Annotated in this window: 49 protein-coding genes and 1 pseudogene (1 of these 50 running past the window's edge); 22 read left to right on the top strand and 28 right to left on the bottom strand. The window is 66.4% G+C overall.

All coding sequences use genetic code 11. The features are described 5' to 3' along the window. The 9 genes in view from ACIP1U_RS21055 to ACIP1U_RS21015 are tightly spaced (at most 28 nt apart) and all read right to left on the bottom strand, a layout consistent with a single transcriptional unit that may run on beyond the window. Positions 1-471, bottom strand: partial view of an acetate--CoA ligase family protein gene (locus ACIP1U_RS21055; protein WP_400318819.1) — the beginning only. The gene continues 1677 nt to the left of window position 1, outside the view; 471 of the gene's 2148 nt are visible here — the first part of the coding sequence; the start codon lies at positions 469-471; its stop codon lies beyond the left edge, outside the window. Positions 472-478: 7 nt separating this feature from the next. Beyond that, a complete protein-coding gene (locus ACIP1U_RS21050) occupies positions 479-1249 on the bottom strand; it encodes an SDR family NAD(P)-dependent oxidoreductase (protein WP_400318816.1) in 771 nt (256 codons plus the stop codon). Positions 1250-1270: 21 nt separating this feature from the next. After that, the gene (locus ACIP1U_RS21045) at positions 1271-2377 is read right to left on the bottom strand and encodes an acyl-CoA dehydrogenase family protein (protein ID WP_400318814.1); all 1107 of its coding nucleotides are present in this window, start codon (positions 2375-2377) and stop codon (positions 1271-1273) included. A gap of 7 nt (positions 2378-2384) precedes the next feature. After that, entirely contained in the window at positions 2385-3545 is a 1161-nt protein-coding gene (locus tag ACIP1U_RS21040; protein WP_400318811.1) for an acyl-CoA dehydrogenase family protein, read from the bottom strand. A gap of 28 nt (positions 3546-3573) precedes the next feature. Then, entirely contained in the window at positions 3574-4344 is a 771-nt protein-coding gene (locus ACIP1U_RS21035) for an enoyl-CoA hydratase/isomerase family protein (RefSeq protein WP_400318808.1), read from the bottom strand. Between the two features lie 11 nt (positions 4345-4355). Continuing rightward, complete coding sequence (locus ACIP1U_RS21030) at positions 4356-5546, bottom strand: thiolase family protein (protein ID WP_400318805.1); 1191 nt, start codon at positions 5544-5546, stop codon at positions 4356-4358. A gap of 8 nt (positions 5547-5554) precedes the next feature. Continuing rightward, the gene (locus ACIP1U_RS21025; RefSeq protein ID WP_400318804.1) at positions 5555-6562 is read right to left on the bottom strand and encodes an acyl-CoA dehydrogenase family protein; all 1008 of its coding nucleotides are present in this window, start codon (positions 6560-6562) and stop codon (positions 5555-5557) included. Between the two features lie 17 nt (positions 6563-6579). Beyond that, positions 6580-7743: an acyl-CoA dehydrogenase family protein gene (locus ACIP1U_RS21020; protein WP_400318801.1), complete on the bottom strand. Its 1164-nt coding sequence runs from the start codon at positions 7741-7743 to the stop codon at positions 6580-6582. Between the two features lie 26 nt (positions 7744-7769). Beyond that, positions 7770-8972, bottom strand: a complete 1203-nt coding sequence (locus ACIP1U_RS21015) for a CaiB/BaiF CoA transferase family protein (RefSeq protein ID WP_400318799.1) — start codon at positions 8970-8972, stop codon at positions 7770-7772. 372 nt (positions 8973-9344) lie between these two features. Between ACIP1U_RS21015 and ACIP1U_RS21010 the strand changes: the two genes are divergently transcribed. Beyond that, positions 9345-10469, top strand: a complete 1125-nt coding sequence (locus ACIP1U_RS21010; RefSeq protein WP_400318878.1) for a CaiB/BaiF CoA transferase family protein — start codon at positions 9345-9347, stop codon at positions 10467-10469. Positions 10470-10571: 102 nt separating this feature from the next. After that, positions 10572-12140 carry an AMP-binding protein gene (locus tag ACIP1U_RS21005; protein WP_400318796.1) on the top strand — a complete coding sequence of 523 codons (1569 nt, stop codon included), beginning with the start codon at positions 10572-10574 and terminating at the stop codon, positions 12138-12140. Positions 12141-12260: 120 nt separating this feature from the next. Here the strand turns inward: ACIP1U_RS21005 and ACIP1U_RS21000 are convergent, their stop codons facing one another. The 3 genes from ACIP1U_RS21000 to ACIP1U_RS20990 form a co-directional block, all read right to left on the bottom strand. Then, the gene (locus ACIP1U_RS21000) at positions 12261-13322 is read right to left on the bottom strand and encodes an MBL fold metallo-hydrolase (protein WP_400318793.1); all 1062 of its coding nucleotides are present in this window, start codon (positions 13320-13322) and stop codon (positions 12261-12263) included. Positions 13323-13389: 67 nt separating this feature from the next. Continuing rightward, the gene (locus tag ACIP1U_RS20995) at positions 13390-14532 is read right to left on the bottom strand and encodes an acyl-CoA dehydrogenase family protein (RefSeq protein ID WP_400318790.1); all 1143 of its coding nucleotides are present in this window, start codon (positions 14530-14532) and stop codon (positions 13390-13392) included. Positions 14533-14568: 36 nt separating this feature from the next. Beyond that, positions 14569-15345 (bottom strand): enoyl-CoA hydratase/isomerase family protein, encoded by a 777-nt coding sequence (locus tag ACIP1U_RS20990; protein ID WP_400318787.1) that lies wholly within the window; start codon positions 15343-15345, stop codon positions 14569-14571. 225 nt (positions 15346-15570) lie between these two features. Here ACIP1U_RS20990 and ACIP1U_RS20985 point away from each other — a divergent pair, with 225 nt between their 5' ends. The 3 genes from ACIP1U_RS20985 to ACIP1U_RS20975 all read left to right on the top strand — a co-directional run bounded on the left by ACIP1U_RS20985 (position 15571) and on the right by ACIP1U_RS20975 (position 21528). Next, positions 15571-19473 carry a LuxR C-terminal-related transcriptional regulator gene (locus tag ACIP1U_RS20985; protein ID WP_400318784.1) on the top strand — a complete coding sequence of 1301 codons (3903 nt, stop codon included), beginning with the start codon at positions 15571-15573 and terminating at the stop codon, positions 19471-19473. A gap of 173 nt (positions 19474-19646) precedes the next feature. Then, on the top strand, positions 19647-20825 hold the full coding sequence (locus ACIP1U_RS20980) for a thiolase family protein (protein WP_400318781.1): 1179 nt from the start codon (positions 19647-19649) through the stop codon (positions 20823-20825). A gap of 106 nt (positions 20826-20931) precedes the next feature. Beyond that, complete coding sequence (locus ACIP1U_RS20975; protein WP_400318778.1) at positions 20932-21528, top strand: DUF2889 domain-containing protein; 597 nt, start codon at positions 20932-20934, stop codon at positions 21526-21528. Positions 21529-21632: 104 nt separating this feature from the next. Here the strand turns inward: ACIP1U_RS20975 and ACIP1U_RS20970 are convergent, their stop codons facing one another. Beyond that, positions 21633-22553 (bottom strand): LysR family transcriptional regulator, encoded by a 921-nt coding sequence (locus ACIP1U_RS20970; RefSeq protein ID WP_400318775.1) that lies wholly within the window; start codon positions 22551-22553, stop codon positions 21633-21635. 94 nt (positions 22554-22647) lie between these two features. Here ACIP1U_RS20970 and ACIP1U_RS20965 point away from each other — a divergent pair, with 94 nt between their 5' ends. The 14 genes from ACIP1U_RS20965 (at position 22648) to ACIP1U_RS20900 (ending at position 37104) form a co-directional block, all read left to right on the top strand. Further along, entirely contained in the window at positions 22648-24198 is a 1551-nt protein-coding gene (locus ACIP1U_RS20965) for an AMP-binding protein (protein WP_400318875.1), read from the top strand. 9 nt (positions 24199-24207) lie between these two features. Further along, positions 24208-25386: an acyl-CoA dehydrogenase family protein gene (locus tag ACIP1U_RS20960; RefSeq protein WP_400318774.1), complete on the top strand. Its 1179-nt coding sequence runs from the start codon at positions 24208-24210 to the stop codon at positions 25384-25386. A 51-nt stretch (positions 25387-25437) separates the two neighbouring features. Beyond that, on the top strand, positions 25438-26421 hold the full coding sequence (locus ACIP1U_RS20955; protein ID WP_400318771.1) for a Bug family tripartite tricarboxylate transporter substrate binding protein: 984 nt from the start codon (positions 25438-25440) through the stop codon (positions 26419-26421). A gap of 4 nt (positions 26422-26425) precedes the next feature. Further along, positions 26426-27667, top strand: a complete 1242-nt coding sequence (locus ACIP1U_RS20950; protein ID WP_400318768.1) for a CaiB/BaiF CoA transferase family protein — start codon at positions 26426-26428, stop codon at positions 27665-27667. Further along, positions 27664-28821, top strand: coding sequence for a porin (locus ACIP1U_RS20945; protein ID WP_400318767.1), 1158 nt, complete (start codon positions 27664-27666; stop codon positions 28819-28821). The genes ACIP1U_RS20950 and ACIP1U_RS20945 overlap by 4 nt, the downstream gene beginning before the upstream one ends. Before the next feature lie 93 nt (positions 28822-28914). After that, the gene (locus tag ACIP1U_RS20940; RefSeq protein ID WP_400318764.1) at positions 28915-29112 is read left to right on the top strand and encodes a hypothetical protein; all 198 of its coding nucleotides are present in this window, start codon (positions 28915-28917) and stop codon (positions 29110-29112) included. Positions 29113-29253: 141 nt separating this feature from the next. Then, positions 29254-29994, top strand: coding sequence for an IclR family transcriptional regulator (locus ACIP1U_RS20935; protein WP_400318761.1), 741 nt, complete (start codon positions 29254-29256; stop codon positions 29992-29994). A gap of 69 nt (positions 29995-30063) precedes the next feature. Further along, positions 30064-30813: an SDR family NAD(P)-dependent oxidoreductase gene (locus tag ACIP1U_RS20930; protein ID WP_400318759.1), complete on the top strand. Its 750-nt coding sequence runs from the start codon at positions 30064-30066 to the stop codon at positions 30811-30813. Beyond that, positions 30806-31969 carry an acyl-CoA dehydrogenase family protein gene (locus ACIP1U_RS20925; RefSeq protein ID WP_400318756.1) on the top strand — a complete coding sequence of 388 codons (1164 nt, stop codon included), beginning with the start codon at positions 30806-30808 and terminating at the stop codon, positions 31967-31969. Before ACIP1U_RS20930 ends, ACIP1U_RS20925 begins: the two co-directional genes overlap by 8 nt. Positions 31970-32194: 225 nt before the next feature. Further along, the gene (locus ACIP1U_RS20920; RefSeq protein WP_400318753.1) at positions 32195-32695 is read left to right on the top strand and encodes a MaoC family dehydratase; all 501 of its coding nucleotides are present in this window, start codon (positions 32195-32197) and stop codon (positions 32693-32695) included. Beyond that, on the top strand, positions 32692-34827 hold the full coding sequence (locus tag ACIP1U_RS20915; protein ID WP_400318750.1) for an acetate--CoA ligase family protein: 2136 nt from the start codon (positions 32692-32694) through the stop codon (positions 34825-34827). Before ACIP1U_RS20920 ends, ACIP1U_RS20915 begins: the two co-directional genes overlap by 4 nt. Next, complete coding sequence (locus ACIP1U_RS20910) at positions 34821-35591, top strand: citryl-CoA lyase (protein ID WP_400318747.1); 771 nt, start codon at positions 34821-34823, stop codon at positions 35589-35591. Before ACIP1U_RS20915 ends, ACIP1U_RS20910 begins: the two co-directional genes overlap by 7 nt. 148 nt (positions 35592-35739) lie before the next feature. Continuing rightward, positions 35740-36480 carry an IclR family transcriptional regulator gene (locus tag ACIP1U_RS20905; RefSeq protein ID WP_400318744.1) on the top strand — a complete coding sequence of 247 codons (741 nt, stop codon included), beginning with the start codon at positions 35740-35742 and terminating at the stop codon, positions 36478-36480. Between the two features lie 180 nt (positions 36481-36660). Next, positions 36661-37104 (top strand): hypothetical protein, encoded by a 444-nt coding sequence (locus ACIP1U_RS20900; protein ID WP_400318741.1) that lies wholly within the window; start codon positions 36661-36663, stop codon positions 37102-37104. Between the two features lie 94 nt (positions 37105-37198). Here the strand turns inward: ACIP1U_RS20900 and ACIP1U_RS20895 are convergent, their stop codons facing one another. Continuing rightward, entirely contained in the window at positions 37199-38218 is a 1020-nt protein-coding gene (locus tag ACIP1U_RS20895; RefSeq protein ID WP_400318738.1) for a Bug family tripartite tricarboxylate transporter substrate binding protein, read from the bottom strand. Positions 38219-38560: 342 nt separating this feature from the next. On the opposite strand from ACIP1U_RS20895, the gene ACIP1U_RS20890 reads away from it, so the two are divergent. The 3 genes from ACIP1U_RS20890 (at position 38561) to ACIP1U_RS20880 (ending at position 41968) form a co-directional block, all read left to right on the top strand. Next, complete coding sequence (locus ACIP1U_RS20890) at positions 38561-39007, top strand: hypothetical protein (RefSeq protein WP_400318735.1); 447 nt, start codon at positions 38561-38563, stop codon at positions 39005-39007. A gap of 501 nt (positions 39008-39508) precedes the next feature. After that, a complete protein-coding gene (locus tag ACIP1U_RS20885; RefSeq protein WP_400318732.1) occupies positions 39509-40486 on the top strand; it encodes a Bug family tripartite tricarboxylate transporter substrate binding protein in 978 nt (325 codons plus the stop codon). A 60-nt stretch (positions 40487-40546) separates the two neighbouring features. Further along, a complete protein-coding gene (locus ACIP1U_RS20880) occupies positions 40547-41968 on the top strand; it encodes an aldehyde dehydrogenase family protein (protein WP_400318729.1) in 1422 nt (473 codons plus the stop codon). A 64-nt stretch (positions 41969-42032) separates the two neighbouring features. Here ACIP1U_RS20880 and ACIP1U_RS20875 read toward each other — a convergent pair whose 3' ends face one another. The 14 genes and pseudogenes from ACIP1U_RS20875 to ACIP1U_RS20810 all read right to left on the bottom strand — a co-directional run bounded on the left by ACIP1U_RS20875 (position 42033) and on the right by ACIP1U_RS20810 (position 56828). Continuing rightward, the gene (locus ACIP1U_RS20875) at positions 42033-43232 is read right to left on the bottom strand and encodes an acyl-CoA dehydrogenase family protein (RefSeq protein WP_400318726.1); all 1200 of its coding nucleotides are present in this window, start codon (positions 43230-43232) and stop codon (positions 42033-42035) included. Positions 43233-43620: 388 nt separating this feature from the next. Continuing rightward, entirely contained in the window at positions 43621-44967 is a 1347-nt protein-coding gene (locus tag ACIP1U_RS20870; RefSeq protein WP_400318724.1) for a type II toxin-antitoxin system HipA family toxin, read from the bottom strand. 50 nt (positions 44968-45017) lie between these two features. Beyond that, positions 45018-45320 carry a helix-turn-helix domain-containing protein gene (locus ACIP1U_RS20865; RefSeq protein WP_400318721.1) on the bottom strand — a complete coding sequence of 101 codons (303 nt, stop codon included), beginning with the start codon at positions 45318-45320 and terminating at the stop codon, positions 45018-45020. 302 nt (positions 45321-45622) lie between these two features. Further along, positions 45623-45844: pseudogene (locus ACIP1U_RS20860) on the bottom strand (Tn3 family transposase); the annotation flags it as partial. 180 nt (positions 45845-46024) lie between these two features. Then, a complete protein-coding gene (locus ACIP1U_RS20855; protein WP_400318719.1) occupies positions 46025-47185 on the bottom strand; it encodes an MBL fold metallo-hydrolase in 1161 nt (386 codons plus the stop codon). Positions 47186-47209: 24 nt separating this feature from the next. Next, on the bottom strand, positions 47210-48178 hold the full coding sequence (locus tag ACIP1U_RS20850) for a Bug family tripartite tricarboxylate transporter substrate binding protein (RefSeq protein WP_400318716.1): 969 nt from the start codon (positions 48176-48178) through the stop codon (positions 47210-47212). Between the two features lie 200 nt (positions 48179-48378). Further along, positions 48379-49194 carry a TetR/AcrR family transcriptional regulator gene (locus ACIP1U_RS20845; RefSeq protein WP_400318713.1) on the bottom strand — a complete coding sequence of 272 codons (816 nt, stop codon included), beginning with the start codon at positions 49192-49194 and terminating at the stop codon, positions 48379-48381. 82 nt (positions 49195-49276) lie between these two features. Next, entirely contained in the window at positions 49277-50539 is a 1263-nt protein-coding gene (locus ACIP1U_RS20840; RefSeq protein WP_400318711.1) for an MFS transporter, read from the bottom strand. Between the two features lie 65 nt (positions 50540-50604). Continuing rightward, positions 50605-51360: an Asp/Glu racemase gene (locus ACIP1U_RS20835; RefSeq protein ID WP_400318709.1), complete on the bottom strand. Its 756-nt coding sequence runs from the start codon at positions 51358-51360 to the stop codon at positions 50605-50607. A gap of 23 nt (positions 51361-51383) precedes the next feature. After that, positions 51384-51833 (bottom strand): acyl-CoA thioesterase, encoded by a 450-nt coding sequence (locus ACIP1U_RS20830; protein WP_400318707.1) that lies wholly within the window; start codon positions 51831-51833, stop codon positions 51384-51386. Continuing rightward, positions 51830-52987, bottom strand: coding sequence for an FAD-dependent monooxygenase (locus tag ACIP1U_RS20825; protein WP_400318704.1), 1158 nt, complete (start codon positions 52985-52987; stop codon positions 51830-51832). Before ACIP1U_RS20825 ends, ACIP1U_RS20830 begins: the two co-directional genes overlap by 4 nt. Continuing rightward, complete coding sequence (locus ACIP1U_RS20820; RefSeq protein WP_400318701.1) at positions 52984-53853, bottom strand: VOC family protein; 870 nt, start codon at positions 53851-53853, stop codon at positions 52984-52986. The genes ACIP1U_RS20825 and ACIP1U_RS20820 overlap by 4 nt, the downstream gene beginning before the upstream one ends. 1 nt (position 53854) lies before the next feature. Continuing rightward, positions 53855-55555 (bottom strand): AMP-binding protein, encoded by a 1701-nt coding sequence (locus ACIP1U_RS20815; RefSeq protein ID WP_400318698.1) that lies wholly within the window; start codon positions 55553-55555, stop codon positions 53855-53857. 85 nt (positions 55556-55640) lie between these two features. Continuing rightward, entirely contained in the window at positions 55641-56828 is a 1188-nt protein-coding gene (locus ACIP1U_RS20810; RefSeq protein WP_400318695.1) for an alpha/beta hydrolase, read from the bottom strand. Between the last annotated feature and the right edge of the window lie 229 nt (positions 56829-57057).

Raw genomic sequence — 57057 nt, 5'->3', positions numbered from 1 at the left:
CGGCAGCGGCGTGAACGACACCAGCGCATTGGTCACGTAGTTTGCGTAGCCGATGCTGTTCGGGCCGAGCAGGCGCACGCCTGCCTGGCGGGCGATGGCGGCCAGCCGGGCCTGGTCGGCCGCCTTCTGCGGATTGCCGGTCTCGGCGTAGCCCGACGCGAACAGCACCACGCCGCCCACGCCAAGCCGCGCGCATTCCTGCACGATAGGCTCGACCGTGTCGCGCGCCGTCGCGATCAGCACGCAATCCGGCACCTCGGGCAGCGCCGACAGCGACGGATAACAGGCCTGCCCGTTCACTTCCGCATAGCGCGGATTGACCAGGTGCACCGTGCCGGCGAATGCCTTCAGGTTCGCCATCGAGCGCCCGGCGAACGAGCGCTCGTTGGCCGTGGCGCCGACCACGGCAATACTGCGCGGATGCAGCGCGCGCCGGAGGTCGGCGTGGGTATAGAGTTCTCGGGACGACATGCCTGCCTCAGCTCGCAAGATGGAAGCCGCCGTTCACGCCGATGTGCTGGCCAAGCACGTACCCGGCGGCGTCCGACAGCAGGAACGCAATCGGGGCCGCCACTTCGTCGGGCTGTGCCCAGCGGCCCATGGGGATCATGGCGAGGTAGGTGTCGCGGAAGCGGTCGCTGCGAATGGTCTCGGTCATCGGGGTTTCGACCATGCCCAGGCAGACGGTATTCGTGCGCACGCCATACTTGCCCCACTCGCGCGCGGCGCTCATCGTCATGCCGAGCATGCCGGCCTTGGCCGAGGCGTAGTTGATCTGTCCGATGGAGCCGCGGCGGCCGGCTTCGGAGGAGATATTGACGATCGAGCCCTTCACCTGCTCGCCAGCCTTGGCGCGCTCGACCAGGTGCGAGCCGACCGCCTGCAGCCACAGGAAGGCGCCGGTCAGGTGGCAGTCGATGACCTGGTTCCACGTCTGCAGCGTCATGTTTTCGATCATTGCCGCGCGCACGATGCCGGCGCAGTTCACCAGCCCGTCCAGCTTGCCGAAACGCGAGATGGCGTGCTCGGTCGAGGCCGCGACGAATTCCGGATCGGCCACGCTGCCGACATAGGCCTGCACGTGGTCGGGATGGGCGGCGGCGAGCGCTTCCAGCGGCTCGCGCTGGAGATCGACGACGCAGACCCTGGCGCCCAGCTTCAGCGCCAGTTCGGCCGTGGCGCGGCCGACGCCTTGCGCGGCGCCGGTGACAATGATGACTTTGCCCTTCAGGGACATGAGGTCGGACATGAGGTCTCCTTGATTGACCGGTCAGTCTTGCCGTCCTTCGAGACGGCGGGTGTGGTATTGGATGTCACCATGCAGGCGGTCGAGCACGAGCACTCGGCGCAGGTAGTGGCCGACCGCGTATTCCTCGGTCATGCCAATGCCGCCGTGCATCTGGATGGCTTCCTGCGCGACCTGCCGCGCCGCCTGGCCAACGTAGGCCTTGGCGGCATGCACCTGCATCTCGCCGCCGGCCAGGTCGTTGCGGCCCGCCAGGGCCAGCGCGAGCGACAGCGACAGGCTGCGGCTCTGTTCCAATGCCGTCAGCATGTCCACGGCGCGGTGCTGCAGCGCCTGGTTGGCGCCGATCAGCTTGCCGAACTGCTTGCGGGTTTTCAGGTATTCGACCGTCAGCGCAGTCGCGGCCTGCATGGCGCCGACCATCTCGGCACAGGCGGCGCTGATGCCGGTCGCCAGCACGCGCGACAGCACGCCGGCGCCACCTTCGCCGCCGCTGCCGAGAGGCTCGGCGGGCGCGCCGTCAAAGCGCAGGTCGGCGGCCGGGGTCCCGTCGACCAGGCGATAACGTTCGCGCACTACGCCGTTCGCGCGGCCATCGACGAGGAACATGGCCACGTCGCTGCCATCCGCCCGCGCGGTCACGATCATGAAATCCGCCGAGCCGCCATGCAGCACGCCCGGCTTTGCGCCGTTGAGCCACCAACCGTCGCGGCCCGACGACGCCTGCACGGACACGCGCCCCATGACGGCCTCGTCATGCGCCCACGCTACCTGCACGGCGCCGCGCGCGATGCGCGGCAGCAGCTGGGCCTTTTGCCCGTCGCTGCCCGCCAGCGCAAGCGCGGTGGCCGCCATGACGACCGTGCCGTGGTACGGCTCCAGCGACAGGTGCCGGCCCAGCGCCTCGGACACCATCATGTGATCCACCGCATCGCCGCCGAAGCCCTCCCAGGTTTCCGGGATGGAGGCGCCGAGCACGCCGAGTTCGGCCAGTTTCGACCAGACTTCAGGCGCATGACCGGACTCGCTGGCCACATGGCACTGACGGTGCGCGAAGTCGTACGCATTCGCCAGCAGCCGGCTGAGGCTGTCCCGCACTTGCTGCTGGACGTCGTTGAATTGCAGGTTCATGGCAGGCTCATGGGAGGCTCAGGACAGTGGCGGAGAGGATGTTCTTCTGCACCTCGGTGCTGCCGCCAAAGATCGAGACGGCGCGCGAGTAGAGGAACGACTTGGTCAGCGTGGGGCCGCCGACGCCATCGGCGCGCAGCGCCTCCAGTCCGCTCAGGCGGCAGATGACGTCGGTGATGGCCTGGAAGATCTCGCTGCCGCGCGCCTTCAGCATCGGCGACAGCTTCATGTCGGCGTGGCCGCCGTGCATGCGCAGCTGCGTGACCTCCAGCGCGTGCAGGTCGGCCTCGATCAGCGCGACGCGGCCGCGCCAGCCTGCCACCTCGGACATCGGATGACCATCGGCCTCCAGCTTTGCCAGCAGGTCCTTCGCGCACGCCACGCGCTCCTTGTTGCGGCCGATGCCGGCGATGTAGGCCCGCTCATGGCCGAGCAGGAACTTGGCGTAGTCCCAGCCCTTGTTCTCCTCGCCAACGAGGTTCGCCGCCGGCACGCGCACGTTGTCGAAGAACACTTCGTTCAGGCTGTGGCGGCCGTCGATGCTGATGATCGGCCGTACCGTGACGCCGGGCGACTTCATGTCGATCAGCATGAAGGAGATGCCGGCCTGCTTCTTCACCGCGTTGGGGTCGGTGCGCACCAGGGCGAAGACCCAGTCCGCGTAGTGCGCCTGGCTGGTCCAGATCTTCTGGCCGTTGACGACGTATTCGTCGCCACCATTCTCCACATCAAGTACGGCGGCCGTCTTCAGCGATGCCAGGTCCGAACCGGAGCCCGGCTCGGAGAAGCCCTGGCACACCTGGATGTCGGCGTTCAGCAGCTTCGGCAGGAAGTACTCGCGCTGGGCGTCGGAGCCGAAGTGGATGATGACCGGCCCCAGCATCGTGATGTTGAAGATATGCGGCGGCGGCGCTGGCGCGGCGGCGCACTCGTCGGCAAAGATCTGCTGGTGCGCGGCGTCCCAGCCGGTGCCGCCGAAGGCCTTGGGCCATGCCGGCGCGCCCCAGCCGCGCTGGTTGAGGGCGCGCTGCCAGCGTTCGGTGTCGGCCTTGGCGGCGAAGCCGCCCGCGCGCAGGCGCTGGCGCATGTCGCCGGGCAGCGTCGCGGCGATGAAGTCGCGCACTTCCTGCCGGAACGCCTTGTGCTCCTCGGAGTAAAGCAAGTCCATGGAATACCTCGTATTGCCTCGTCTCGGGTCAGCAGCCCCTGAAGGCCGCCCGACGCTTCTCGGCGAAGGCCCGCAGGCCTTCGTTCATGTCATGGGAACGCTGGTGGTTGCGCAGTTCGAGCAGTTCGTGCCGCAGCGCGTCAGCGAGTGTCTTGTCGGCGGACTGGGCGGCCACGCGCTTCATGCGGGCCAGCACCAGCGGGCTCTTGCCGGCCAGCAACTCGCCAACCTCCTGTGCGCGGGCGAGCAGGCCGGCATCGGGCACCACCTCATTGACCAGGCCGTAGCGCTCCATCTGCGCGGCGGTAAAGCTCGCGCCGGTGAACAGCAGCCAGCGCGCCACGTTGACCGGGAGCTTGCGCGGCAGCACGGCGGCGCCGCCCGCGCCGGGGAAGACGCCGAAGTTGGAGTGGGCGTCGCCCAGCTTCGCGGATTCGGCGGCCAGCACGAGGTCGCATGCCATCACGGTTTCCAGCCCGCCCGCCAGCGCCAGCCCGTTGACGGCGGCGATGACGGGCTTGGGAAAGGCACGCAGCGTGTCGACGAAGCCGACCACCACGTCGAGGAAATCGGGCTCGCCGGTGACCGGCGGCTCGGCCACTTCCTTCAGGTCGGCGCCGGCGCAGAAGGCGCGTCCGTTGCCGGTGAGCACCACCACGCGCACGGCGGGGTCGTCGCGCCACGCGTTGAGCTGCGCCGTCATGGCGCCAGCCATCTCGCGATTCAGGCTGTTCATGGCCGACGCGCGGTCCATGGTCAGCCAGCCAACCGTGCCCTCGATGCGGGATTGCAGTGTCATCGCCTTCCCCTTCAGCACAGTTCGAGGCCGACCGCAACGGCTTCGCCGCCGCCGAGGCACAAGCTGGCCAGGCCGCGCTGCAGGCTGCGCTGCTGCAGCGCGTGGACCAGCGTGACCAGCAGGCGGGCGCCGGTCGCGCCGACGGGGTGGCCGAGGGCGCATGCGCCGCCGTTGACGTTGAGGCGGTCGTGGCCGATGCCGAGTTCGTCCAGCGCGATCATCGACACCACGGCGAACGCCTCGTTGACCTCGTACAGGTCGACGTCGCGCGCGGTCCAGCCGGCCTTGTCGAGCACGCGGCGCGCGGCGCGCGCCGGCGCGTCGGCGAACTGCTGCGGCGGGTTGGCGTGGGTTGCGTGGGCGACGATGCGCGCCAGCGGCTTGCGGCCCTGCGCGGCGGCATCGCTTGCGCGCATCAGCACCAGCGCGGCGGCGCCATCGGAGATCGAGGAAGCGTTGCCCGCCGTCACCGTGCCGCCGTCGCGGAACACGGCCCTCAGCTTCGGCAGCCTGGCGGCGTCGCACTGGCCCGGCGTCTCGTCCTCGGCGAGCTGGCCGCCGCGCCGCTTGAGCCCGACCGGCGCGACCGGCGCGATCTCGTCGCGGAAGCGCCCTGCCGTGACCGACGCCTGCGCGCGCAGCAGGCTCTCGCGGGCATAGGCGTCCTGCGCCTCGCGACCGATGCCGCGCGCCTCGGCGGCCAGGTCCGCGTAGTGGCCCATCAGGTGGCCTTCATAGGCGTCCTCCAGGCCATCGCAGTACATATGGTCGAGCAGTTGACCGTGGCCGAGGCGGTAGCCCTGGCGGCCGCGCGGCACGATGTGCGGCGCGTTGCTCATCGATTCCATGCCGCCCGCCACTGCGACATTGCAGGTGCCGGCGAGCAGCAAGTCATGCGCCAGCATCACCGACTTCATGCCCGAACCGCACATCTTGCTCAGCGTGGTGGCCGGCGTGGACGCGGGCAGTCCCGCGCCGAGCACAGCCTGCCGCGCCGGGGCCTGCCCCACGCCTGCAAACAGGCACAGGCCCATGATGGCCTCGTCGACTGAAGCCGGATCGACGCCGGCCTGCGCCACGGCGGCGCGGATGGCGACCGCGCCGAGTTCAGGTGCCCTGAAGGCGGCCAGCGAGCCGTTGAAGGCGCCGATGGGTGTGCGCTTCGCGCCGACGATGACGATGGATTCCTTGTTGTTCTGCATGATGGTCCTCAGGCGGCGAGCTGCGTGCGTGCGAAATCGAGAATCACCTGGCTCGATGCGCCGTCCTGCCGGAGCAGCGCATCACCAAGCAGCGTGGCGCAGTACGTCTCGCTGCAGCCCACGCTGCGCCACTCGTGCAGGCGCCGCGTGAACAGCCCCAGCGCCAGCTCCTCGGTGATGCCGATGGCCCCGTGCACCGCGTGCGCGATGGCAGCCACGCGCTCGCCGCCCTCGCAGGCGCGCAGCTTGGCGGTGGCGGCGCGCAGCACGTCCGGCAGGTGGCCCTGCGCCGCGCAGCCGATGCGCGCGGCAAAGACCGACGAGCTGGACTGCTCGGCCATCACGCTCAGTTCCTGCTGCATCGCCTGGAACTGGCTGATGGCACGGCCGAACTGCTGCCGGTCGTTCACGTAGCCGACGGTCATCGCCAGCACGCGCTGCATGGCGCCAGCCATGCCGGCGGCGTGGGCGGCGTTGCAGATCGCCATGATGTCGGCCTCGTCATCGCGGAAGCGGAACACGGCGGCATCCGCCGACCGCCATTGCAGCGAGGCCGACGCCTGCGGCCGGTAGACGCCCGGCGTACGCAGCGCAGCGCTCACCGGCAGCAGCAGCCATTCCCCGCGCCATTGGGTCAGCACGAGGTCGGCCAGCGCACCGCCCGCCACGTTGCGGCAGGCGATGTGATCGCCGCCGGCGACGGCCGGCGCGATGGCGATGCACTCGCCGCTGCTTTCGCGTCCTGCCTTGGCCAGCATGGCGCGAGCGATGGCGGTCTCGGCGAACGGATGGGAGAGGCCGGCACGGCCGGCGGCCAGGAAGAGCGGGAATGCGTCGGCCAGCGACAGGCCGGCGCCGCCGCATTCGTCGGGGACGAGCGCGTTGGTGTAGCCGAGGGCGTCGATCGCGGCCCATTGCGTTGCGGCGGCTTCGCCAGTTTCACTGCGGCGTACCGCGTCGTCGTCGCAGAGGTCGGCGAGCGCGCGCTCGAAGCCTTCCAGGAGGGAATCAGTCATGGTATGTATCTCCGGATTCAGCGAAGCCCGAGCTGGCGGGCAATGATGCCGCGCAGGATCTGGCGCGTGCCGCCGCGCAGCGAGAAGCTGGGGCAGAGCTGCGTGATGTATGCCAGGGCTCGCTGCAGCGTCTCCGACGGCGCGAAATCAGGCATCTGCCCGATGGCTTCGGCAATCCAGCCCGGCACGGTCTGCTCGAACTCGGTGCCGAGGTCCTTCACGTAGGCGGCGTCGGTCTCGGGGTTCTGGCCCTTGTCGAGCAGGTCGGCCACGGCGAGCGACATCGCGCGCAGCACGGCAAGCCGACCGGCAATGCGGCCGGCGATGGCCTTGACCGCATCCGGCACCGGCAGGCCCGAGGCGCGCACCTCGGCAAGCCAGGTCTCGGCAACGAGCTGGCTGGTCAGGATGCGCTCCGGACCGCTGCGCTCGAAGGCCAGTTCGGCCGTCACCTGCTTCCAGCCCGATCCTTCCTCGCCGACGATGGCATCGGCCGGCAGGTCCACGTCCTCGAACACGACTTCGCAGAAGTGCGCGTCGCCGGCCAGGTCCCTGATCGGGCGATAGTGGATGCCAGGCAGGCTCAGGTCGATCAACACCTGCGACAAGCCCTTGTGGCGGTCGCCGTGCTGGCCGGAGGTCCGCACCAGCGCGCACATGTACTGCGTGCGATGGGCGTTGGTCGTCCAGATCTTGCGGCCGTTCAGGCGCCAGCCGGTCTCGGTGCGCACAGCGCGCGTGCGCACGCTGGACAGGTCGGAGCCGGTGTCGGGCTCGCTCATGCCGATGCACATGAAGATTTCGCCGCGCACCATGCGCGGGACGAAGTACTCACGTTGGGCGGGCGTGCCGAACTTCAGGATCAGCGGCGCGGTCTGGCGGTCGGCGAACCAGTGGGCCGACACCGGCGCGCCGGCAGCGATCAGTTCCTCCACCAGCACGAAGCGGGCGAAGGCGCTGCGGCCGGCGCCGCCGTATTCCTTCGGCAGGGCGAGGCCGAGCCAGCCCTGCGCGGCGAGGGCACGGCTGAAGTCGGCGTCGTAGCCCATCCAGGTGCGGGCGCGGACGTGCGTGGGCACCTCCGCCAGGCGCTGTTCCAGGAAGGCGCGGATGGGTGCGCGCAGCGCCTCATCCCCAGGCGGGATGGCGACGAGCGGCAGCGATTCGAGGCTTGTGGTCAATGTGAACTCCGGAAATCTGGAAGGCCTTAACCGGCGAGCACGGTGGTGCCCGACTCGGCCAGCTTGCGGATGTCTTCGGCGCTGTAGCCGGCTTCCGCCAGCACCTCGGCACTGTGCTCCCCCAGGCGCGGCGCCTGCCGGCTCACCCGCGGCTGCGACTTCGACCAGACGGACGGGATCGCCATCGAGCGGATCGCGCCCTCGGTGGGATGCTCGACCACGTCGAAGAAGCCCACCGCGCCGAGGTGCGGGTCGGCCAGCAACGTGTCGATGGTGTGGAGCTGCATCACCGGCATGTCGGCGGCTTCAAGGATTTCGATCCATTCGGCGGTGGTGCGGGTGGGCATCACCTCGGCGACCATGCGGTAGAGCGCGTCGATATGCCTGGTGCGCTCGCCGATGGTGGCGAAGCGCGGGTCCTGGTCCATCAGGTCCGGCTGGCCCACCAGCTCGAAGAACTTGCGCCATTGCTTGTCGTTGTAGAACAGCACGCACAGGTAGCCGTCCGCGGTGCGGTGCGGGCGGCGGTTGTGGTCCAGGATGCGGGCATAGCCGCTCGGACCGATGGGCGGCTCGAAGGTCAGCCCGCCCATGTGGTCGCCCAGGACGAACTGCGCCATGGTCTCGAACATCGGCACGTCGACGCACTGCCCTTCGCCGGTGCGTTCGCGGTGCAGCAGGCCGGCGGTGACGGCATTCGCGGCAGCGAGGCCGACGATGCGGTCGGCGATGGCACTGGGGGCGTAGCGCGGCATGTCGGCACCGGCGGTCTGCGCCAGCGACGGGATCGCCACGGCACCCTGGATCAGGTCGTCGTAGGCGGACTTGGCGGCGTACGGGCCGCCCTGGCCGTAGCCGTACACGCCCACGTAGAGGATGCGCGGATTGACCCTGGCGATTTCCTCGTAGCCGAGGTTCAAGCGCGCCATGGCCTGCGGACGCACGTTGTAGATCAGCACATCGGCGTCGGCGGCCAGCCGCAGCAGCGCCTCGCGGCCCTGGGGATCCTTCAGGTCCAGCACGATGCTGCGCTTGCTGCGGTTGACGTGCAGAAAGATGCCGGCCATGCCGTCGTGGCGGCGCGGGCCGACGTCGCGCACGGTGTCGCCGGTGGGCGGTTCGACCTTGATCACGTCGGCGCCGAGGTCGCCGAGGATCTGGGTGGCGTACGGTCCCATCAGGACCGTGGTCATGTCGATGATCCGGATGCCTTGCAAGGGACCGCTCATGCTGCGTCCCCGGTGTGCTGCGATGCTGCCTGTTTCATGATGACTCCCCGATTCGGATGTGCTGATGCTACGGACCGGAAAGAGGTTGGAAAAATACTTTCGGTGTGTCGATCAATACATCGGCTGTATCGGCAGCCGGACCAGCCGTTGCGCCTGTTGCGCTTCAAGAGGCGTTTATCCGCGTCACGCGCGCCCGCCCTCTTTCCCGGCATTCCCGCGCCCCGACCCGTCACTCTCAGTCGGGTCGCGGCTTTTTATGGCACGGCATGCCTGCAACACCTGGCAAGCCTGCACGGTCCCCCTCGGCGGGGGGCGCCGCCCGGGCCGGACTTCCCTATGCTCCTGCCCAAGATCATCAGCGGGACTATCCGGATGGAAGCAACCAGGCAGGAGAGAAAGGGGCCGCTGGCAGGCGTGCGCGTACTGGAAATGGCCGGCATCGGCCCCGGCCCGTTCTGCGGCATGCTGCTGGCGGATCTCGGGGCGGACGTGGTCATCGTCGACCGCCTGCAGGCAGGCGAGGATGCCATCGACCTCGGCCCGAGCGCCATTGCGCGCCGCGGCAAGCGCTCGGTGGCGGTCGACCTGAAGACCGAGGAAGGCCGCGCGACGGTGCTGCGGCTGGTCGAACAATGCGATGCGCTGATCGAGGGCATGCGCCCCGGCGTGATGGAGCGCCTCGGCCTGGGTCCCGATGCCTGCCTGCAACGCAACCCGGGCCTGGTCTACGGCCGCATGACCGGCTGGGGCCAGGACGGTCCGCTCGCGCAGGCCGCCGGCCATGACATCAACTACATCGCCCTGTCCGGCGCGCTCTGGTACGCGGGCCAGCCGGGCGAGGCGCCAATGGCCCCGCCGAGCCTGGTGGGCGACATCGGCGGGGGCGCCATGTATCTCGTCGTCGGCTTGCTGGCGGGCCTGATGCAGGTCCGCGCGGGCGGTCCCGGACAGGTGGTGGATGCCGCCATCGTGGACGGCAGCGCGCACATGATGTCGCTGCTCCTCGCGCTGCAGGCCGGCGGCCGGTTCGAACGCACGCGCGGCCGCAGCATGATCGACGGGCCGCATTGGTATAACGCGTACCGTTGCGCGGACGGCGAGTTCATCACCGTCGGCGCGCTGGAGCCCAAGTTCTACCGCGAACTGCGCGAGCGGCTCGGGCTGGCCGACGATCCGGCGTACGCCACGCAGCACGATGCCGCACAGTGGCCAGCGCTGCGCGAACGCCTGGCCGCGCTCTTCGCCACCCGCGACCGGGCCGCATGGTGCACACTGCTGGAAGGCACTGATGCCTGCTTCGCGCCCGTGCTGAGTCCGGACGAGGCAGCCAGCCATCCGCACCTGGCGGCGCGCGGCGTCTACACGCAGGCCAATGGCGTGTTGCAGCCCAGCCCGGCGCCGCGCTTCTCGGCGACGCCCGCGGCGGCGCCCGGCCTCGTGCCCGCCCGCGGCGAACACACCGCCGCCGTGCTCGCGGACTGGGCCCGCCGCGGCTGATCGCGACACGACCCACTCGACTCACTCGGCCGACAGGACCGACAGGACACACCCGGACGCGCCGCACGCCAGACGGCAGCGCCGGAGCGCAAGGAGACCGACATGAAGATGAACTTCGCCAACCTGATGGCACAGATCGCGATGCAGCATCGTGACCGGGAGGCGCTGGTCAATACCGAACGCAACCGCCGCTTCACGCTCGGCGAACTGCATCGCTTCACCAACCAGGCGGCGAACATGATCCGCGACCGGCTTCAGCTGCGCCGCGGCGACACATGGCTGTGCATCCTCGAGAACGACAGCCTCTCGCTGCTGCACGCCTGGACCGCGCTGAAGGGCGAGGCAGCGGCCTGCTGGACCAACTTCCGCGATTCCATCGACGAGCACCGCTGGCAGATCGACTTCATCCAGCCCAAGGTCGTATTTATCGAGAACAGCCTGATCGAGACGTACTACCCCATGCTGCGCGAGCGCGGCATCACGGTGGTCTGCATGGACCCGCCCGCCGAATGCCGGGAGGGCCTGCTGTGCTTCGGCGAACTGCTGGTAGGCGTGCCCGACACCAACCCTGGTGTAGAGAGCGATATCTTCCGCGACACCCTGGTCTACCGCTTCACCGGCGGCACCACCGGCAAGAGCAAGTGCGCCCAGTACACCATGGACAACTGGCTCGCCAACCGCGACTCCTTCTATGCCTCCGGCGAGACCTGGCTCGACGCCGGCACCCGCTACCTGCACATGGCGCCGATCAGCCACGGATCGGGCCTGGGCCTGCTGCCCACGATGTTCCGTGGCGGCTGCACCGTCACGCAGAATGTGCCCGACATGCGCCAGTGGTGCCGCAACGTCGAGGCGCACGGCATCACCGTGGCCATGATGGTGCCCACCCTGCTCTACCGCCTGCTCGACATGCCGGAGGCAGGCAGCCACGACCTGTCGACCCTGGCCACCTGCTTCTACGGCGCCGCGCCGATGAGCCCGAACAAGCTGCGCCAGCTCCAGCAACGCTTCGGCAATATCTTCGTGCAGGCCTATGGAGCCACCGAGTGCATGCAGCGCGTGGCCGTGCTGACCAAGGCGGATCACGCCAGCGCGTCCGACGAACGCCTCGGGTCGGCGGGCCGCGTGACGGGCCAGGCCGAAGTGGTGGTGGTGGACGAGTCGGGCAAGGAAGTGGCGCCTGGCGTCGTCGGCGAACTCTGGCTGCGCTCGCGCGCGGTGATCTCGGGCTACTACAACAACCCCGAAGGCACCGCCGCCGAGTTCGAGAACGGCTACTGGAAGTCCGGCGACCTGGGCTACGTCGACGAGGAGGGCTTCCTCTTCATCGTCGACCGCAAAAAGGACATGATCATCACCGGCGGCTTCAACGTCTATGCCATCGAGGTGGAATCCGCGCTGAGCGCGCACCCGTCAGTCGCGCTGAGCGCGGTGGTCGGCGTGCCCGACGAGCAGTGGGGCGAGATCGTCCACGCCGAGGTCGTCCTGCGCGACGGGTGCGAGGTCACGGCCGAAGCGCTGATCGAGCACGTCAAGGCGACCATCGGGCGCTTCAAGGCGCCGAAGTCGATCGTGTTCGTGACGGAAATTCCGGTCAGCGTGGTGGGGAAGGTGCAGCGGCGGCAGGTACGCGAGAAGTACTGGAAGGACCGCTCGCGCCGCGTTGCATGACGGGCACGGACCGGGCATGAGCATGCGCGGCGGCTTTATCCCCTCCCCCGCCCGCCGGAGCGGGGCACACCCGTGCGTCATACTGCGACTTCCTGCCCCTTCCTGATTCCGCTCCCGCCTTCAGCGCTTTGTCCGATACCACGCCACCCCGCAAGCGTCGTCCCCCGCTTCGATATCACCGAGGTGCAACAGGTAGTTCAGGTACGCGAGCGCCTCGCCGGTCGCCAGGCAATAGCGCGACGGGTGTGCCGGCGACATCGGCCCCGAGAACAGCACGGGCAACACATCCACCACCCGATGCGGCGCCGCGAGTGCCCCGCGCAGCTTCGCCAGCTTGCGCTGGATGCCCGCCTCCAGCACAGCCAGTCGCACGTGCAGCCCCGTGAAAGGCTCGTTGTGTGCCGGCAGCACCAGCACGCGCGCCGGCACTTCCCGGCGCAGCTTGCCCAGTGACGCGATCCATTCCGCCAGCGGGTCCGCTTCGGGCTCGGCGGGATGCACCGAAATGTTCGAGGAAATGCGTGGCAACACCTGGTCTCCGGCGATCAGTACGCCCAGGGCCTCGCAATACAAGGTGGCATGCTCGGGAGTATGTCCGGCCCCAACCACCACGCGCCATGTGTGCGGGCCGATGCGCAGCGTCTCGCCATCCCGTATGCGCCGGTAGCTGTCCGGCAGCGGATGGAAAGCCGACTGGTAGCGCCCGAGCACCGCTTCATAGCGCGCCACCGTATCGGCATCCCAGCCTGCGCGGCGGTAGAACGCCAGTCCCCCCGGCGACAACGCATCGACATCGGCACCCGCGAGCGCGAGCGCCGACAGGTATTCCAGCCGCGTCATCCACAGCCGTGCGCCGGTGCGGCGCGTGAGCCAGCCGGCCATGCCGCCATGATCGACATGCTGGTGCGTCAGCACCACCCGCCGGATCGGTCTGCCCCCGAGCGGACCTTGCAGCAGCGCCTCCCAGTCGCGCACCACGGACGGCGCATGGATGCCGGTATCGACCAGTGTCCAGCCGCCGTCATCTTCCAGCGCCCACAGGTTGATGATGCCGAACGCATCCGGCAGTGTCATGCGAATCCACAGCACGCCGGGCGCGATCTCGCGCACGGCGCCGTCGCCGGGCGGTTCGCCGCAAGGGTAGTCAAGCGTCGCGGCCGGTTGGAATTCCAGGGTATGCATTGGCGAATCCTAAAAAAAAACCGGCCCCTGTGCGGGCGCCGGTAAGAGCATTCTGCTTTCGCTTGGGTTACTGGAAAGCCGACACGCCCGTCAGCCGTCGCGAGATGAACAGCCGCTGGATCTCGGTGGTGCCGTCCGGGATCGGGATGATGATGGCCTCGCGCAGGTACTTCTCGACCATGAACTCCTTGGTGATGCCATTGCCGCCGTGCAGCTGCACCGCCTCGCGGCAGGCCTTGACCGCCGATTCCGTGGCGAATGCCTTGGCCATCGAGGCTTCCAGGTCGCAACGCACGCCGGCGTCGATCATGCCGAACACGCGCTGGCACATCAGGCGTGAGGCGTCGAGCAGCATCGCGATGTTGGCGATCTTGGCGGCCACGAGCTGGTGGGCGGCAATCTGCTTGCCGAACTGCTTGCGCTCGGTGGCGTAGGCGATCGAGTCTTCCAGCGCGGCGCGCATCAGGCCCACCGACAGCATGCCCACGTGGCCGCGCGCCATCTCGAACATCTTCATGGTGTTCTTCAGGCCTTCGCCTTCGCCGCCGAGCAGGTTGCTCGCGGGCACGCGGGTGTCGCTGAAGAACACCTGCGCGGTCGATTGCGAATTCAGCGCGATCTTCTCGATGTTGCGCGTTTCATAGCCGTGCTCCTGGCGGTCGACCAGGATGTGCGAGAGCCCCTTCTCGCCCTTGAACGTGCAGATGATGAAGTCGGAGTAGTGACCGTTGGTAATCCAGGTCTTCTCGCCGTTGATGATGAAGTGGTCGCCGTCGCGCACGCCGCGGGTCTTGAGCTCGGCCACGTTGGAGCCGACATCCGGCTCGGAGATGCCCGCGCAGCCGAACAGCTCGCCGGCCAGGATGCCCGGCAGGTAGCGGTCGCGGATTTCCGGGCTCGCCGTCAGCAATTTGCGTGCGATGCCGTTGTTGATCATCACGCAGATGCCGATGTCGCATGACACGGCCATCAGTTCCTCGAACAGCATCCCCTGCGCGGTATAGGTCCAGCCCATGCCGCCGTGCTCGACCGGCACCGTGCAGCCCGGCAGGCCGAATTTCGAGATCTGCATGAGCAGCTCACGCATTTTCTCTTTCGGGATGAAGCGGTCGCGGTACTCCTTCACCACTGGCTTGATCTCGGCGTGCAGGAACTTGCGGAAGGCCTCGACGGCCATGCGGTGGTCTTCGTTGGGCAGTTGGTATGGCATCGTGTTACCTCGTGTGTCGTCTGTTCTGGCGATGGATCAGTAGCCCTTGAACTCGGGCTTGCGCTTTTCCGCGAAGGCGCGCAGGCCTTCCTGGATGTCGTACGAGCGCTTGTGGTCGCGCAGCTCCAGCAACTCGTGACGGATGGCCTCGGCGGTGGTCTTGTCGCAGGCGTTGGCGGCGACGCGCTTCATGCGGGCCAGTACCAGAGGGCTCTTGCCCGCAAGCTTCTCGGCCAGCGCCTGGGCGCGGGCGGTCAGTTCGGCATCGGGCAGCACTTCATTGACGAGGCCATAGGTCTTCATCTCGGCGGCGCTCAGGGCGTCACCCGTGAAGAGCAGGTAGCGGGCCACGTTGTCGGGCACCTTGCGCGGCAGCAGTGCCGCGCCGCCGCCACCGGGGAACACGCCGAAGTTCGAGTGGGCGTCGCCCAGCGTCGCGCTTTCGGCAGCCAGCACGATGTCGCACGACAGCACCACTTCCATGCCACCCGCCAGCGCCATGCCGTTGACGGCCACGATCACCGGCTTGGGGAAATTGCGCAGCGTGTCGAAGAACTCGACGATCACGTCGAGCGAGTCCTTCTCGCCCGGCTGCGGCGCGGCGGCACCATTGCCCGCCTTCAGGTCCGCGCCCGCGCAGAAGGCACGGCCGGTGCCTGTCAGCACCACCACGCGCACGGCCTTGTCGTCGCGCCACGCCTTCAACGTCGCGGTCATCGACTCGACCATGTCGCGCGTCATGCTGTTCAGCTTGTCCGGCCGGTTCAGCGTCAGCCAGCCGACTACACCTTGCAGGGCTTGGGTCACACTCATCTTGTCTCTCCAGGATTGCGGACGGGCAGACGTCCGGGTTCGTTCGGTGTTGCCAATGTACGGAGCGTCCCCCGTCGCCCGCACACCCCCTCGGGGGTGGCAACGGGTCCAGGATGGGTGCGCAAACTGCTGGATGGGGCACCGTTCCGTCACCCACCGTTGCATCGAGACTGGTGTTTATGCTCTACTTGGCGCCAGGATCGGCAGGGTGTGAAAGGAGGCGGGATGCGCGTCGCGGCAGAAGTGGTGCTGAGCGCCAGCGAACGTGAGGCGTTGATGACACTGGCGGATGCGGCCGATACCAGTGCGCGTCTTGCGCAGCGCGTCCGCATCGTCCTGCTCGCCGCGCAGGGCATGCAGAACAAGGACATCGCCGACCAGCTCGGCATGGGCCGCGCGCAGGTGGCGCGCTGGCGCGAACGGTATGTGCAGTGGCGCCTGCCCGGCATCCAGAACAACCTCCCGCGCGGCGCACCGCCGCTGAAGGTGGACGTGGCGCAACTGGCCGAACTCACCGCGCGCGGCCGTCCGGATTCGCCCGAGCCGTGGAGCACGCGCACGCTGGCAGAGACGCTCGGCGTCAGCGCCGCCACCATCTCGCGCCACTGGAAGGCAATGGGCCAGGAGCCGCCCGTGCGCCATCGCGTGCGCGCGCAGGGGGCGTCCGGGCCTGCCGGCCTTCCCGATCTCTCCGGCTGCATGGTGGATATCGTTGGCCTTTATGTGCACGGCGACGAACATGCCCTGGTGCTCGCCAGCCGCACGCCGGTCAACGCGCCTGGCGTCGCCGACGGCGACGGCGACGCCAGGCGGCGCGTGGGCATGGGGGCCCTGCTCGACGCGCTCCGCCAGCTCGACGGCGGCCGCGACGCGCATCCCGCGGACACCGCAGCGCCCGCCAATGTGCGCGCCTGGCTCGCCTTCCTGCGCAAGGTGGAGCGTGCCGTGCACGGCAATGCCGCCCTTTATGTGCTCTGCGACAACGACATCAGCCAGCGGCACCCGGCCGTGCGCCGCTGGCTGGCGCGGCATCCGCGCTTCCAGGCCTGTTTTCCGGGGCCCTCCGCCTCGTGGCCACGCACGGTGCAGCGCTGCCTGCGCGCCATGGACACCAGCACGCTGCGCCATGCCATGCGCACCGTGCCGGACTTGCTGGCCTGCGTCGCGGCGTATCGTGCGAACGCCGCCGCGACCCAGCCGTTCGTCTGGCTGGTGTCCGGGGCCGATGGTGCGGCCGACGGTCCTCCCGATGGTGCTCCCGATGCCGCTGCCGTGGCTGCGCCCGACGCCGCCACCGCGATCGTGGCTCCCGAGCCGCCACCGCCCGCGGCACCCGCCAGCGACGATCTGCTCGCCGGCATCGACGCCGCCCGCCTGGCCCCGCCACGCACGAAAGACACCCTGCTGCCCCGCGACGCCCTGATGGCGCGCCTGCAGGACGCCCGCCGCCATCGCTGTGTCGTGGTGCACGGCCAGGCCGGCAGTGGCAAGACGACCGCGTTGCTGGCATGGCGCCGGCAGCTGCTGTCGATGGACTATGACGTGACGTGGCTGTCGCTCGCGGCGGACGACAACGCCCCGGCACACTTCTGCGTCAGCCTGCTGGCGAGCGTGGCCCAGGCCGATCCGGCCGCGGCGCGCGCAGTCGCGCGTCCGCCGGGCCTGCCGGGCCTGCCAGGCATAAGGCCCGGGCAGGCGGAACCCGCCGACGCAGAGATCGAGCCCTGGATCATCAGTCTCGTCCAGGCACTCGCGCGATACCCGCGCGAACTGGTACTGATCCTCGACGACCTGCACCGCGTGGGCAATCCGCGCACCTTCCGGGCAGTGCAATGGCTGATCGACTACGCACCGCCCAACGTCCATGTCGTGCTCGGGTCCCGCACCGCCCTGCCACTGTCACTGGAGCGCATCCGCGCGCGCGGGCTGCTGACCGAGGTGGGCATGCGCGACCTGCGCTTCACTGCCGACGAAACCGAGCGCTTTCTTGCCGGGCAGCTCAGCGGCATTGACGCACGCGACGCCGCCGAGATCCACCGCTTCACCGACGGCTGGGCAACGGGCCTGCAACGCGCCGTGACCGAACTGCGCAGCCGCTCCCATCCCGACAGGCATACCGCGCAAGCGCGCGTCGTCACCGCCCTGACCGGGTATTTCGAGCGCGAAGTTCTGGCGGCCCTGCCCAGCGATGACCTGGAATGGCTGACATCGACGGCGCTCTGCCAGCGGCTTTGCGGCCCGCTTTGCGCGGCGGTGCTCGGGCGCCCCGACGATGCCGCCGCGCTGTCGGCCCGTCTCGCCCGCCTCGAAACGGACCAGCTGTTCGTGACCCGCGACACCGAGTCCGGCCTCGATACCTGGTACCGGCTGCATCCGCTGCTGCGCGACGTCCTTGCCGCGCGGCTTGGCGTCATGCCGGCCAGCACCCGCCAGGCCCTGCATGCCGCGGCGGGCGCATGGTTTCGCACCCACGGCATGATCGACGAGGCGGTACACCATGCGGTGCAGGCAGGCGACGTGGACGCTGCCGCCGGCATGGTGGAAGCCTGTGCCTACGACCTGCTCGCCCGGGGCGACCTGACTCGCCTCGTCGGCCTGCTGCGGCGGCTGCCGGAGGCGGTACAGCGCGGGCGCTTCGGCCTGCTGCTGGTGTCGGCCTACTACGCGATGTACACGGCCAGGTTCAATGCCGCCCAGGAAAGCCTCGCGCGGATCGCCGCCCAGCGCAAGACGCTCGACAGCCGCCAGCGCTACGCCGAGGCGCTGATCCGTGCCGGGCTCGCGCTCCAGCAGGACGATGTCGATACGGTGCTGGCGATGGTCCCCTCACTGCGCGACGGCATTCCTGCCGAAGCCGACGACTTCAGCTGGAACTGCCGCAGCAACATCCTCGGCTGGGCCTATATCTACCAGCGCCAGTACGACCAGGCGCGCGCCGTCGTGGACGAGGCCGGCGCGCGCGGCGCAGGCACGCGCAGCCGGCTCCTGGGCGACTGCATCGCGGCCATGAGCGTCGCCCTGGAAGGCCGTCCGGACGCGGCGGAGCAAACCGTGCGCGAGATACTGGAAAGCGCCGACGCGCGCGGCGTAGATGCCACCGGCCTCTCCTGCATGACCGCCGGCCTGCTTGCCGACATCCTGTACGAGGTCAACGACACCGAGGCCGCTGTCCGGCTGCTGGAACCGCGCATGAACGTGCTGGAACGCGCCTCGCTGCCCGACACCGTGTTGCATGCCTGCCTGGTGCTCGCGCGCGCGCACTGGCTGGTGGGGCGCCGCGCGCAGGCCATGGCCTGCATCGACCGGCTGGAAGCCTACGCCGACCGCTTCGGCATGGACCGCCTGCTGGCCGAGGCCCATGCCCTGCGCCTGCGCTGCCATCACGAGCTCGGCGAGATGCAGAGTGCCAACACCGCATTGCGCCAGCTCGAGGCCATCGGCAAGCGCCACGCCGATGGGCGCACCGAAACCGCGCGTCGCGTGCTGGCAGTCGTCCGGCAGGCGCGCGACGACATGCTGCTGCCGCTGCGCGACTACACCACCTGCGCCACCCGGCTGGCGCAGGTCCTGGAAGCCGGCTCGCTCCACCCGGTACGTCAGGCCGGCCTCGAAATGCAGCTGGCCCTTGCACAACACCGCGTCGGCCGCCCGCAAGCCGCGCATTCCCATCTGACGAAGGCACTGTCGCTGGGTCACCGGTTCGGGCTGGTACGCACGCTGCTCGACGTGTCGCCAGACCTGCCGGCGCAGATCGACGCCATCCTGGACACCCGCCGCGATACGCCACGGAACCCATCCGGCAACGCGGGCACGCTCGACCCTGTTCTCGCCTTTTACGTGACGCGGCTGCGCACGGAGGCCGCAAGTACCGGCGCCGTCGCGCCCGGCCACGATGTGGCCACGGCCGGCACCGGCGCAGCCGGCCTGCTCAGCGAGCGCGAACGCGAGGTGCTGGACCTCGCCGCACAGGCCATGCCGAACAAGAAGATCGCCATGGTGCTGGGCCTCGCGCAGGAAACCGTCAAATGGCACCTGAAGAACATCTACGCCAAGCTCGGCGTGGCCGGCCGCGGGGGGGCGGCGGCGCGGCTGCGGGATCTGGTCGGGACGCCGAAGCGCGAGGGCTAGTCCAGGTGCCGGGCCACGGGCACATTGCCTTTCAGAATCACCGCTTCATCCGAAACGCATAGCTGCACTTTCTCCGGAATGACGCTCCAGCCCACCCCCATCGGGGTGTGCGGCCCTGTGTCCGCGCAGCAATGATGCGGACACAGACAGCGAATTTCGCAAGGAGAAGCTACGTGAATCAACAATGCGCAATCATCGGCGTCGGCATGACGCCGTTTGGGAAGTTCCTCGACAAGTCCGTCCGCATGATGGCCATGGATGCCGCCCAGGCTGCGCTGGCTGACGCCGGTATCCAGCCGAAGGACGTCGAGCAGGTGTATTTCTCGAATGCCGTCGCGGGCCTGGTCACCGGCCAGGAAATGGTGCGCGGCCAGGCCGCCCTGCGCTTCCTGGGCCTGCCGGGCGTGCCGGTGGTCAACGTCGAGAACGCTTGCGCCTCGGGCAGCACGGCTTTCAACCTGGCCTACAACGCGGTGCGCGCCGGCCAGGTGCAGGTGGCGCTGGTGGTAGGCGCCGAGCGCATGTCGCATGAAGACAAGCGCGTGTCGTTCGGCGCGCTGGCCAAGGCCGTGGACCTGGAGGAAGAATTGCCGAAGCACGTCGGCTCGGGCAGCGGCTCGATCTTCATGGACATCTACGCCGAGAAGACGCGCAAGTACATGGAAGCCACCGGCTGCACGCGCGAAGACCTGGCGCAGATCGTGGTCAAGAGCCGCCACGCCGCCTCGCTGAACCCGCTCGCCCAGTTCCGCACCGAAACCACGGTGGAAGACGTGCTGGCCAGCCGCGTGATCAGCGATCCGCTGACGCTCCAGATGTGCTCGTCCATTGGCGACGGCGCCGCCGCCCTGGTGCTGTGCACCGCCGACTACCTGAAGAAGCTGACGGCGAAGAAGCCGGTGTGGGTCGGCGCCTCGGCGATCGTGGCGGGCACGCCCGACCTGAGCCTGGCACCATCGCCGATCCGCGCCACCTTCAAGGCCTACGAGATGGCCGGCGTCGATCCGCGCGACATCCACGTGGCCGAAGTGCACGATGCCTCCGCCCCGTCGGAAGTCATGTACTACGAAAGCCTCGGCTTCTGCGCGGCGGGCGAAGGCGTAGGCCTGCTGCGCAGTGGCGCCACGGGCCTGAACGGCAAGATTTCCGTCAACCCGAGTGGCGGCCTGCTGAGCAAGGGCCACCCCATCGGCGCTACCGGCGTCTCGCAACTGGTGGAACTGGCCCAGCAACTGCGCGGCGAAAGCGGCCCCCGCCAGCGCCACGGCGCAAAGATAGCGCTGGCCGAGAACGGCGGCGGACAGGTGGGACTGGACGGCGCCGCGGCCGTCTCGACGATCCTGCAGGTCTGAGCGCGTTCTTCGCGAACAGCTGCAAGGCCCCCTCACTCGCAAGAGCGAGGGGTTTCTACCATATGGCGCCCCGACAGGGCCCAACTTGAGTAGAGGCGAACAGCACATGCCCCCTCCCAACCGCAAGCCACTGCACACGCGCCAGATCACCTGCACCGGCTACCTGCGCGATGACGGCCTGATCGACGTCGAAGCAGAACTGAAGGACATCTCGCCCGACGGCACCCACCTGCTGTTCAAGGAGGTACCGCCCGGCGGCGCCATCCATCACATGCACGTGTCGGCAACCATCGACATGGACCTCGTGATCCGGGACATCACCGCCCGCATGGCCGCCGGCCCGTCCGACATCTGCCCCGAGATCGAGCCCGCCTATGGCGCGCTCAAGGGCGTGGCGCTGCGCACCGGCTTCCGGCAGGCGGTCAAGGCACGCGTGGGCGGCGTGAAGGGTTGCACCCACATGACCGACCTGCTCGGCCCGATGGCGACCACCGCCGTGCAGAGCCGCTTCTCGCTCGACCGCGCCGCGCGCAACGGCCGCCTGCCCGCCGACGAAGCGGGACCGATGCCAAGGCCTGCCCTGGTCGGCACCTGCCATACGTACCGCATTGACAGCCGCGCGGTGGCCATCCTCTGGCCGCCGCATCGCCGTCTAAATAACGAGGACGCTGACGGATCCGCCGGGGCTGAAGTGTCCGGCTGACGGCTCCTGCCCTTGCCGAGCAACCCCGCGCGCATGCCCTCGACGCCATCTGCCGGCAAGCTCCACGCTCGCCCGCGCGAATCGGACGCGACCACAAGCCCCCTTCATTCCAGGCGCGCGCGAGGCTCCGCGGCATCGCCGCATCGATCCTTGAGGATCTCTATTAGCCGGCAGATGACGGGAGCCAGATAGGCTCCGCTGCGATACATGATGCCGATGCGCCGGCCAAGGTCCAGCTTGCCGGGCGCCATGTCCAGCGCTCGAAGATAATCGAGTCGAGCCAGCGTGTCCTGACTGCAGAGACTTAGCCAGCGGGATCCGTGCACGAGTTCGAGCATTGCATGGCGATTCGAATCGGTTTCCACGCGCAACCTGGGTTTAGGCAGTCCTTGCCCGAGAAAAGCGTCCTCGATCTGCTGCCGTAGCAGAACCCCCCGGGGCGGCAGTACCCACTCCTCCTGTGTAAGGTCCTCCAGACCGAGGTTGCGCTTGCTTGCCAGCGGATGACCGGCATCAGCCACAACGAACAGCCGGTCCATATACAACGGTTGCATCGTCACCTGCTCGATTTCGGCGTCCGGAATCCGCGCCACAATGAGATCGACATCGCCGCTTAAGAGCGCATCGAGCAATGCATCGCCCAGCCTCTCGCGCAAACAGAATCGGGCCGCGGGTCGCTCGCGCGCAAGCTGCTTGCAGGCACCAAAGACCAGCGAAGCCGCGACCGTTGGACTGAATCCGAAGCGCACCGTGCCGACTGCCCCCGCCCGCATCCCGGCGAGTTCCCGCAATGCGTCGTCGTACTCCAGGCGTATCTTCCGGGCCCGCGCGACCAATGCTGCGCCCGCGATGGTTAGCGCCATACCGCGGCCCGTGCGCTCAAACAACGGCATCCCAACTTCCCGTTCCAGTCTTGCCACCGCCTTGGTGACAGCCGGCTGCGTCATACCCATCTGCTCCGCCGCGCGCAAGACGCTGCCGCGTTCCGCAACGGCAAGAAGGTAATCCAGATCACGAACGTCCATGGTATGCCCCGGAGTTATACAAAATTTCCACTCTGGATATTGTTGGAATATCAGCCAGCATACAGACTGCAGCAATGGCAAACAAGGAGACATGATGAGCTTTCCTGCATTCCTGCATCGGGCGGCGAAATTCTGGGCAGATCGCCCGGCCGTGCGATGCGGCGACCGCACGCTTTCGTATCAGGACCTGAATAATCGCTCGACGCGGCTGGCCAATGGGTTGCGTGCGCTGGGCTTGAGCCGGGGCGACCGCGTGGCAATACAGGCCCGCAACTGTGTGGAATTGGTCGAAATCGAATGTGCGCTTTACAAGGCTGGTTTGGTAAAGGCTGCGATGAACGCGCGCTTCACGGCCGGCGAAGTGAGCGAACTGGTGGAAAGCTGCACACCGCGCGTACTGATCGCAGGGAGCGGCTTCACTCACTACCATGCCGGCACGCCGGGATTCGGATCCATTGAGGCTTTTGTCGCGATCGGTGGTGCGGTGCAGGGATATGCCGACTACGAAACCATGGTCGCTTCCGCTTCGACCAGGCCGCTCGACATGCGCCCGGCACCCGATGACCTTGCCGTGCTTCATTTCTCGTCGGGCTCCACTGGCAAAGTGAAGGCGGCAATGCAAAGCTATGGCAACCGGTTGGCGGCATTCCGCAAGGTCCTGCTGACCGATGGCGACGTCCGCCCTGGCGATCGCATCGCGTTGCTCGGGCCGGTCACCCACGCCTCCGGCATGCTGGTCCAGCCGAACCTGTTTCGTGGCGCCGAGCTCGTGCTCTTCGAGCGCTTCGATCCCGGCGAATTCCTTGACGCCGTCGGACGCTACGGCATTACCCACGCCATGATGGTGCCCGCGATGATCAATATGCTGCTCGCCGAGCCGCGCCTTGAGCGCGCGGATCTGCGGACACTGCGTGCGCTGAGCTACGGCGCGGCGCCAATGGCTCCTGCGCGCATCCGGGAGGCGTGGGAACGCATCGGGCCAGTCCTGGCACAAGGCTACGGCGCCAGCGAGTCAACCTCCGGCGTGGCGCGACTCAGCATTGCCGACCACGCCCACGCCATCGCCCAGCGCCCCGAGCGGCTGGCCTCGTGCGGGCGGCCCTTCGCCGAATCGGAGGTGCGTGTGGTCGACGATGCCGGGAACGATGTGAGTGGCGATGCCATCGGCGAAATCGTCATACGCGGCGACGATGTTTTCCAGGGCTACTGGGGCGAACCGGCGCTTACCGCCGAAGCCATCGTTGATGGCTGGTTGCGAACCGGCGACCTCGCCAGAGTGGATGACGAAGGCTACCTGTACCTCGTCGATCGCAAGAAAGACATGATCATTTCCGGTGGCTTCAACGTGTACCCGACCGAGGTGGAGGCGGCCCTTTATCGGCATCCCGACATCTTCGAGGCCTGCGTAATCGGCGTGCCTGACCCAACCTGGGGAGAAAGTGTTAAGGCGGTGGTTTCACTGAAGGAAGGTGCCGTGACGCACCAGGATGAAATCATCGCGCATTGCCGTGCCCTCATCGCTGACTACAAGACGCCGCGATCCGTGGAGTTTGTCCGCGAGTTGCCCAAGAACCCGAATGGCAAGCTCGCACGCAAGCTCGTGCGCGAGCCCTACTGGAAAGGCGTGGACCGCCGCGTGAACTAGGAGACACGAATGGACCATCTTGTGAGCCCTGAACTCGGGCGCATTCGCGAACGCATCCGCACCTTCATCCAGGATGAGCTTGTTCCGCTACAGGCATCGGCGCAGCTTGGGCCCGAGGACCCGTGGCCACGCGACGTGCTGCGCAAGGTCTGGAAGCGCTCGGCAGAGCTGGGCCTGTATGGTATCTACCTGCCGAAGGAGCATGGCGGCCAGGGGCTGACCATTGTCGACCAATGCGCCCTGAAGCTGGAGATCGCCTCCTCGGAGTGCGCGCTGGCGCCCCACGTGCTGGGCGACCTGGGCGGCCCGCCGCGCGTCGGCAACATGCTTCGTCATGCGACCCCGGAGCAAATGGAGCGGTATTTCCTCCCTGTTATCCGCGCGGACAAGGCCACCTGCTTTGCCCTGACCGAGCCGCATTCCGGCTCGGATGCCAACAGCATATCCACCACCGCTGTCGCTGACGGCGACGACTTGGTGATCAATGGCCGCAAGCACTACATCAGCGGCGCTCCCTTTGCCGACTTTGCCATCGTCATGTGCGTGACCGATCCCACCACGACGCCGGCGACAGTCACCGCCGTGCTGGTGGACCTCGATCTGCCGGGCGTAACGGTCGAGGTGGCATACGTGCCGATGTCCGGGCAGCACATTGATGCCGACATCAGTTTCGAGAACGTGCGCGTGCCGAAGTCGAATATTCTGGGCGGGCTCGGCAACGGATTCAGGCTTGGCATGAACCGTATCAACGTCAATCGGCTGTTGCATTGTCCGAGCATGCTGGGTCAGGCCAGGAAGGTTTACCAGCGCTCCCTGCAGTATGCCCAGCAGCGACACCAGTTTGGCGCACCGATCGCGCGATTTCAGGCCATCCAGCATATGCTGGCAGATATGGCTGCAGCGTTGTGGGCCTGCGAAAGCATGATCGCCAACACGGCGGTACTTGCCGATCGTGGCGCGGATATCCGCATGCAGGCCTCCGCCTGCAAGCTCTTTGTTTCCGAACGCTGCTTTGAAGTCGCGGACAAGGCAGTGCAGATACATGGCAACGTCGGCGTCACGAGGGGACATCCCGTGGAGCACGTATTTCGCAAACTGCGCATGAGCAGAATCTACACCGGGACGAGCGAGATCCAGCGCAACACCATTGCACGCGTGATCCTGGAAGCCGCCAAGACGGAAGCGTGAGTCGGCTATCAACGCCAGGCCACTCACGCACAGCACAAAGGAGACCATCAGATGAACCGAAGATCCTGGCTGCTTATGACGGCGGCCGCGATGGCACTGCCGCAGGTTCGGACAGCCTTGGCCGCAGGCTATCCCGAAAAGCCCATTCGCATGATCGTTCCCTTCCTCGCCGGAAGTTCGCCCGACCTTCTCGCCCGCATGCTCGGCAGCGAGCTGGGCAAGCGCCTGCGCCAGGCGGTGGTCATCGAGAACATACCAGGCGCTGGCGGTCTGATTGGAACGACAGCCCTGAAGCGCGCCGCCCCGGACGGCTACACGCTCGGCTTGCTCGCCAACACGCAGTTGATCAGCTCGCACATGTATGCGAAGAGGCCTTATGACCTCGGTACGGATTTCACGCCGATCACAAGCTTCAGCGGCGGCGCCTCGGTCGTGGTCGTCAAGTCATCCTCGAACATACGCACCCTGCGCGAGCTCGTGGCAGAGATCCGGCGCGCGCCGGAGAAGTACAACTATGCGTCGAGCGGAAAGGGAAGCATTGCTCATCTCGCGGCGGAGGCGCTTCTTCGTCAGCATGACGCGAAAGCCGTCCACGTCCCATACAAAGGCGGGCCGGAAATTACCAATGCCGTCTTGAATGGCCAGGTACTGTTCGGCATTCCCGTCGCCTCGATGACGGTGCCCTACCTGCGCAGCGGGCAGCTGACTCCTCTGGCGGTGACCACCGCAGCCCGATCGCCGATCCTGCCTGAGGTGCCGACGCTTGCGGAAGCATTGCCTCCGGGCTACGTGCTCGACAACTGGGGTGGCATCTTCGCGCCTGCCAAATTGCCGCCTGACCTGTTGGCGCTCCTGTTCACACATCTGCACGCCATCATCACCGACGGCTTGCTGGACACCCACGCACGCGGTATCGGAGCCGAGATCCGGCTCAGCAAGTCACCAGCCGAATTCGCCGAATTCGTTCGGGCAGAAGACCGGCAGTACGGCAAATGGATCGCCAGCATCGGAATTGCAAACGGGTCGGGAGGCTGACGAGATGACTGTTGCCGCATGGTCCTGTTTGCGGGACGCAAGAATACTGGACGTCAGCCAGCTCCTTCCAGGGCCCCACGCGGCGCTCGCTCTGAGCCAGCTAGGGGCGGACGTCATCAAGGTGGAGCAACCGAATGGCGGAGATACGGTCAGGACAATGGGACGCAATGCGTTTGCCCAACTGAACCACGGCAAGCGCTGCATTGCCCTGGACCTGAAGTCGGACGAGGGGCGAACCGCATTCCTGGCGCTCGCCCGCGAGGCGGATGCCGTGATCGAAGGGTTCCGGCCCGGTGTCATGGATCGGCTCGGCCTCGGCTATGACAAACTCAGCGCGGCGAATCCGCGCATCGTGATGTGTTCGATTTCCGGATTCGGGCAATCCGGCCCGTACTCGGCCGATCCCGGTCATGACCTGAACTACCTGGCCCTCGCCGGCTACTGGGGAGTACCGGCGCAGATGGAAGACGTGGTGGCACGGCCCCGGGTGCGCATCTCGGACTATGCCGCCGCGGCCTACGCCAGCCTGTCTCTTGCCGTGGCGATCATGAGCGCGCGGCAGAGCGGGTGCGGGCAGCATCTCGACGTGTCTATCCACGACGCCATCCTGGCCTGGACTGCCGGAGCGGCCTGGACAGCCAGGCACGCGCTCGAAGCCGGCCAGGATACGCCGGGCGTGATGCCGGACAACGATATCTTTCAAACCGCGGACGGTCGTCACATGGTCCTCGGGATCATGGAGAACAAATTCTGGCTGTCCCTGCGAGATCGACTTGGGGCCGAGTTCCCGGAACTGCTGTCGGAAGGCTACGCGTCCCGTGCACTGCGGCAGCAGCGCAAGCAGGAGGTTCATGCGTTGCTGAATCGCATTTTCGCCTCGCGCCCCCTTGCGGCATGGCGAGTTGAATTCGAGGGTACAGACGTGCCGTTCTCGCCCGTGCTGGATGCCACCGAACTCTTCAATGATCCTCACGTCCAGTCGCGGCAGGTTATACGACCGCTCGATGGCAACGCAACGATGGCAACACGGTTTCCCGTGAAGTTTTCTGCGGGGCTCCCGGATATCCCCGGCCGGGTAGCGTCAGTCGGCCAGGACAATGACGCCGTGCTCTCCGCGCAGGGCTGGCCTGGCCGCGACCGCGAACGGCAGACGGACATCCAGCGGGAACCTGCTACGTGCCGCGCAGTGCAAATCGCCCAGCCAGCCGACGCAGGCGATTCTTCAACGAAAGAGATCGCACCATGAAAACAAGGGTGTTGGTGTTGTCCGCGCTGACGTCCATGGGCGGTACGGCGCTGGCACAGTCCAGCGTGACCATGTATGGCGTATTGGATACCCCCATCGAGTATGTCAACAACGTCGCGCGAGGCGTGCCCTCGGTCGTCAATGGTCAACTCGTGCCGCAGCCGGGCGGAAAGCGCTTCTCGATGGTTACCGCCGGCCTCTCGTCTCCGCGGTGGGGGCTGCGCGGCCAGGAAACATTAGGAGGTGGCCTCTCTGCCCTCTTTGTTCTCGAAGGCGGCTTTGGCGTAGATACAGGGGTAGCGACGTCGAACCGACTGTTCGGACGCCAGGCCTATGTCGGCCTTCGAGGTCCATACGGCAGGCTGACATTCGGGCGCCAGTACACCAGCATCTTCGAGGGCTTTTCGAACTTTACGCCCACCCGCTACGCGGTACTGTACGAACCGATTGCCTGGCAACTCGGGGTGAACTATCGCAGCGACAACATGGTCAAGTACCTCGGCACTTTCGGGCGGCTGACAGCATCCGCGCATTACACGTTCGGGGCCGGCACCGGCGTCCTTGGCACCACGGCGCTCGCCAACGGCGGCGGCGGCGAGACGCCCGGCAACTTCCGCGACAACACCGGCTATGGCGCTTCCTTGACCTACACCGACGGCAAGTTCGGTGCCACAGCGGTGTACGACGAGTGGCGACCAACCATCACGACTGGACAGCCAGGAAGGGTTCGCAAATTCGGCGGTGCCCTCAGCTACGATTTCGGCGCGATCAAGGCCATGGCCGGCTACCGCTGGAACCGCTCCAGCTTTGCCAACAGCAATACATTGATTCGTGACGACTACTGGTGGGCTGGTGTCAATTACCGCGCGATGCCGGCTCTGGGACTCAGCCTCGCCTACTTCTATGCCGACATCAAGGAAGCCAGGCTCAATGCCACGGCGCCTGGAACCGAGCCCGCCAATCCCTGGCAGGTGACCTTCATTGCCGACTACGACCTCTCCAAGCGTACGGATGTATATCTGACGACTGCGTATGCGCGCAACGCCGGCCTGAACTTCGACTCGTCGCCGATCAGCTTCGCCAATGGCTACTTTCCGACCGCCGGGCAGAAGGGCATGTTTGGCGTAGCAATCGGGGTTCGCCATAGGTTCTGACTGAAACGCAGCGCTGACGAGATCCATCAGGCCGAAGTCGAGCACTTCGATGTTCGGTAGCTCCGCAGTCTGGAACACGTCGCGCAGTGCGCCGTGGGTTTCGATCAGCACGTGGACAGGCACGGACTTTTGCAGTCCGGCCATCCTGCCGGCCTCGCCCATGTACCGGATCACCTCGGCAACCTGCCCGCCGCTGGTGGCCTCGGGCCGGCGGCGGCACCGTCCGTAGAAAAATCTATGTACGAACATTTTGATGATGTTTCGCACTTGACGAGACAAATCACCGAATAGAGTGATGAAATCGACTCAAGGCAAATTTTCTGTATATCGTAGGGCTCTACACCCCCTCGAAAAATACCTTGCGATCAGTGCCGGCAATCTCGTACATTAATTTCCATATTTCGTAGTAACTAACGATATATCGGAATATCAATGCCCATCCAGATTCCCGCAGCCAGCCGCGCCATGGCCGTATTCGAGGTCTTTGCCCGCGAAAAGCGCGACCTGTCCAACTCCGAGATGGCGAAGCTGCTGGCCGTCGCCGACAGCAGCTGCTCCGACCTGCTGCATACGCTGCACTCGCTTGGCTACCTGATGCGCACCACGCGCACGCGGCGCTTCTATCCGACCGGCCGCCTGTTCGAGACCGCGCGCCAGATCGCGGAAAGCGACCCGCTGACCCGGCTGGCCCAGGAAGCGGTGCGGCGCCTGACGGATGCCACCAACGAAAGCGCCTTCTTCGGCGTGCTGGAGCCCCAGGCCGTGCGCGTCGCCGCCGTGGCCCAGAGCCGACTGCCGCTGCGCTACATCCTCGACGTCGGCGAGCGTGTTGCCCTGCATGCCTCCGCACTCGGCAAAGCCCTGCTGGGCCTGCTCCCGGAAGACGAGGCGCGCGCCAGGCTGGAGGCCATTCGCCGGCCGGCGGTCACGCGCAGCACGGTGGTGGATATCGAGCCACTGATGGCACAGATGGCGCGCGGGCGCGAGCAAGGCTGGTACGAAGCCCATGACGAAGGGACCGCCGGCGTGACGGCGCTGGCCGTCCCGGCGCGCCTGGACGAGCGCCCGGTGGCCATCTCGCTGGCGGGGCCGACCGAACGTATCGAGAAACACCGCGAATCCTATCTGGCGGCCCTGCGCGACGTGCGCGATTCCCTGCTGGCCGACCACTGACTCTGCAAAACCCGACTCTGCAACCCCGACTCTGCAACCCCCGACTCTGCAACCTATTAAGGAGGAGAAATGGACCTTGGACTGAATGGCCGCGTGGCGATCGTCACCGGCTCGGCGCGCGGCATCGGCGCGGAAACCGCCCGTATGCTGGCGAAGGAAGGCGCAGCCGTGGTGATCACGGACCTGGATCTGGACGCCGCGCGTGAAACCGCGAGCGGCATCGAGCAGGCTGGCGGCAAGGCCATTGCCGTGCAGTGCGACGTGCGCCAGGAAGACCAGGTGCGCAATATGGTCGGCGCCGGCAAGGAGGCCTTCGGCAGCATCGACGTGCTGGTCAACAACGCCGGCCTGGTCAAGGACCGCACCGTCCTCAAGATGGACGAGTCCGACTGGGACCTGGTGCTCGACGTGACGCTCAAGGGCTCGTTCCACACCTGCCGCGCGGCGCTGCCGTTCATGCACGAGAAGGGCTGGGGCCGCATCATCAACATCAGCTCGCGGGCGCTCTTCGGCAACCCCGGCCAGGCCAATTACTCGACCGCCAAGGCCGGCATCATCGGCTTCACGCGCGCGCTGTCGCTGGAGCAGGCGCGCAAGGGCGTGACGGTGAACGCGATCGCCCCGGGCTATATCGAGACCGAGTACATCAAGAGCCTGCCCAACTACGACACCATCCTGGCCAACGTCATGGCCAGGAACGCCGTGACCTTCCCGGGCCAGACCAGCGACATCGCCGGCGCCGTGGCTTTCATGGCATCGGAACATGCCCGCTACATCACCGGCACCACTCTCTTCGTGACCGGAGGCCGCTATGGTTGATCCCAACGCCGACGTCGACGGCCTCGATGCCGACCAGCGACTGCTGCGCGACAACATCCGCCGCTACCTGAAGGAAAACATCGCGCCGCGCATCGACCAGGCCGAAAAGGACAAGCGCTTCCCGCACGAGGCGCTGACCGGCCTGGCGGATTTCGGCTACTTCGGCGGCCACCTGCCCGAAGCCGATGGCGGCCTTGGCCTGGACTACCTGACCTGGGCCGTGATGATGGAGGAGGCCGGCTACTGCTGGCTATCGCTGCGCATCCTGCTCAACGGGCTGAACATCGTCTCCGGCATCATCAACGCCTACGGCAACGAAGAGCAGAAAGAGCGCTTCATGCGCCCCCTGCTGCGCAACGAGCGCAAGACCTTCGTGTCGATCTCGGAGCCGGACGTCGGCTCCAACGTGGCCGAGATCAAGACCCGCGCCGACAAGCGCGGCGACCGCTACGTGCTCAACGGCAGCAAGCTGTGGATCACCAACGGCATGTTCGCCGACTTCGGCATCGTGGTGGCGCGCACGTTCAGCGACACCTGCAATGGCGAACTGTCGCTGTTCCTGGTCGAGCGCGACGTGACGCCGTACAGCGCCACGCCGGTGGAGACCATGTTCACGCGCAGCACCGGCACCGCGGCCTTCACGTTTGAAGACGCCGATGTGCCCGCGGCCAACTTGCTGGGCAAGGAAGGCCAGGGCCTGCGCCAGATCCTGATCGGCCTGAATTTCGGCCGCCTTAACGTGGCCATGGGCGCCGTAGGCGCGGCGCAGTGCGCGCTGGACCTGTCCGCCGACTATGCGCTGCAACGCAAGCAGTTCGGCCGCCAGATCGGCTCGTTCCAGCTGATCCAGAAGCATATCGTCGACATGACCATGAAGACGCAGGCAGCGCGCTCGCTGGGCTACCGCGCCGCGCGCTCGATGCAGAACGGCACCTCGCGTACCGAATGCTCGATCGCCAAGCTGTACGCAACCGAAGCCGCATTCGAGGTCGCCAACCTCGCGCTGCAGGTGCACGGCGGCATGGGCTATGCCACGGGCTACCCGATCGAGCGCATCTTCCGCGACACGCGCGGCGGGATGATTCCGGAAGGTACGACGGAGATCCAGACACTCATCATTGGGCGCGAGATTCTGGGGATCAGTGCGCTGACGTAAGCACCGCTAAGGACCGACACCACCTGAACAAGGCTCCCCTCTCCCGCCCGCGGGAGAGGGGTCGGGGGAGAGGGCAGGCGTTGCCACGAAGTTGACGGCCTTCGCTCTTGCCAGCGCCGGTGCCCTCTCCCCCAGCCCCTCTCCCACAAGTGGGAGAGGGGAGCAAACCAGCGGCATCACAACACCGCGAACACCGCACACACCGAATACCGAGAGACACAACCCATGACCCAACCTTCCATCCTCGAACAGGTCGCGAACACCACGCTCTACTGGGAAGACCTGACGCCCGGCCTGACCTACAGCACCTCGTCGCGCACCATCACCGAAGCCGACGTGGCTGCATTTGCAGCGCTGACCGGCGACTTCAACAAGGTGCATGTCGACGCCGAATACGCCAAGGGCACCATCTTCGGCCAGCGCATCGCGCACGGCATGCTGGTGGCAGCGTTCATGGCTGGCCTGACCTCGCGCTCGATTCCGAACCAGTTCTTCGAAGGCTCGCTGTTCAGCGTGCTGGAGAACCGCCTGAAGTTCCCCAAGCCCACCTTCATCGGCGACACCATCCGCGTGGACATCGAGGTGGTCGAGCAGAAGACCACGAGCCGCCCGGACCGCGGCATCATTGCCTTCATGCGCAAGGCCGTGAACCAGCGCGGCGAAGTCGTGGCGGAAATGGCCGCTACCTGCCTGTTCAAGCGCCGCACGCCGGGAGAAGCGCAATGACCAACCAGGGCATCTGGTTCAGCGACCTGTCGCGGCTCGTCAATCCGAACTCGATCGTGCTGGTCGGCGCGTCCGAAAAGCCGGACAGCATCGGCGGCCGCACGCTGGAAAACCTGACCACGTTTTCCGAATTCAAGGGTGAACTCCACCTCGTCAACCCGGGCCGCGCAGAGATCCACGGCCGGCCGTGCGTGGCGTCGGTCAAGGACCTGAAGGAAGCGCCCGACCTCGCCATCCTGGCCGTGCGCGCCGACATGGTCATCCAGACCTTGCGCGAATGCGGCGAGTCGGGCATCAAATTCGCGATCGTGTTCACGTCGGGCTTCGGCGAGACCGGTGAAGACGGCCGCGCCGTGGAAGCCGAGATGCGCGAGATCGTCGCCAGCACCGGCATGCGCATCTACGGGCCGAACTGCCCTGGCCTGAACAATATGAACGCGCGCCTGGGGCTGACGTTCTCGCCGGCCTGGCGCATCGACCGCCGCCCCGGCCCGATCGGCGTGGCTACGCAAGGCGGCGGCCTGGGCCGCTCGTTCATCCAGGCGATGGACCGCGGCGTCGGCGTGGGCCTGTGGTGCTCGGGCGGCAATGAAGTCGACCTCGAGGTCAGCGACTACATCCACTACATGGCCGACGCGCCTGACATCGACGTGATCGTCACCACGCTCGAAGGCGTGCGCAACGGCCCGCGCTTCATGGCGGCGGCCCTGCATGCGGCCCGGTGCGGCAAGCCCATCGTCGCGATCAAGGTCGGCAAGTCGGAGTACGGCGCCAAGGCGGCGCAGTCGCACACCGCCGCCATCGCCGGCTCGGCCGAGATCAACAGCGCGATGTTCCGCCAGCTCGGCATCATCGAAGTCGACGATATCGATGAACTGATCGACGTGGCCTCGCTGCTGGCGCGACGCAAGCCTACCGGCAAGGAACAGCTTGCCGTGTACAGCTTCTCGGGCGGCACCGCCGCGCTGGCTTCCGACATGGTCGGCCTGGCCGGCCTGAAGCTGTCCGAATTCGCGTCGCACACGATCGAGGCGCTCAGGCAGGCCCTGCCCGGCTTTGCCGCGTTCACCAATCCGGTCGATGTGACGGCCGAAGTGCTGGTCAATACCGAAGTCAGCTACGCCACGCTCAAGGCCACCGCCGCCGACCCCAATACCGACCTGGTGCTGGTGCCGATCCCGGTGGAGTACGGCAAGACCACGGCCATGCTGGCCGACAGCATGGTGCGCGTGCAGCTCGAGGAAACCAATACGCCGATCGTGCCGGTCTGGATGAGCGACCGCACCGGCGAGGGCCATCGAAAGATGATCGAGGGCGGGCTGATGCCGATGCGCGCGGTGGGCAATGCCGTGCTGGCCGTCCAGCGCTTTATCGAATACGGCCGCTGGAAAGCGAAATTCGAACGCGAATGGCAGCCGTTGGCCGACGTGAACGGCGCCGAGGCCACCGCCAACTTGTCCGAGGCGAAGACCAAGGCACTGCTCGAGCAGGCCGGCATCCCGACGCCACAAGGCGTAGTGGCATGTTCGCCGGCCGAAGCCGCGCTGGCGTTCCGCAATGTCGGCAACGGCCGCGCGGTCATGAAGATCGTCAGCGCGGCCATCACGCACAAGACCGATATCGGCGGCGTGCGCCTGGGCATTGCATCCGACGGCGCGGCCATGGTCGCGTATGAGGAAATCCACGCCAACGGCACGAAAGCCTGCGACGCCGCGCAGATCGAAGGCGTGCTGGTGGAGCCGATGCTGCCCTCCCCGTTCGTCGAAGCCGTGGTGGGCATCCACCGCGATCCAGTATTCGGCCACGTCTGCACGTTCGGCCTGGGCGGCGTCAGCATCGAGCTGTTCAGGGACGTCAGCCGCCGGCTGCTGCCGCTCACGCCCGCCTCGGCGCGCGAGATGATCGCCGAAACCCGCTGCCATGAACTGCTCAAGGGCTATCGCGGACAGCCGGCCTTTGACATCGACGCGCTGGTCGACGTGCTGGTGAAGCTGTCCGGCTTTGTCGCAAAGCACGCCCACAGCATCGAGGAACTGGAAATCAACCCCCTCGCGGTTCGTCCGCAGGGCGAGGGAGTGGCCGCGCTGGACGCCGTCCTCTCCTATCAAGGCACGGAGCCTTCCACATGGTAAAGACTGAAATCGGCTACACCACCACGGACACCATCATGGTGCGTGGCCTTAACCTCGCCACCGAGATCATCGGCAAGTTCGACTTTGTCGACATGATCTTCTTCACTACGCTGTCGCGACTGCCGACGCCGCGCGAAAAGGTCATGGTCAACGCCTTGCTGGTGACCACGGCCGACCACGGCATCACGCCGAGCTCGCTGTCGGCCCGGCTGACGTACATCGGCGCGCCGGAAGCGCTGCAGGGCGCAGTGGCCACCGGCCTGCTCGGCGCGGGCAGCGTATTCCTGGGCCCGATGCAGAACGCGACCGAAATGCTCAACGAAGGCACCCGCGAGCTGAGCGAAGATGCCACCGACGAGCAGCTGCTGGAGGCCGCCCGCGCGCTGATCCGGCGCTACAAGGAGAGCCGCCAGCAGATCTACGGCGTCGGCCACCCGATTCACGTCGACGGTGACCCCCGCGTGCCGGCGCTGCGCGAGCTCTCGCGGCAGAACGGCTACTATGGCCTGCACTGGCGCCTGATGGAGGCCATCGTCGAGGTACTTGTCAAGGAGCAGAAGCGCAAGCTGCCGATGAACGTGGTCGGTGCGATCGGGGCAATCGTCGCCGCGATGGGCCTGGACCCGCTGATCGCGCGCGGCCTGGCGCTGGTGGGCCGCTCGGCAGGCCTGCTCGCCCACGTGCTGGAGGAAAAGCAGGAGCCGATGGCGCGCGAAGCCTGGCAACTCGTGCTCAAGGCCGACCCGCGCAACGTGCTGCCCTGAGCGCCCGCAGCCGGAAATCCGGAAACACGCCGCAGCGGCGCGGCGTGTGCTCCGGCAGGTGGGGAGATTCGGCGGACAGGCTTCCCGAGCCATACGAAATTTCGTATTATTCCTCCATCCACCGAATCCACATCCCCCCTTCCAAAGCATGCCCACGATGATTCCCGCCGCCGGCCGAGCCATGGCGGTATTCGAGGTCTTTGCGCGCGAAAAGCGCGAACTGTCCAATTCCGACATGGCACGCCTGCTGTCACTGCCGGAAAGCAGCACCTCCGACCTGCTGCACACCCTGCACTCGCTGGGCTACCTGATGCGCACGACCCGCTCGCGGCGCTTCTACCCCACCGGCCGCCTCTCTGAAATCGCACGGCAGATTGCCGAGAACGACCCGCTGACCACCGTGGCCCAGGAAGCCATCGAGCAGGTGAGCGCCAGGACCAACGAAAGCGTGTTCTTCGGCGTGCTCGACGGCACCGCGGTCAAGGTGGTCGCCGTGCAGGCCAGCCGGCTGCCCTTGCGATACATCATCGAGGTCGGCTATCGCGCGGCGTTGCACGCCTCCGCCCTCGGCAAGGGGTTGCTCGGCCTGCTGTCGCCCGAAGAGGCCCGTGAGACGCTGGCCAGGAGCAATCTGCGCCCTGCCACCGCGCAGACGATTCTGGACATCGACACGCTGATGGCCCAGATCGCCAAAAGCCGCAAGCGGGGATGGTACGAAGCGCACGAAGAAGGCAGCGAGGGCGTCCACGGCCTGGCGGTGGCGGGATGGCTGGGCGGCCAGCCGGCGGGCATATCGGTGGCGGGGCCCGCCGATCGCATGAAGAAGAACCACGACGCCTATCTCGCTGCACTGATCGAAGTGCGGGATGCATTGATGAGCGAGGATTGACGCGGGATGGCGCGGGATGGCGTCTGCACACGGCAAGCCTGGCGTTTCTGATGAACCGGTACCTATCCATTCTGGCTGGCCCACCGATGGCGGGGGGCGATGCCGTTGCCGCGCGGGCATAAAGTGTATGCATCAGAAGGGCCGATTTCCAGCCGGCCGTGCGACACCGGAGATCTCTCCATGACAATCCAGCCCATCCCGGCGCCCGACAACTCCCGCGAAGAAGCCCGCCAGTTCCTGGCCCACACCCTGCCGACGCTGCGCCGCTTCGATGCCCAGCTGCATGCGCTTGCCGGCAGCGCCCGCGCCGCCGGCGTGACGCTGGCCGCGCGCCATGGATTCCTGTTGCGCCTGGCGCGCTATGAAGCCGATCTGAACGCCATGACCGGGGTGGCGCGGACGCTGGCCGCGACGCAGGAGCACGACAGTCCCGCGACCAAGGCAATGGGGGCCACGCTCACGGCCCGCGGTGCCGACCTGCAACAGCAAATGGGGACGTTCCTGGCGCAGGCGCTCGGTGACTGCGGCATGGCGCAAGACCGGACCTCGCGTGCGGTGCCCGCGGGCATCGGCGCGGCACTGCTGAATCGCAACGCCGCACGTTCTGTGGCGGCAGGCGCGTAGCGCTCTCTGTATGCGTCCGGCGCACTGCGGGCGCCGGAGTCCCACTCAAATGCGCCGGCCGCCCGATCTGGAATCGGGCGGCCGGCCTGACTGATCAGTCCAGCGTCGCGCCGGCGCGTTCGATCGTGCCCTTCCACTTGGTCCGCTCGTTCTGCACGAAGGCACGGAACGCTTCCCCGCTCAGCGGCAGCGGCGCGCCCCCCATCTTCTGCATGGCTGCCACCGTGGCCGGCTCCTTGAGCATGCGGCCGACGTCGGCCTCCCACTTCGCCACGACGGCAGCAGGCGTGCGCGCCGGAAAGAACAGGCCGAGCCACGATGTGGATTCAGCGCCGGGATAGCCTGCCTCGGCAATCGTGGGCACCTGCGGCAGTGCCGGCAAACGGCTCGTGCCGGTCACGGCCAGCGCGCGCAGCTTGCCGGCCTGGATCTGCGCCAGGGTCGAGACGGGATAGTCGAACGTCAGGTCCACCTGCCCGGCCAGCAGGTCATGGATCGACGGTGCGCTGCCCTTGTAAGGCACGTGCACGAGCTTCACGCCGGCCAGCGTCTGGAACAACTCGGCGGCCAGGTGGCTGCCCGTGCCATTGCCGGCCGAAGAGACTGCCAGCTTGCCCGGGTGCCCCTTGGCGTTCGCCACCAGATCCGTCACGGACTGGTAAGGAAGCTTGCCGTTGACGACCAGCAGATTGGGGATGGAAACCAGTCCCTGCGCGGCAACGAAATCCTTCGCAGGGTCAAAACGCAGCGATTTGTACAGGAACTGGTTGCTCGCCATCGTGCCTTGCGTGCCGAGCAGCACCGTATAGCCGTCAGGCTCCGCGCGCGCCGCGATTTCCGTGGCCAGGTTGCCGCCCGCACCGGGTCGGTTGTCGACGATTACCCGCACGCCGTAGTCGCTCGTCATTCTGGCCGCGACAAGGCGCCCGATCTGGTCGGTAATCCCGCCAGGCGGCCCCGGCACGACCAGCGTGACAGGTTTGGCCGGATAGGCGGGTACGGCGAGCGCAGCGGGTGCCAGCGCGGCCAGCGTGCCGCAAGCCAGCAGCAGGCCGCTGCCGGCCGCGGCCGTCCGGGCGAGAAAGGTTCGAAACTGGGTGATCAGCGTGGTCATGGAATGCGTCTCCTGTAGGCCGGGATGCCGGCGATGCCTCTTTCGAAGCCATCTGTGCTTCTGGTTCACCGCACAACTTCGACGGTCGCGGCGGCTCCAATTAATTCTACGCTATTTCGTACATATCTACCGTAGGTCGTAGACAAGAACATCGCCTCAGTTGGCCGCAACAGGGCCGGCTGTTTCACGAAAAACGGCCCGAATAGCCAACGGGGTGGGCCAGACGGCTGCATGCCCCCCTTGGTCGAGTGGGGTAATTCCGGCGCTGCCGCGTGACACTGGTTTCCGCTACGGCGCAGGCAGTCCTTGCCAAATGCGCAGTCATTTCCGGGACGCAACACGATGCAGGCTCAACAGACTCAACAGACAACGCTCCACACCTATACCGCCAGCCAGCAAGGGCCCAATACAAGCAGCGACACCGCGCTCGCCATCGCACCGATGGAACGGCTCATGGATCTGCTTCAGGAGGTGCGCCAGTTCAGCCGCCAGTTGCAGCGCTGTGCACGCGAATCCGCGCGCACGACAAATCCGCCTCCTTCCTATATGGATACGCTGCACGCACTGCTGGACAACCGCATGCAATGCGGCGATGCACGCACGCGCATCGTCTGCTATGCGTGCGCGGCCGAGCTCGGGATAGCGATGGAACTGGAAGCCGAGCACTGCCGGCAGGCCATGAGCGGCATTTTTGGTTTTCCGCTGCGCGTCCTGTTCTGGGCCGCGCACCGCCGCATGCAATCCGCTCGACGCGGCCATGGCAGCGCCTGGTCGTTGCCGCGGAACTGATCGAGCTTGTGGCGTCCGGGCCACGGCGTTGCGCTCCGGCGCCATGTCGCCCCATCTCCTGCGAGCCTGCCTCGATCGTCGCGGGCGTGTTGCGCATGAAACGGAATAGCACCTTTGTCGATGGGGGGCAGCCGTGCCACCCCGCCCCGGCGCTGTGTACGCCGGAAAGTCCGATGCAACGGGTGGCTACCGCGCGCCGCGCAGATGTCCCGTTCCACATGTTTCAGTCCTGTCGGGGCAAATAACCAACCCGAGACGGGTAGCGGAGTGCAAGGGTAACCATGCTTTCCTTACCAATCCGCACACCCCGTGCGTGAAGCACGCCCCCACTCGGCCCACCGATTCTGCGCATCTGAAGGACAGACGACGGCAGTAACTTACGCCGTCCCGCAAAGCCACGAAATCCCGCACCAAGGCGCGGGATTTTGCCAAGTGGCGCGAGACGCCGATACGGCCGGACCGCCCGGTCCGGTCATTCAAGACGACAAAAGGAGACTGATGATGCCGATGTTCAAACGCCGCGCGCTGCGGCTGCTGTGCCCTATCCTCGCCACGCTTGCCATCGCCGCACCCGTCCGGGCCGCCGATTATCCTGAGCGCCCCGTGAAGATCGTCTCCGTCACCAGCGCCGGGACCGGCATCGACGACTACACGCGCCTGCTGGCCAAGTACCTGTCTGACAAGCTCGGCCAGAGCTTCGTCGTCGAAAACCGACCCGGCGGCAACATGGTGGTGGCGACCGACTATGTGTCCAAGGCCGCGCCGGACGGCTACACGCTGCTGCTGTCCGGCTCCGGCGCCATGGCTGCCAACCCCTTCATGTTCCGAAAGCTGCCATATGACCCATTGAAGGACTTCGCGCCGGTGGCTCGCCTGTCGGTCCTGCCAATAGCCGTGATCGTGCCCGGCAACTCGCCCTACCGCTCCACCGCCGACCTGGTCGCGGCCGCGCGCGCGAAACCGGGCAAGCTGAACTTTGCCACCTCCAGCACCGGGTACCGCGTCATCGCCACCGCCTTCAACGAGGCAGCGAAGATCGACGCCGTCAGCGTGCCCTACAAGGCCGCCAACGCGATGATGACCGATGTCATGGGCGGCGTGGTCGACTACGCCTGCGTCGAAGTGTCGGCCGCCATCCCTCATGTGCAGAGCGGCAAGCTGCGCGCGCTGGCCATTACCGGCCCGACTCGCCTGCCGCAGCTCAAGGACGTGCCGACGACCAGCGAACTCGGCCTTGAGCGCCACTCGCTCAACACCTGGGTCGGACTGTTCGCACCGGCCGGCACGCCGCAGCCGATCGTCGACAAGCTGACACGGCTCGCCATGCAGTTCACGACCACACCCGAGGCCATGGCGCACTACCAGGCACGCGGCAGCGCGGCCTATCCCGCCGATGGCGCGGCGCTGCGCAAGAACATCGTGGCCGACCAGCAGGGCTGGAAGGCGATGATCACGCTTGCGGGCCTCCAGCCCGAATGAGCCGCCATGCCCACCAAATGGGCCCGACAGGGCAATAGTGAATCGCCGGGGAGCCGATATATGAAGATGCTGGACCGCTTCTACATCCATGGAGAATGGGTCACGCCTGCTGCCGGCAGCACGCTGACCGATGTGATCAACCCAGCCACCGAAGCGCCGGTCGCCCAGCTTGCGATGGGCACCGTGGCAGACGCCGACCGCGCCGTCGCGGCCGCACGCGATGCCTTTGCCACGTGGTCGCAGAGCACGCGCGAGGAACGCATCGCGCTGCTCGAACGCATCGCCGAGCAATACCGCGCACGCGTGCCAGAACTTGCCGAGGCCGTGCGGCTTGAAATGGGCGCCCCGGTCGCGCTGTGCAACGCCATGCAGGCGCCCATCGGGCTCGTGCATATCCAGAACACGCTCGAGGTCCTGCGCGGCTTTGCGTTCGAAACCACGCACGGCAAAACGTGGCTGCGCCGCGAGCCGGTCGGCGTAGCGGCGTTGATCACGCCGTGGAACGTACCGCTCAACCAGATCGCGGCCAAGGTCGCGCCCGCGCTGGCAGCCGGCTGCACGGTGGTGCTAAAGCCTTCGGAAATCGCGCCGCTCGACGCGGTCATCTTCGTCGAGATCATGCACGCGGCCGGCACGCCGCCGGGCGTGTTCAACATGATCTTCGGCGATGGGCCCTCGGTCGGCGCCGCGCTGTCGTCGCATCCCGATGTCGACATGGTTTCGATCACCGGCTCCACGCGCGCCGGCGTGGAAGTGGCGAAGAACGCCGCGTCCACGGTCAAGCGCGTCGCGCAGGAACTCGGCGGCAAGTCTCCGCTGGTGGTGCTCGACGATGCCGACCTGAAGACCGCCGTCGGCACGGCCGTGGCCCAGTGCATGGTCAATACGGGCCAGGTCTGCGTGGCGCCGACGCGTCTGCTCATACCGCGCACCCGCTACGACGAGGCCCTCGCTATCGCCGCGGCCACCGCGGACGCGCTCCAGGTCGGCGACCCGGCTGATCCGGCGACCCGAATCGGACCACTGTCGAACCGCGCACAGTTCGACAAGGTGCAGCAGATGATCGGCCTCGGCATCGAAGAAGGCGCGCGCGTCGTCGCCGGCGGCCCTGGTCGCCCGGACGGTCTTGAGCGCGGCTTCTATGTCAGGCCGACCGTGTTCGCCGACGTCCACAACGGCATGACCGTGGCCCGGGAGGAAATCTTCGGCCCCGTGCTCTGCATGATCCCTTACGACAGCGACGAAGAAGCGATAGCCATCGCCAACGACACCGTGTATGGCCTCTCGGCCTACGTCGCGTCGGGCGATGCGGAGCGTGCGCGCCGCGTGGCGGCCCGGCTGCGTGCGGGGACCGTGCGTATCAACTTTGCGCCGGCGGACCTGAGTGCGCCGTTCGGTGGAGTCAAGCGTTCGGGCAACGGGCGCGAGTTCGGGGCGGAGGGGCTGGCCGAGTTCCTGGAGTGGAAGGCGGTCAGCCTGTAAGGCTCAGTCAAGAGCCGGCGCGCCGCCGCCATGCAAGGAGGCGGCGCGCCTCGCCGGATATCGATCAGAACTGGAACTTCGTCTTGGCAATGATGCCGCGCTGGATTTCGCTGGTGCCGCCGTAGATCGTGGTGGCGCGGCGGAAGAATGCTTCCATGGCGATGTCCTGCATGACGTCCTGCATCGGCAGCGGCTCACCTGCGTGGCCGTCGTGGCTGGTCGGATACGACACCGGGCCATAGTCGCCCATGCTTTCGATCGCGAACTGCCCCATTTGCTGCTGCAGCTCGGTGCCGCGGATCTTCAGCATGGATCCCAGCGCGTGCGCGGCGGGGCTGTGGTCACCGGCCTGCTCCATCGCCGCGACACGCTGGACCATCACCGTCATGGCCTCCAGTTCGGCCTCGTAGCGCGCCAGGCGCAGCGCAAACTGGGGCTGTTCGCCGAGCGTGGCGTCTCGAGCCGGTGCCGCCGCGAACGCGCGGAGCTGCCGCTGCAGGCGCCGCAGGGTCGGCAGGTCCGCAGTCGTGGCGTGCTCATTGTTCAGCAGGAACTTGGTCACCTTCCAGCCGCCGCCTTCCTCGCCGATCAGGTTGCCGACCGGCACGCGCACATTGTCGAAGAACGTCTCGTTGAGGTGGTGGCAGCCGTCGATGCTGATGATGGGACGCACGGTGATGCCGGGCGTCTTCATGTCCACCAGGATGAAGGTGATGCCAGCCTGCTTCTTCTCGCTGTTGCCGGTGCGCACCAGCAGGAAAATCCAGTCGGCGTGGTGAGCGTAGCTGGTCCAGATCTTCTGGCCGTTGATGACGTAATGGTCGCCATCGCGCACAGCCTGCGTGCGCAACGACGCGAGGTCCGAACCCGAGCCTGGCTCGGAGAAGCCCTGGCACCACAGGCGCTCGCCGCGAAGAATCGCGCCGATGTGCTCTTCCTTCTGCCCCGGCGTGCCGAAATGGTTCAGCACCGGCCCGACGAGCTTCTGTGCGAAAGCATCCTGCGATGGCGTACCGGCCAGCGCGCACTCCTCGTCAAATGCGAGCCGCTGCGCCACCGTCCAGCCCGTGCCGCCGTGTTCGGCGGCCCAGTACGGTGCGCCCCAGCCATGCGCATTGAGCACGCGTTGCCACTGCATCAGCGTATCGCGCGGCGAACGCATGCCATGCGCGCGGCGCGGCATGTCGGCCGGCATATGCTCGCGCAGGAAAACACGCACCTGCTGGCGGAATTCGGCGAGGTTGGGGTCGGGTCGGAAGTCCATCTGATTCTCTCTCCATCTGGCATGGTGGCGGCACCGCGGGCGCGGCTTGCCGGATGGTGACACCTTAAGGCTGGGGATGGCTGCCGGCGCCCCCCACCACTGGTGGCGATAGGTGCCGTCAGGTGTGAAGCAATTCATTGATCGCAAGCCGACGGGCGAGCCCATATGGTCTGGCGAGATGAAATTCCCCCCACTTCGAGTGGTCCGTTTATGGGCCGGCGCGACGACCCTATAAGGGATGGCGAAATCGCTTCCGCCGTTGTGACGTGTGACATGACTGCAATCCGCAGCATGGCACTGCATCACGGTCTCCACCCCGCCGGTCTGCTCGACTTGTGGGTCTTGGCGCCCCGGAATGGGTTCCGGGGCGCATTTTTCTTTTTCTGCGTCAGTTCGCGGACAGCTCCCTGCCAAGTTCGTCTGCAGCGGCACTCAGCCCATTCAGAATTCGTTCGGGCACCCTGGTAGGAAAGCCGGGCGGAATATTGTTCCTGACTGTTTCGATGACCTGCGGCGTCAGCGCTACGACTTCCTCGATGAGCTTCGCAGCCGGCCGGCCGTCTTCGGTCGTGATGCCGTACTTTGCCGCGAGTTCTACCCAGTGCCGCAGATGGATATCCACCATTTTCCAATGCGCGTTCCTGGACCGAACGGCCATCGCCATCGATACCTTGTATGGCGACATCTGCGATGGGCCATCGCCAAGGTTCGGATATGCCGACAGAATGTCGTAGAACGGCGTCAGCTCGACTTTGCCGCCAGGGCGGATAAATACGCTGAAGTTCTTGGCGTGGCCATCCGGAGCCCGAAGCATCCAGAAGAGGAGCTGAGCGAGAAAGACTAACCTGCGGTCTCGTGCGGGCTGCAGCGAACTGCCGAGCACTTCCATGATGGCGTGGATGCCTGGACCGTGTTCATTTTCGTACTTCAGGTGCGGCGGCGTACCCGTGGCTTGGCACATGTCTTCCTGCGGCAGGCGCAGTAGCCACGGGTTGTCGTCTTGCGCATGACGACCCACCCAACGGCGGTCAAAGCGTTCCACGGACAGCACCTGCATGTCTTCGAACATCAACGGCTCGCAGGCCGCGATCGGGAGCCCGTAAGCGCCGAAGATTTGCGCACAGAGCCATTCATTCTCTATGGAGTCACGCCAGTCCATCTTCATGTGGCCGATGATGCCAATCGGCAACTTGAGGATGTGCGTGGTGGGCGTAGCCATGTGAGGCATGCACCACTGGTCGGTGGCGACATGTCGCAACAGGGCAGTCTTCTCCTGTGCGCCTGCGATGGAGATGCGGAAATCGTCCGGCACCTGGTCCTGGGGGGCGCCGCCAATTTTCGGAGGCGCCACGGTTCCCCTCAAGATGTCGGCAATCTCTGCCTCAGCAAGAGGTGTCGCGTGGATGGTCTCGATATCATCCGGCGCCATGCCGTCCGGGAGGATCTGGAGAGCGCCGACGCAATCTCTGCCGACTTCGGCGAGCATTGTGAAGGCGTCGGTCGTGGCAAGCTTGTACCGGCGGGCAACCCGCTCGCGAATATCCTTGCTATCGGGAAGCAGGTTTTCGAAGTAGGCTTGCACTGCTCCGCCGCGGTGGGGCGCGTTGCCTGGCAGAAATCCGAGAGACCTTGAAATAGGCCGCCCTTCATCCGAACTTACCCACTCATCGGCATAGTGCAACTGGTCGCCGCCATGGGGACTGACGCTCCAGGTTCCGATGAATGTTCCGTTCATCCATAGCCCGAGTCTTTGATGGCGAGGGCGCCCGTGTCCTTCCTTTGCCATCACCAGTTCTTATCGGTCGAAATCTTGCCCTTTGGCGGGGAAAGGGCTCTGCGCGGCGCATAGGGCTCTGTCTTTTTGCGACCATCTTCCTTGTGGAGGACCATGTCAACGCCAAGAACGCTCAGCAGTTGCAGGAGCCGGTCGGCGCTGACCTTGTCAGCGTTGCGCTCCAGGGCGGAGATGGTTTGCTGGGTGACGCCCAGCCGCACGGCGACTTCCGATTGCTTCAGGCCCGCCTCTTTGCGGAACGCCTGCAGCAGATCGGTAAGGTCTGCAGGTGACCGGACGGTGAAGTCGCTCATACAAAGCATAGTTTGTTTTATCGATGAACAAATCGTAGTTTGTTTTCTCGACAAACACAAGATAGTTTGTATTCCGTACAGCCCATAGTTTGTTTTTTCGAAAAACAAACCTGCATTTGTATCGGCGAAACAGCGGCCAGGTGATGTCTCCGGCTGTCACGCCAGCGCCCCCTTACGTCAATCCCGCGCGGCCGGTCTCAGCAAGTATCCGAGGGTTGGCCGGGAAAGCAAAACAATCCGCCACATCTCTGCTAAGCCGCTGATTTGAATGGGAAATCGATCGTTGGGTCGAGCGCGACATCCCATTGAACGTTGTAGAGGATGACCATGTTGGGGACCAACTGGTTGTACTTGATCACCTTGCGCTGCTCGTGGCACAGGTTCTCGGCGATGGTCCCGTCCCTGCCGAACATCAGCCATTGCGCGAAGTCGTTGAACTGCTCGCTTTTGTTCGTCGCGGCATGAATCGTGCGGCGTGACTCCGGGTCATTCAGGTACTTCAGCAAGAACAGCGTGCGGACGAGTACGATGACCAGACCGCTTCGACCTAGCTGGTCCGCTCGGACAAGCATTGCGACGGTTCGCTCACGGGTCGATTTTCGACGTTGTCAATGACGTCCACCTGCCGTTTCTCAATGAATGCGTCGACTGCGTCTACGTTGTCAGTCAAGTTGGCATTGAAGCCAATGACGAGGTCGGCAGCCTCACTTGCCCGAGTTGAGTCCGACGGGAATCCATTGAAGGTCTTTCCCAACAATAACTGTCCCGCCGAAGCCTTCCTTTGCCCTTGCCCAGCGCCGCTCCGAACTATCGGCCGGCGCCAGGTGCGACAGGACCAGTACCTTCACCTTGGCAGCCTGCGCGACTGCGCCAACGTCTTCCACTGCGGTATGGGAATGCACCAGATGGTGCGCCTTGGCCTCCTGCGCCGCATTGCGCGGCTTCGGGTACAAGGCGTCGACCCACGCGGTGTCGATTACCTCGTGCACCAGCACGTCCGCACCCTGGGCCAGCCGGATCAGGTTGCGGCTGGGACTGGTGTCGCCGGAGAAGACGACCGACCCGTCCGCGGTATCAAAGCGGAAGGCAAATGACGGGTACACCGGCGGATGACTGACCAGTGTCGCGGTGACCTTGACGTTCTCGTCCTGGTAGACCGGGAACGGTGCCATCTCCGGTGCCGGGTCCGCGTTGGGGTCGATGCCGGCCTGCGCCGGAATGGCGATGTCCTGCACCTCGACCCGCGTATGCGGGTTGGGCTTGCGGCTATCGAGAATGTTGTCGTTGATGTCGGTGGCAAACGCCCGGTACATCGCCTCGGTCATGGCGACGGTGCCGGGGGTCGGGCTTTCCGGTGAGACGATCGCCGAGACACCGGACGTGCTGCCGCTGACAGGCGGAAGCTTGCCGCGAGCGCCAGGCCCGAACACACGCACGGGCATCTTGCGCTCACTCAGCCCATCCGATGCGCCGAACAACACCAGCGACGGATAGTCCACCACGTGGTCCGCGTGCAGATGCGTGATGAAGGCTGCCCGCAGCGACTCCAGGCCACGCGCGGGCGGTGGCGCGCCCAGCCCTGCCTGGAAGTAGCGCCGGAGCCAGCCCGCGCCGAAGTCCACCAGGTAAACCTGGCCATTCACCACCACGGCCGACGAGATGCCCGCAGCCTGCACGCCGCGCCAGGAAGTCCTGCCGCCAGAGGTACCCAGCAGGACAAGGTGGGCGCCCGCTTTGGCGCCGGCCGGTGCGATGGCTTGCTGCGCGATTGCGGCAGGTGAAAAGACGCCGATCGCTGCACACGCAGCGAGCAGCGCCGCAGATGACGCCTGGCGCCAGGAGACACGCATTCCGTTTCGGTTCATTGTCAGCACGTCCTTGTTGGTCAGTTACTCGGGCTTGACGCCCGCCTCTTGGATCACCCGCTCCCATCGCACCTTCTCAGCTTGGACAAACCGTGCGCTCGGCTCGCGGCCTTGCGCCATCGGGTAGGTGCCAAGGTCCTTCAGCCGTTCAATGAAGGCGGGCTGCGCCAGGCTGCGGCTGACCGCAGCGTTGACCTCGTCGAGCACCGCGGCGGGCGTGCCTTTGGGCGCAAACAGCGCGAACCAGCCCTTGACGACCAGGCCGGGCGCCACATCCTTGGCCAGCGGGATGCCGTCCAGTCCGGGCAGCGCGGTGTCCGAGGTCACCGCCAGCGCCTTGAGCCGGCCGCTGCGCACCAGGGGCACCAGCGGTGCGATGCCGTCCACATAGACCGGCACATCACCCTTCACTACAGACTGAATCGCCTGCGTGGTGCCGCTGAAGCTGATCTGGCGGAACTTTGTCTTCTGCAACTGGCCCATCATCTCGGCGGTCAGGTGCGGCACCGAGCCGCGGGTCGGGCTGCCGATGGCGATGCCGTCGGGACTTGCCTTGCCGGCCTTGAGGACATCAGCAAGGCTCTGGTAGCCGGCCTTGGGATCGGCGACGAACATCATGGGCGTGTAGGCCAGCGTGGCGGCAACTTCCGTGTCGCGCTGGATATCGAACTTCGCCTCCTTGTACATCATCGGCGTGATGACGGCGGCGGCGGCATGGAACAGGCCCAGCGTATAGCCATCGGGCGCCGATTGCCGCAGCGCGCCCATGGCGACAATGCCGTTGCCGCCGGGCTTGTTCTCGACGATGACTTGCTGCTTCCAGGCTGCGGTCAGGCGCTCGGCCACCTGCCGCGCAATGATGTCGGGCGCGCTGCCCGCGATCGATGGCACCACGATGCGCACCATCTTGTCCGGATACGCAGCAGCGTTGGCGCAAGCCGCGGCAGTCAGCCCGGCCAGAAGAAGTAGCCCGAGGCAGGCGCGACGTTTCATGTTGTCTCCCGTACGTAGTGCATGGCCTGCCGGGGGGCGGCGTGACGATGCATATTTGATATAGAACCAATTAATTGTAAATTAATTGCCTTGGTATCAAATAAGGGCTTACCACTACGGGATAATGCCGGACACCGGGCGGGTCACGCGCGCGTCATGCGCGCACCGCGGGACCCGTCGGAACGATATGGAGAGTGTCCTCAGGCGGCCTCGCTGCGCGGCTTGCGCGCGGGCTGGCGCTTGTCCTGCTTCCACGCCGCGATGCCATCCAGCGTGATGCGCAGACCCTCTTCAAAAGCGGTATCGGAAGACAGTCTGGAAAAGGCCTTGCTGACAAAGCGCGCGCCGGGATACTGGAGCTCAGATGCGGAATCCAGTTTCTTTTCGATAAAGCTCTGGTGATAGGCCGGAAGCTGGCGCGACGCTTCCGCCATGCTAGCGGACACGAGATACTGCGCAATCAAGTGGTAGCCCAGCGCCACTTGCCCTGCGGTGAAGCCGCCCTGCATGATCGCGGACGTCATGCGATTGAAGAACTCCATGCCGTAGTCGGTCTCGCCCGGCTCCACGTCCTGGAACAGGCGGAACCGATTATGTGACGCGACATAGATGCTGACGCCGGGGTTCTCCACCGCCACTTCGAAGCTCAGCCGGGCGATGCCTTCCACATCCGCACGCCAGTCGCCGGTCAGCGACGGCAGGCGCCCGACGCGCTGGCGGTAGTAGTCGTTGAGCACGCCGGAGACGAGCTGGTCGCGGCCGCCCAGGTAATAGTGGATCAACCCGGGCGCGACGCCGAAATCCTTGGCCAGCTGCACCATGGAGATCTGGTCCAGCGGCACGCTCTTGGTCAGCCTGATCGCGTGCTGGAGGATGGCCACGCGGCTGAGCATGGGCTCGGCACCGATCGGCGAATCGGTCTTGGGCGGCCGGCCACGGCGTCGTGGCGCACTCGGCGCAGTGGGCGACGCGGGCGTCTTGCTGGCGGCGGCTGGGGATTTGCGGGCGGCAGGCATCTTGGGTTGAGCGTTCGAAGGCATGGCCGCAAGGAAATTGCGGCCATGGGAATTCTACTCCGCCGCGCCCGCGTTCGGAAAATCAGGCCCCGGCCGGCTCTGGCAGGCTGGCGGCGCTGGCGCCATGGCGCCGGTAGCGGCCCAGCGACAACGTCAGTGCGCCGGCCAGCAACAACATGCACGGCAACACCAGCAGCGGCACCCAATAGCTCCCGTAGCGGTCGAACCACACGCCCAGCCCCACCGGCCCGATTACCGCGCCAAAGCCGTAGCCCGAGAACGCAATGCCGAACAGCGTTCCGAACGAGCGCAACCCGAAGTACGACCGGACCAGGAAGGAAATCAGGTCGCCTTCCGCGCCGATGGTCAGGCCGATCAGCATGGTGGCCACCAGCAGCACCTGGTAGTCGTTGGTCACGCCAAGCAAATAGATCCCCACCGCGCCGCCAACGAAGAACACGCAGGCGACGAACGGCGCATGGATGCGGTCGATCAGCACGCCAGTCAAGATCCGGCCGATCAATAGGCCGATACCAACCATCGAGGCACTGCGCGCAGCGTCGGCGGGGCTGAATCCCTTGTCCGCGAACATCGCCGGCAGGTGCGGACCGAGCGAGAGCGTGGCCGACGACCCCAGCACGAACACGGCCCAGATCGCCCACAGGCGGTAGCTGCGCACGGCCTGCCTGAGCGGAATACCGTCCGTAGCGAGCGCCTGCGTCCTGGTCCGGGCCGCACCGGTCCTGCCTCGCTCGCGTAGCAGCGCACAGGCCAGCAGCGACAGCACGATCGATCCGATACCCAGCGCCACATAAGCAGTGCGCCAGCCGTAGCCAGTCACCAGATATTGCGCGGTGGCCGGCATCAGCACCGTGCCCGCACCCAGACCGCACATGGCGATGCCAAGCGCCAGCCCCAGGCGGCGGTCGAACCATTGCGGCAGCACGGCGAGATAGCCAAGCACGGAGGTCGCCGCGCCAAACACGCCGACCACCACCGACAGGCTGACCCACAGCGCCTTGCTGCCGTTCTGCAGCGCCATGCACGCTGTGGCCAGCCCGAACACTAGCGCCGAGACGGCAATTACCCGGCGGATGCCGAAGCGGTCCATCATGGTCCCGACCAGCGGGCTGACGATCGCCAGCCCGAACATCGAGGCGGCATAGGACAGCGATGCCTCCGAGCGCCCCCAGCCGAACTCCGAGGCCAGCGGCTGCACGAACACGCCCGCGGTGGCATTGAACAGCGGGGCATAGCCCGCCAGCATGCCCAGCGCCGCGCCAAAAATGACGGCGGCATAGGTCCATCTGCCGGTGGGCGGCACCGGTTGCAGGGCTTGTTGCATAAGTTGTCTCCGTTCCAGGATACAAGCCGCCTCTGCGGGCGGCGGTCATGTCGCCAGCGTTGCGCTCAGGCCAGTCCGGCCTGGCTGCCGAGCAGCGCGCCGGCATTGGGCGCCTCGGCGCGGATGCCGAGGCGGCGCATCATCTGGCGCGCGGTGCAGACCGCGGTCGAGGTCACGGGGATGCCCAGGGCCAGCTGCGCAGGCTCGATCGCCGGCAGCGACGGCATCTGCACGCAGGCCGACAGCACCACCACGTCCACGCCGGCGGTATCCAGCCGCTTGATGTCTTCCAGCAACTGCATCGGGTCGCGTGCGCCGACGTCGAGGTTGTCGAGGATCGAGAAGTTGATGGCGTCCTTGACCGCAATGCCTTCGCTTTCGATGTACTCGATCACGGTCTGCGTCAGCGCGTCGCTGTACGGCGCAAGCAGCGCGATGCGCTTTGCGCCGAAGTCCTTTAGCTCCTCCACCAGTGCGCCGGCCGAGGTCATGATCGCCGGCTGGTAAGGCACCCCCTCGATGGCCGCGTTCAAGTCTTCGATCACCTGGCGGTGGTAGCCCTTGCCCATGCACATGGTGGCCACCAGGCACGCCGTGCTCATGAGGTCGACACGCGCATCGGCCAGTTCCTGTGCGCAGCGGCCCATGTCGCGGTTCATTTTTTCCAGCTCCTCCGCCACCACCCGGTGCATGCGCACGCGGCTGGAGTGGAAGGAAAAGCGTTCAGGCAGCACCTGCATGCGGCCGGCGAAGATGGCCGGCACCTCGCGCTCCATGGTGATGTTGGAGCTGGGAACGATCTGTCCAATTCTGTATGGCATGATGATTTGCGGGATAAGCCGCGCTACGCGGCGGGTCGCAGGAAGGCCGACAGCGCCGTGCGCAGCGACTCCGGGATGGGGGTGCCAACGCGCTCGCCCAGCCGCACGCAGATAGGAGAAAACTTGGCGTCGAACACCGCCGAGCCGTCCTGGCGCCGGGCCATGCAGCGGATGTCGTAGGAGCGCGTGCGGATGGCCTCCACCCAGCACTCGATGTCGATCACGTCATCCGGCCATAGTGTGCCGATGAACTCGAAGCGCATGGCCTTGCATGGCGTGCCCACGCCGTGCAAGGCGCCAAGACGGCCGGCGCCGCCCGCAATATGATCCGAGAACAGGCCGACCGCGCCGAGCAGGTAGTCGGTGAAACGGCCCGTGTAGACCACGCCGGCCGGGTCGCAGTCGCCCCAGCGCACCGTGCGCCGCACCACGAAGGGTTCGTCGCTCAGCACATACTCGGTCGCGCGGATCATGGCTGCTGCCCCGCCGGCAGCGGCACGCCCGCGGCCGTCAGCTCGGCCAGCAGGTTCGGATACTGCTCCTTGAGCCGGTTCAGGTCGACGCGGCCGGTGCGGGTCATGAAGCGGAACACGAACTCATGCGGCGTGGGCAGCTCCATCCATTCGCGGATGCGCTCGTACCAGTGGTAAGACGCCTCCGAGGCGCGGATCAGCTTTGCCTTCTCGGGGCGGCGCACGGCGTCGTAGCGGCGCAGCGCTGCCTGCACATCGTCCGGGAAGGTAACGATGGCGTCCGCCAACGCAATCGCATCCTCCATGGCGATGCGCGTGCCGGAGCCGATCGAGAAGTGCGCGCTGGTCAGCGCATCGCCGATCAGCACCTGGTTGCCGACATGCCATGTGTCATTGACGATCACCGGGAACTGGCGCCACACCGAGTTGTTGGACACCAGCCGGTAGCCGCCCAGCTCGGCGGCGAAGACCTGCTCGAACAGCGCCTGGCGCTGCGCCTGTGTCATCGCTTCCATGCCGAAGTCGATCCAGGTCTGGTGGTCGCACTCGGCAACGAAGGTGCTCATCGAGTCCGAGTACGGGTAGTAGTGCGCAACGAAGTACCCGCCCTCGTGCTTGCGAAATACCAGCGCCGGGTTCGGGAATGCCTTCTCCACCCCATACCAGGCGAAATGGTTGGTCAGGCTGTGGCGCCGGGTGCCGAAGCCGGCTTCATTGGCGCCGCGCAGCAAGGAGTTGACCCCGTCCGCCCCTACCACCAGGTCGGCCTCGATGGCCGAGAAGTCGCTGATGCGCTGGTTGTAGGTGACACGTACTCCCAGCTCGCGCGCACGCGCCTGCAGAATCTGCAGCAGGCGGATGCGCGGGATGGCGCCCCCGCCCGCGCCGGGCCGCTTCATCGTGATCGGGAATTCGTGGCTGACGATGGAGTGGCGGTCGCTGAAGCGCATCGCCCTGGCGAGCTCGTCAACCACCGTCGGCGACGCACCGCGCAGGCTGGACAGGCCGGTATCGGCCAGCACCACGCCGAAGCCGAAGGTGGCGTCTTCCGGGTTCTGCTCATGGATGTCGATGTCGACATCGGCCAGCCGCTCCTTGAGCAGGATCGACAGGAACAGGCCCGACGGCCCGCCCCCGATGATGGCGATCTTCATTTTGCGCCCCCCGGAGAAATAACCAGTGCGTCCATGTCGAACTGCTCGATGCGTCCGGCCAGGCCGCCGGTAAGCGCGCCATACCAGACCGCCGGCTTGAAGCCCAGCGCCTTGCGCGCGAAGCTGATGCCCGGGTTGCCGTCGATGCGCACGTAGCCGTTGCCCAGCGCGGTGGTGGTGTAGCCCTCGGTCTTGCCAGCCACGTCGATCAGCGCGCCGAACTCAGGCACGTCCAGCACGAACACCGATGCCTTGCCGGCCTGCGCGCCGGTGCCGATCGAGGCGGCCTTGCGCTGCCACACCGGTTCAATCGAGCCGAACGGCGCGCCGTCCGTCGACTCGTTCTCCAGCGCGACGGCGGCGTCGATGGTCAGCTTCGCGTCAAGTGCGTCAGCTTCGCTGAACGGGCGCACCTGCCACGTGATCTCGATCGGGTAGCCGTTGGGGTCGTTGAAATAGATCGACTCGATCACCTCATGGCGGATCTGGTAGCGCAGCGGGATACCCACCGCCTCCACGCGCTGGCGCCACTGCAGCAACTCGGCCTCGTCGCGCACGCGCCAGGCGGTATGGGTGGCGCGGTCCTGGTAGTGCTCGCGCACGGTCAGCCAGTCAGGCCGCTCGGTGCCGATGTAGTAGAAGAAGGCGATGGTGCTGCCGTTGCCGCTGTCGAAAAAGAAGTGCAGGAAATCGGCATGGTTGTCCGGGCCCCAGCCTTTGGCCGAGATCGCATGCACCAGCGGCAGGCCCAGTAGGTCGCGGTAGAAATGCACGGTTTCGGCAAGCTTCCAGGTCGGTCGCGCGGTGTGGTGGACACCATGCAGCTGCACGCACGGCGCTGCGCCGGGGTTCGTCGCTTCGGTCATATCACTTCCCTTCGGTGGTGGTGCTGCGAGCCGCTTCGGTCTCTAGCAGCTGGATGATCTGCTGGCGCAGCAGCGCCTTGCTGAGCTTGCCGGAAGCGGTCAGCGGGAATTCGCTGATGACTTCCAGCCGCTCCGGCCATTTGAATTTCGCCAGGCCGGCTTCCTGCAGGTATTCGGTGAGCTGCGGCAAGGCCAGGCCGGTGGCGGGTGGCTTGGGCACGATGAAGGCGCACACGCGCTCGCCGTAGACCCGGTCGGGCATGCCCACGACGGCAGAGGCCAGCACCGCGGGATGCAGGTTGATGACGTTCTCGAGCTCTTCGGCGTTGATCTTCTCGCCGCCGCGATCGACCACGTCCTTGATGCGCCCGCAGAAGAAGTAGTAGCGCTTGCCGTCGACCACGCGCGACGACATCAGGTCGCCGGAGCGATAGAAGCCATCGGCGGTGAAGCGCGTGACGTCTTCCTGCTCGGACTTGTAGTAGCCGCGGATCGTGTAGGGGCCGCGGAACAGCGCTTCGCCCGCCTCGCCCTCGGCAACCGGCTCTTCCGTGCCCGGATGGACGATCTTCACTTCATCCCAGGGCGAAACCGGCCTGCCGATCGAGGTGTCGCGGATTTCCTTCGGGTCGTCGCGGCGGGCGAACATGATCACCCCTTCGGTCATCCCGAAGATGTGGTGCGTCGGCGATCCGGTCAGCCGGGTCAGGCCGGCCGCGTTCTTGGGCGCAATGAAGTTGCGGCGGGCGCGCTCGGCGGCATCGGCCTTGGCCAGCTCCGGCGCAATACGCATGAGGATTGGGCCGGCCACGCCGTACCAGGTCGGGCGATAGTCACGCACCAGCCGTTGCAGGTTCTCTTCGCCGATATCTGGCGTCACGGTCACGGTGGCGCCGCCCAGCAGGAACGGCCCGAAGAAGCAGCCCATGTTCAGGTTGTGCATGTACGGCGTGGGGAAGAACAGCACGTCGTCCTGCGTGTAGCCGTTGCATTCCGCGACCGCGCGCATGTTGTACAGGTATTCGTTCTGGAAGCGCGGGATGATCTTGGGTACACCAGTGGTGCCGCCGGAGAGCTGGAACACCGCCGCCTGGAAGGGATCCAGGCTGACCTCGGCCAGCAGCGCGCGCGCCTGCGCCAGCGGCATGTCGCGGATCAGGTCCGCCAGCAGCACCGCGTTGCCGCGCCGCTCGCCGCGCGCCTGCAGGATGTACGCAAGGCTTGGCACTTCGGCCTGCATCTCCTGGGCAAACGCCACATCGTCGAACTTGGGGTCGTCGCCCTGCACGAAATGCAGCCGCGCCTCGCACAGGTTGCCCAGGTAGCCGATCTCCAGCTTGCGGAAGGCCTGCAGCGAGCACAGCGGAATGACGCCGGCCTTCAGGCAGGCGAAGAAGGTCAGCAACAGTTCATTGCAGTTGCCGCACTGGAACACCGCGCGGTCCAGCGGCTTCAAGCCCAGCGCCAGCAGCGCCGCGCCCAGGCGGTCGGTCTGCTCGTCGAGCTCGCGATAGGTCAGCTCGCCTTCCGGGCCGGCCAGCGCCAGGCGCTCGGCATGGCGGCGGAACGACGCCTGGAACGCGCCGGCCAGTGTCTCGCCGGTCAGCACGCCTTCGGCGACATACTGGCGCAGGCGGTCTTCATCGGGATATCGGACGCCCGCCAGCAACTGCGGGGGGCGCACGGTGTGGTTTTGCAACATGTCTGTCTACCCTTGTCTGTCATGGAGCAGCGCGCGGCAATGTCGGGGGACGGCGGCCTGCTCTGTTGCTTCGTTTTCGGCGCGCCTACACCATGGTTGCGCGCAGCCATTCGACGATGTGGCGGCCGGCGATGCGCTGGCCGGGCTCTTCGTCCCGGCTCAGGGCCATGCCGTGGTGATTGCCGCGCACGCGGATATGCTGTTTCCGTTCACTGGGGATCTGGCGGTAGATCGCCTCGATATCCGCCGGGAACGTGCATTGGTCGCCGGTGTACTCCAGCAGCAGCGTCGGCTGGTGCAGCGCGCCGAGGGTCTTGTCCAGCGCCGCGTTGGACGACAGCCCAGACCACGTCGACAGCCACGATTCCGGCGTCACCACGCGCCCGAAGCCCACGCTGCCCCAGTTCGACACGAACGGGTCCTTGCCCCACAGCGAACCGGTCTTGCGGTCAGAAGGATCGAGCGAGATATCCCACGAGCGCAGGTCCGCATCGGTGCGCCAGACCTGGAAGATCGGCGCATGGGCGGCAATGCGCCGGTCCTCATCGGAGCCTGTATCCGCCTTGATACGCTGCCGCGCCTCATGCTTTGCCTTGAGCATCTGCTTTGCCCGCGCATCGATGCGGGCCACGCGTTCGACCTGCGCCGCGCGGTAGCGCTCGATGAACGCCGGCGCGTACTGGCTGCGGCCGCTGGCGGCATCGAAGCCATTGGCCGCGCAGAACGGGTCCAGCGACGCGTCGGTCTGCATGGGATCGTCCTCGTCGGTCACGGAAGGATCGACGCCGCTCATCAGCAGCTTGCCCTGGCCGGGATGCGGTGAAACCAGGATCATGCCGTCTACCTCCGGCATCTGCGTTTCAGCAAGGTTGGTCGGGCGGCCGCCCGGGGTCCGCGCGATCCGCTGCTCGGGCGGCGTCAGTGCCTGCTGGTTGTAGAAGGTATAGAGCCCCGCGCCGCCGGAATTGCCCAGCAATACGATACGCTCGTAGCCCAGCTCGCGCAGGTGCGTCATGCCGGCGGCCACGTCGAGCAGCGCAAGCTCATGCTCCAGGCGCAGGTCGTTGCCGATCGAACGCGGGCCCTGCACCCAGCAGGCGCAGCCGGCATCCAGCACGAACGGCACCAGGTAGTGCGTGATCGCCATCTCGCGCGGATGCATCAGCGAGACCACGGTCTTTTCCTTGCCGGTCACCGTGAACAGGAAGCCAAGCGTGCGCTGCCCGTCTGCCGTGCCGAGTGCATAAGGCACCATCTGGTAAGGGTGAGACATCAAGCGTGCATCCCATGATGCACCCCGCATCCCTGCCGTTACCTGCCCCTTGTCTTGATCTGTCACGATGCCTCCTGTGGTAAATGCCACCGTCTCAATAATGTAGGTTTTATTTGATATAGTGTCAAATAATGGTAAACCTTGCCTCGCCCCGGTGCCGCCGGAAAAGAAGGGGCACGCGCCGCCCGGCGCGTGCCACCAAAGTACGGCTACACCGCACAGAAGATGA

The sequence above is a fragment of the Cupriavidus sp. NPDC089707 genome (assembly GCF_044748965.1).
GTDB lineage: Bacteria > Pseudomonadota > Gammaproteobacteria > Burkholderiales > Burkholderiaceae > Cupriavidus.
The sequence above is the reverse complement of the archived record's forward strand: the minus strand, read 5'-3'. Positions and strand labels throughout refer to the sequence as shown.

What these genes read in the sequence shown, in the direction of transcription:
- ACIP1U_RS21050 (WP_400318816.1), bottom strand. Translation starts at nt 1,249, where the DNA reads ATGTCCGACCTCATGTCCCTGAAGGGCAAAGTCATCATTGTCACCGGC.
- ACIP1U_RS21045 (WP_400318814.1), bottom strand. Translation starts at nt 2,377, where the DNA reads ATGAACCTGCAATTCAACGACGTCCAGCAGCAAGTGCGGGACAGCCTC.
- ACIP1U_RS21040 (WP_400318811.1), bottom strand. Translation starts at nt 3,545, where the DNA reads ATGGACTTGCTTTACTCCGAGGAGCACAAGGCGTTCCGGCAGGAAGTG.
- ACIP1U_RS21035 (WP_400318808.1), bottom strand. Translation starts at nt 4,344, where the DNA reads ATGACACTGCAATCCCGCATCGAGGGCACGGTTGGCTGGCTGACCATG.
- ACIP1U_RS21030 (WP_400318805.1), bottom strand. Translation starts at nt 5,546, where the DNA reads ATGCAGAACAACAAGGAATCCATCGTCATCGTCGGCGCGAAGCGCACA.
- ACIP1U_RS21025 (WP_400318804.1), bottom strand. Translation starts at nt 6,562, where the DNA reads ATGACTGATTCCCTCCTGGAAGGCTTCGAGCGCGCGCTCGCCGACCTC.
- ACIP1U_RS21015 (WP_400318799.1), bottom strand. Translation starts at nt 8,972, where the DNA reads ATGAGCGGTCCCTTGCAAGGCATCCGGATCATCGACATGACCACGGTC.
- ACIP1U_RS21010 (WP_400318878.1), top strand. Translation starts at nt 9,345, where the DNA reads ATGGAAGCAACCAGGCAGGAGAGAAAGGGGCCGCTGGCAGGCGTGCGC.
- ACIP1U_RS21005 (WP_400318796.1), top strand. Translation starts at nt 10,572, where the DNA reads ATGAAGATGAACTTCGCCAACCTGATGGCACAGATCGCGATGCAGCAT.
- ACIP1U_RS21000 (WP_400318793.1), bottom strand. Translation starts at nt 13,322, where the DNA reads ATGCATACCCTGGAATTCCAACCGGCCGCGACGCTTGACTACCCTTGC.
- ACIP1U_RS20995 (WP_400318790.1), bottom strand. Translation starts at nt 14,532, where the DNA reads ATGCCATACCAACTGCCCAACGAAGACCACCGCATGGCCGTCGAGGCC.
- ACIP1U_RS20990 (WP_400318787.1), bottom strand. Translation starts at nt 15,345, where the DNA reads ATGAGTGTGACCCAAGCCCTGCAAGGTGTAGTCGGCTGGCTGACGCTG.
- ACIP1U_RS20985 (WP_400318784.1), top strand. Translation starts at nt 15,571, where the DNA reads ATGCGCGTCGCGGCAGAAGTGGTGCTGAGCGCCAGCGAACGTGAGGCG.
- ACIP1U_RS20975 (WP_400318778.1), top strand. Translation starts at nt 20,932, where the DNA reads ATGCCCCCTCCCAACCGCAAGCCACTGCACACGCGCCAGATCACCTGC.
- ACIP1U_RS20970 (WP_400318775.1), bottom strand. Translation starts at nt 22,553, where the DNA reads ATGGACGTTCGTGATCTGGATTACCTTCTTGCCGTTGCGGAACGCGGC.
- ACIP1U_RS20965 (WP_400318875.1), top strand. Translation starts at nt 22,648, where the DNA reads ATGAGCTTTCCTGCATTCCTGCATCGGGCGGCGAAATTCTGGGCAGAT.
- ACIP1U_RS20960 (WP_400318774.1), top strand. Translation starts at nt 24,208, where the DNA reads ATGGACCATCTTGTGAGCCCTGAACTCGGGCGCATTCGCGAACGCATC.
- ACIP1U_RS20955 (WP_400318771.1), top strand. Translation starts at nt 25,438, where the DNA reads ATGAACCGAAGATCCTGGCTGCTTATGACGGCGGCCGCGATGGCACTG.
- ACIP1U_RS20950 (WP_400318768.1), top strand. Translation starts at nt 26,426, where the DNA reads ATGACTGTTGCCGCATGGTCCTGTTTGCGGGACGCAAGAATACTGGAC.
- ACIP1U_RS20945 (WP_400318767.1), top strand. Translation starts at nt 27,664, where the DNA reads ATGAAAACAAGGGTGTTGGTGTTGTCCGCGCTGACGTCCATGGGCGGT.
- ACIP1U_RS20935 (WP_400318761.1), top strand. Translation starts at nt 29,254, where the DNA reads ATGCCCATCCAGATTCCCGCAGCCAGCCGCGCCATGGCCGTATTCGAG.
- ACIP1U_RS20930 (WP_400318759.1), top strand. Translation starts at nt 30,064, where the DNA reads ATGGACCTTGGACTGAATGGCCGCGTGGCGATCGTCACCGGCTCGGCG.
- ACIP1U_RS20925 (WP_400318756.1), top strand. Translation starts at nt 30,806, where the DNA reads ATGGTTGATCCCAACGCCGACGTCGACGGCCTCGATGCCGACCAGCGA.
- ACIP1U_RS20920 (WP_400318753.1), top strand. Translation starts at nt 32,195, where the DNA reads ATGACCCAACCTTCCATCCTCGAACAGGTCGCGAACACCACGCTCTAC.
- ACIP1U_RS20915 (WP_400318750.1), top strand. Translation starts at nt 32,692, where the DNA reads ATGACCAACCAGGGCATCTGGTTCAGCGACCTGTCGCGGCTCGTCAAT.
- ACIP1U_RS20910 (WP_400318747.1), top strand. Translation starts at nt 34,821, where the DNA reads ATGGTAAAGACTGAAATCGGCTACACCACCACGGACACCATCATGGTG.
- ACIP1U_RS20905 (WP_400318744.1), top strand. Translation starts at nt 35,740, where the DNA reads ATGCCCACGATGATTCCCGCCGCCGGCCGAGCCATGGCGGTATTCGAG.
- ACIP1U_RS20900 (WP_400318741.1), top strand. Translation starts at nt 36,661, where the DNA reads ATGACAATCCAGCCCATCCCGGCGCCCGACAACTCCCGCGAAGAAGCC.
- ACIP1U_RS20895 (WP_400318738.1), bottom strand. Translation starts at nt 38,218, where the DNA reads ATGACCACGCTGATCACCCAGTTTCGAACCTTTCTCGCCCGGACGGCC.
- ACIP1U_RS20890 (WP_400318735.1), top strand. Translation starts at nt 38,561, where the DNA reads ATGCAGGCTCAACAGACTCAACAGACAACGCTCCACACCTATACCGCC.
- ACIP1U_RS20885 (WP_400318732.1), top strand. Translation starts at nt 39,509, where the DNA reads ATGCCGATGTTCAAACGCCGCGCGCTGCGGCTGCTGTGCCCTATCCTC.
- ACIP1U_RS20880 (WP_400318729.1), top strand. Translation starts at nt 40,547, where the DNA reads ATGAAGATGCTGGACCGCTTCTACATCCATGGAGAATGGGTCACGCCT.
- ACIP1U_RS20875 (WP_400318726.1), bottom strand. Translation starts at nt 43,232, where the DNA reads ATGGACTTCCGACCCGACCCCAACCTCGCCGAATTCCGCCAGCAGGTG.
- ACIP1U_RS20870 (WP_400318724.1), bottom strand. Translation starts at nt 44,967, where the DNA reads ATGAACGGAACATTCATCGGAACCTGGAGCGTCAGTCCCCATGGCGGC.
- ACIP1U_RS20865 (WP_400318721.1), bottom strand. Translation starts at nt 45,320, where the DNA reads ATGAGCGACTTCACCGTCCGGTCACCTGCAGACCTTACCGATCTGCTG.
- ACIP1U_RS20855 (WP_400318719.1), bottom strand. Translation starts at nt 47,185, where the DNA reads ATGAACCGAAACGGAATGCGTGTCTCCTGGCGCCAGGCGTCATCTGCG.
- ACIP1U_RS20850 (WP_400318716.1), bottom strand. Translation starts at nt 48,178, where the DNA reads ATGAAACGTCGCGCCTGCCTCGGGCTACTTCTTCTGGCCGGGCTGACT.
- ACIP1U_RS20845 (WP_400318713.1), bottom strand. Translation starts at nt 49,194, where the DNA reads ATGCCTGCCGCCCGCAAATCCCCAGCCGCCGCCAGCAAGACGCCCGCG.
- ACIP1U_RS20840 (WP_400318711.1), bottom strand. Translation starts at nt 50,539, where the DNA reads ATGCAACAAGCCCTGCAACCGGTGCCGCCCACCGGCAGATGGACCTAT.
- ACIP1U_RS20835 (WP_400318709.1), bottom strand. Translation starts at nt 51,360, where the DNA reads ATGCCATACAGAATTGGACAGATCGTTCCCAGCTCCAACATCACCATG.
- ACIP1U_RS20830 (WP_400318707.1), bottom strand. Translation starts at nt 51,833, where the DNA reads ATGATCCGCGCGACCGAGTATGTGCTGAGCGACGAACCCTTCGTGGTG.
- ACIP1U_RS20825 (WP_400318704.1), bottom strand. Translation starts at nt 52,987, where the DNA reads ATGAAGATCGCCATCATCGGGGGCGGGCCGTCGGGCCTGTTCCTGTCG.
- ACIP1U_RS20820 (WP_400318701.1), bottom strand. Translation starts at nt 53,853, where the DNA reads ATGACCGAAGCGACGAACCCCGGCGCAGCGCCGTGCGTGCAGCTGCAT.
- ACIP1U_RS20815 (WP_400318698.1), bottom strand. Translation starts at nt 55,555, where the DNA reads ATGTTGCAAAACCACACCGTGCGCCCCCCGCAGTTGCTGGCGGGCGTC.
- ACIP1U_RS20810 (WP_400318695.1), bottom strand. Translation starts at nt 56,828, where the DNA reads ATGTCTCACCCTTACCAGATGGTGCCTTATGCACTCGGCACGGCAGAC.